Origin of the sequence: Bacillus sp. 7884-1 (genome assembly GCF_002272245.1) — a bacterium.
GTDB lineage: Bacteria > Bacillota > Bacilli > Bacillales > Cytobacillaceae > Neobacillus.
This window is the reverse complement of record NZ_NPDD01000069.1, coordinates 57,672-112,765: the sequence shown is the minus strand read 5'-3', so window position 1 is coordinate 112,765 and position 55,094 is coordinate 57,672. Positions and strand designations below refer to the sequence as shown.

Annotated in this window: 50 protein-coding genes (1 of these 50 only partly in view); 44 read left to right on the top strand and 6 right to left on the bottom strand. The window is 38.7% G+C overall.

Features of this window, described 5'->3' with window-relative positions; all coding sequences use genetic code 11:
• Positions 1-144 precede the first annotated feature (144 nt).
• From CHI06_RS09665 to CHI06_RS09640, 6 genes are all read left to right on the top strand, one after another.
• Positions 145-543, top strand: a complete 399-nt coding sequence (locus CHI06_RS09665; protein ID WP_095248337.1) for a YugN-like family protein — start codon at positions 145-147, stop codon at positions 541-543.
• Between the two features lie 142 nt (positions 544-685).
• The gene (locus CHI06_RS09660; RefSeq protein ID WP_095248336.1) at positions 686-850 is read left to right on the top strand and encodes an aspartyl-phosphate phosphatase Spo0E family protein; all 165 of its coding nucleotides are present in this window, start codon (positions 686-688) and stop codon (positions 848-850) included.
• A gap of 166 nt (positions 851-1,016) precedes the next feature.
• Entirely contained in the window at positions 1,017-2,690 is a 1,674-nt protein-coding gene (locus tag CHI06_RS09655; RefSeq protein ID WP_095248335.1) for a DUF6044 family protein, read from the top strand.
• A gap of 21 nt (positions 2,691-2,711) precedes the next feature.
• Positions 2,712-3,722, top strand: a complete 1,011-nt coding sequence (locus CHI06_RS09650) for a glycosyltransferase family 2 protein (protein ID WP_095248334.1) — start codon at positions 2,712-2,714, stop codon at positions 3,720-3,722.
• On the top strand, positions 3,691-4,122 hold the full coding sequence (locus CHI06_RS09645; RefSeq protein ID WP_095248333.1) for a GtrA family protein: 432 nt from the start codon (positions 3,691-3,693) through the stop codon (positions 4,120-4,122). Before CHI06_RS09650 ends, CHI06_RS09645 begins: the two co-directional genes overlap by 32 nt.
• A gap of 117 nt (positions 4,123-4,239) precedes the next feature.
• Positions 4,240-4,866, top strand: a complete 627-nt coding sequence (locus CHI06_RS09640) for a LysE family transporter (protein WP_095248332.1) — start codon at positions 4,240-4,242, stop codon at positions 4,864-4,866.
• A gap of 33 nt (positions 4,867-4,899) precedes the next feature.
• Here the strand turns inward: CHI06_RS09640 and CHI06_RS09635 are convergent, their stop codons facing one another.
• Together CHI06_RS09635 and CHI06_RS29705 are read right to left on the bottom strand one after the other, a co-directional pair.
• Entirely contained in the window at positions 4,900-6,261 is a 1,362-nt protein-coding gene (locus CHI06_RS09635; RefSeq protein ID WP_095248331.1) for an amino acid permease, read from the bottom strand.
• Positions 6,245-6,418 carry a hypothetical protein gene (locus CHI06_RS29705; RefSeq protein ID WP_179292582.1) on the bottom strand — a complete coding sequence of 58 codons (174 nt, stop codon included), beginning with the start codon at positions 6,416-6,418 and terminating at the stop codon, positions 6,245-6,247. Before CHI06_RS29705 ends, CHI06_RS09635 begins: the two co-directional genes overlap by 17 nt.
• A 221-nt stretch (positions 6,419-6,639) precedes the next feature.
• On the opposite strand from CHI06_RS29705, the gene CHI06_RS09630 reads away from it, so the two are divergent.
• Positions 6,640-7,395 (top strand): TraR/DksA C4-type zinc finger protein, encoded by a 756-nt coding sequence (locus tag CHI06_RS09630; RefSeq protein WP_095248330.1) that lies wholly within the window; start codon positions 6,640-6,642, stop codon positions 7,393-7,395.
• A gap of 44 nt (positions 7,396-7,439) precedes the next feature.
• On the opposite strand, the gene CHI06_RS09625 is transcribed toward CHI06_RS09630, so the two are convergent.
• Positions 7,440-7,658: a YozQ family protein gene (locus CHI06_RS09625; protein ID WP_095248329.1), complete on the bottom strand. Its 219-nt coding sequence runs from the start codon at positions 7,656-7,658 to the stop codon at positions 7,440-7,442.
• A 91-nt stretch (positions 7,659-7,749) separates the two neighbouring features.
• Here CHI06_RS09625 and CHI06_RS29700 point away from each other — a divergent pair, with 91 nt between their 5' ends.
• The 8 genes from CHI06_RS29700 (at position 7,750) to CHI06_RS09595 (ending at position 14,039) form a co-directional block, all read left to right on the top strand.
• On the top strand, positions 7,750-7,893 hold the full coding sequence (locus tag CHI06_RS29700; RefSeq protein ID WP_165979097.1) for a hypothetical protein: 144 nt from the start codon (positions 7,750-7,752) through the stop codon (positions 7,891-7,893).
• A gap of 27 nt (positions 7,894-7,920) precedes the next feature.
• Entirely contained in the window at positions 7,921-8,805 is an 885-nt protein-coding gene (locus CHI06_RS09620) for a cation diffusion facilitator family transporter (protein WP_095248328.1), read from the top strand.
• 208 nt (positions 8,806-9,013) lie between these two features.
• A complete protein-coding gene (locus tag CHI06_RS09615) occupies positions 9,014-9,952 on the top strand; it encodes a magnesium transporter CorA family protein (RefSeq protein WP_095248327.1) in 939 nt (312 codons plus the stop codon).
• Positions 9,953-10,081: 129 nt separating this feature from the next.
• Positions 10,082-10,534, top strand: a complete 453-nt coding sequence (locus CHI06_RS09610) for a hypothetical protein (protein ID WP_095248326.1) — start codon at positions 10,082-10,084, stop codon at positions 10,532-10,534.
• 174 nt (positions 10,535-10,708) lie between these two features.
• Positions 10,709-11,971 carry a S8 family peptidase gene (locus CHI06_RS09605; RefSeq protein WP_095248325.1) on the top strand — a complete coding sequence of 421 codons (1,263 nt, stop codon included), beginning with the start codon at positions 10,709-10,711 and terminating at the stop codon, positions 11,969-11,971.
• A 150-nt stretch (positions 11,972-12,121) separates the two neighbouring features.
• Positions 12,122-13,342 (top strand): helix-turn-helix domain-containing protein, encoded by a 1,221-nt coding sequence (locus CHI06_RS09600; protein WP_095248324.1) that lies wholly within the window; start codon positions 12,122-12,124, stop codon positions 13,340-13,342.
• Between the two features lie 12 nt (positions 13,343-13,354).
• On the top strand, positions 13,355-13,507 hold the full coding sequence (locus tag CHI06_RS29695; protein WP_165979098.1) for a hypothetical protein: 153 nt from the start codon (positions 13,355-13,357) through the stop codon (positions 13,505-13,507).
• Between the two features lie 121 nt (positions 13,508-13,628).
• Positions 13,629-14,039: a cytosolic protein gene (locus CHI06_RS09595; RefSeq protein ID WP_095248323.1), complete on the top strand. Its 411-nt coding sequence runs from the start codon at positions 13,629-13,631 to the stop codon at positions 14,037-14,039.
• Positions 14,040-14,086: 47 nt separating this feature from the next.
• On the opposite strand, the gene CHI06_RS09590 is transcribed toward CHI06_RS09595, so the two are convergent.
• The 3 genes from CHI06_RS09590 to CHI06_RS09580 form a co-directional block, all read right to left on the bottom strand.
• Positions 14,087-14,650 carry an FAD-dependent oxidoreductase gene (locus tag CHI06_RS09590; RefSeq protein ID WP_095248322.1) on the bottom strand — a complete coding sequence of 188 codons (564 nt, stop codon included), beginning with the start codon at positions 14,648-14,650 and terminating at the stop codon, positions 14,087-14,089.
• Between the two features lie 122 nt (positions 14,651-14,772).
• Entirely contained in the window at positions 14,773-15,975 is a 1,203-nt protein-coding gene (locus CHI06_RS09585) for an MFS transporter (RefSeq protein WP_095248321.1), read from the bottom strand.
• A 14-nt stretch (positions 15,976-15,989) separates the two neighbouring features.
• Positions 15,990-16,403 carry a MarR family winged helix-turn-helix transcriptional regulator gene (locus CHI06_RS09580; protein ID WP_095248320.1) on the bottom strand — a complete coding sequence of 138 codons (414 nt, stop codon included), beginning with the start codon at positions 16,401-16,403 and terminating at the stop codon, positions 15,990-15,992.
• Positions 16,404-16,849: 446 nt separating this feature from the next.
• On the opposite strand from CHI06_RS09580, the gene CHI06_RS09575 reads away from it, so the two are divergent.
• The 29 genes from CHI06_RS09575 to CHI06_RS09435 form a co-directional block, all read left to right on the top strand.
• Entirely contained in the window at positions 16,850-19,300 is a 2,451-nt protein-coding gene (locus CHI06_RS09575) for an alpha-mannosidase (RefSeq protein ID WP_095248319.1), read from the top strand.
• Complete coding sequence (xylB, locus tag CHI06_RS09570; protein ID WP_179292581.1) at positions 19,297-20,829, top strand: xylulokinase; 1,533 nt, start codon at positions 19,297-19,299, stop codon at positions 20,827-20,829. The genes CHI06_RS09575 and xylB overlap by 4 nt, the downstream gene beginning before the upstream one ends.
• Before the next feature lie 22 nt (positions 20,830-20,851).
• Complete coding sequence (locus tag CHI06_RS09565; protein ID WP_095248317.1) at positions 20,852-22,159, top strand: amylo-alpha-1,6-glucosidase; 1,308 nt, start codon at positions 20,852-20,854, stop codon at positions 22,157-22,159.
• 29 nt (positions 22,160-22,188) lie between these two features.
• Positions 22,189-22,821 carry a YesL family protein gene (locus tag CHI06_RS09560; RefSeq protein ID WP_179292580.1) on the top strand — a complete coding sequence of 211 codons (633 nt, stop codon included), beginning with the start codon at positions 22,189-22,191 and terminating at the stop codon, positions 22,819-22,821.
• 427 nt (positions 22,822-23,248) lie between these two features.
• Positions 23,249-24,274, top strand: coding sequence for a LacI family DNA-binding transcriptional regulator (locus tag CHI06_RS09555; RefSeq protein WP_095248315.1), 1,026 nt, complete (start codon positions 23,249-23,251; stop codon positions 24,272-24,274).
• 86 nt (positions 24,275-24,360) lie between these two features.
• Complete coding sequence (locus CHI06_RS09550; RefSeq protein ID WP_095248314.1) at positions 24,361-25,245, top strand: carbohydrate ABC transporter permease; 885 nt, start codon at positions 24,361-24,363, stop codon at positions 25,243-25,245.
• Positions 25,246-25,304: 59 nt separating this feature from the next.
• Positions 25,305-26,198, top strand: coding sequence for a carbohydrate ABC transporter permease (locus tag CHI06_RS09545; protein WP_095248313.1), 894 nt, complete (start codon positions 25,305-25,307; stop codon positions 26,196-26,198).
• A gap of 201 nt (positions 26,199-26,399) precedes the next feature.
• A complete protein-coding gene (locus CHI06_RS09540; protein WP_095248312.1) occupies positions 26,400-27,683 on the top strand; it encodes an ABC transporter substrate-binding protein in 1,284 nt (427 codons plus the stop codon).
• A gap of 144 nt (positions 27,684-27,827) precedes the next feature.
• Positions 27,828-29,084 (top strand): amidohydrolase family protein, encoded by a 1,257-nt coding sequence (locus CHI06_RS09535; RefSeq protein WP_095248311.1) that lies wholly within the window; start codon positions 27,828-27,830, stop codon positions 29,082-29,084.
• 5 nt (positions 29,085-29,089) lie between these two features.
• Positions 29,090-31,111 carry a hypothetical protein gene (locus CHI06_RS09530; RefSeq protein ID WP_095248310.1) on the top strand — a complete coding sequence of 674 codons (2,022 nt, stop codon included), beginning with the start codon at positions 29,090-29,092 and terminating at the stop codon, positions 31,109-31,111.
• 106 nt (positions 31,112-31,217) lie between these two features.
• Positions 31,218-31,883, top strand: a complete 666-nt coding sequence (locus CHI06_RS09525; protein WP_095248309.1) for an aspartate/glutamate racemase family protein — start codon at positions 31,218-31,220, stop codon at positions 31,881-31,883.
• An 11-nt stretch (positions 31,884-31,894) separates the two neighbouring features.
• On the top strand, positions 31,895-32,815 hold the full coding sequence (locus tag CHI06_RS09520) for a class II fructose-bisphosphate aldolase (protein WP_095248308.1): 921 nt from the start codon (positions 31,895-31,897) through the stop codon (positions 32,813-32,815).
• Positions 32,816-32,847: 32 nt separating this feature from the next.
• The gene (locus CHI06_RS09515) at positions 32,848-35,277 is read left to right on the top strand and encodes an alpha-mannosidase (protein WP_095248307.1); all 2,430 of its coding nucleotides are present in this window, start codon (positions 32,848-32,850) and stop codon (positions 35,275-35,277) included.
• Positions 35,278-35,279: 2 nt separating this feature from the next.
• On the top strand, positions 35,280-35,951 hold the full coding sequence (locus CHI06_RS09510; RefSeq protein ID WP_095248306.1) for a class II aldolase/adducin family protein: 672 nt from the start codon (positions 35,280-35,282) through the stop codon (positions 35,949-35,951).
• Entirely contained in the window at positions 35,948-37,222 is a 1,275-nt protein-coding gene (locus tag CHI06_RS09505; protein ID WP_179292579.1) for a four-carbon acid sugar kinase family protein, read from the top strand. The genes CHI06_RS09510 and CHI06_RS09505 overlap by 4 nt, the downstream gene beginning before the upstream one ends.
• 27 nt (positions 37,223-37,249) lie before the next feature.
• Positions 37,250-37,879 carry a D-sedoheptulose-7-phosphate isomerase gene (locus tag CHI06_RS09500; RefSeq protein WP_095248304.1) on the top strand — a complete coding sequence of 210 codons (630 nt, stop codon included), beginning with the start codon at positions 37,250-37,252 and terminating at the stop codon, positions 37,877-37,879.
• Complete coding sequence (locus CHI06_RS09495; protein ID WP_095248303.1) at positions 37,876-38,853, top strand: ROK family protein; 978 nt, start codon at positions 37,876-37,878, stop codon at positions 38,851-38,853. The genes CHI06_RS09500 and CHI06_RS09495 overlap by 4 nt, the downstream gene beginning before the upstream one ends.
• 33 nt (positions 38,854-38,886) lie before the next feature.
• Entirely contained in the window at positions 38,887-41,040 is a 2,154-nt protein-coding gene (locus CHI06_RS09490; RefSeq protein WP_095248302.1) for a Sip1-related alpha-galactosidase, read from the top strand.
• A gap of 19 nt (positions 41,041-41,059) precedes the next feature.
• Positions 41,060-44,185 (top strand): FAD-dependent oxidoreductase, encoded by a 3,126-nt coding sequence (locus CHI06_RS09485; protein WP_179292578.1) that lies wholly within the window; start codon positions 41,060-41,062, stop codon positions 44,183-44,185.
• A gap of 30 nt (positions 44,186-44,215) precedes the next feature.
• A complete protein-coding gene (locus CHI06_RS09480) occupies positions 44,216-45,559 on the top strand; it encodes a GH1 family beta-glucosidase (protein WP_095248300.1) in 1,344 nt (447 codons plus the stop codon).
• Between the two features lie 8 nt (positions 45,560-45,567).
• Positions 45,568-47,451, top strand: a complete 1,884-nt coding sequence (locus tag CHI06_RS09475) for a beta-N-acetylhexosaminidase (RefSeq protein ID WP_095248299.1) — start codon at positions 45,568-45,570, stop codon at positions 47,449-47,451.
• A 20-nt stretch (positions 47,452-47,471) separates the two neighbouring features.
• Positions 47,472-48,275, top strand: coding sequence for a sugar phosphate isomerase/epimerase family protein (locus CHI06_RS09470; protein WP_179292577.1), 804 nt, complete (start codon positions 47,472-47,474; stop codon positions 48,273-48,275).
• 50 nt (positions 48,276-48,325) lie between these two features.
• Positions 48,326-49,294, top strand: a complete 969-nt coding sequence (locus CHI06_RS09465) for a Gfo/Idh/MocA family protein (protein WP_095248297.1) — start codon at positions 48,326-48,328, stop codon at positions 49,292-49,294.
• A 96-nt stretch (positions 49,295-49,390) separates the two neighbouring features.
• Positions 49,391-49,990 carry a YesL family protein gene (locus CHI06_RS09460; protein WP_179292576.1) on the top strand — a complete coding sequence of 200 codons (600 nt, stop codon included), beginning with the start codon at positions 49,391-49,393 and terminating at the stop codon, positions 49,988-49,990.
• A gap of 267 nt (positions 49,991-50,257) precedes the next feature.
• Positions 50,258-51,595, top strand: a complete 1,338-nt coding sequence (locus CHI06_RS09455) for an ABC transporter substrate-binding protein (protein WP_095248295.1) — start codon at positions 50,258-50,260, stop codon at positions 51,593-51,595.
• Positions 51,596-51,669: 74 nt separating this feature from the next.
• Positions 51,670-52,632, top strand: coding sequence for a carbohydrate ABC transporter permease (locus CHI06_RS09450; RefSeq protein WP_306453806.1), 963 nt, complete (start codon positions 51,670-51,672; stop codon positions 52,630-52,632).
• On the top strand, positions 52,629-53,504 hold the full coding sequence (locus tag CHI06_RS09445; RefSeq protein WP_095248294.1) for a carbohydrate ABC transporter permease: 876 nt from the start codon (positions 52,629-52,631) through the stop codon (positions 53,502-53,504). Before CHI06_RS09450 ends, CHI06_RS09445 begins: the two co-directional genes overlap by 4 nt.
• Before the next feature lie 42 nt (positions 53,505-53,546).
• Positions 53,547-55,043: an FGGY-family carbohydrate kinase gene (locus CHI06_RS09440; RefSeq protein ID WP_095248293.1), complete on the top strand. Its 1,497-nt coding sequence runs from the start codon at positions 53,547-53,549 to the stop codon at positions 55,041-55,043.
• A 45-nt stretch (positions 55,044-55,088) separates the two neighbouring features.
• Positions 55,089-55,094: the 5' end (the start) of a class II fructose-bisphosphate aldolase gene (locus CHI06_RS09435; protein WP_095248291.1), read on the top strand. The gene runs 915 nt beyond the window's last position; only the first 6 of its 921 coding nucleotides appear in the window; the start codon lies at positions 55,089-55,091; its stop codon lies off the right edge, out of view.

The window sequence follows — 55,094 nt, the reverse complement described above, 5'->3', positions numbered from 1 at the left end:
GCGGAAAGCGAAGCGCCTGGAGCGCAAATCAACAGACCCAATACAGCACAGCAAATAAAAAAGTAGAGTACTGACAAAATCAGTACTCTATTTTTTATCTTTTTTGGAGAAACTAATAAATAATGATGATAAGGGGGCTCGATCATGATTGAAATACCATCAAGTGTAGAAGGTAAGCAGTTTGATTTGTATAAGCTGGAACAAAAATTAAAACCAATCGGTTATGCAATCGGCGATAACTGGGATTATGACCATGGTGCCTTTGACTACAAAATAAATGATGAAGTGGGATATCAATTTCTGAGGCTGCCATTTTCAGCCATAGATGGCCAGTTAGACGCACGAAACTGTACAGTGGAGCTTAGCCGTCCATTCCTATTGTCTCATAAATATCAAATAGGACTTGATGACCACATTGGTGACGCAGGCACTTTAAATCAATTTTCTGAACCAGTTGATAAGGACGCCAGTTTTCCTGAACAGTATATTGAAACAGGGAAGGCCCTTGTAAAGGAACTTGAATCTATATTAAGTACAGAATAAACCCGTTAGGAATATTGTACTAGTATAATGTTCACGAAAGATACAATAATTTTTAATAATTCTACTTGTATTATATTGTTAAAATTTATAAATTAAGGTTAATAATATAAATATGTTATAAACATGAAAAGAGGTTGGAGCTATGGAAACCAGCATGTACTATTTGTTATCTGATATTGAAAAAACGAGGATAGAAATGATTGATCTAGCGCAACAATATGGATACTGTAACCCAAATGTTGTTCAATGCAGCCAAAAGCTCGACCTACTTTTAAATGTATACGGTAATATACAAATAAAACATTAAATCAGGTAAAAAATAACCTTTCATTCATTCGGAAGGTTATTTTTTTATCTAGAGCCTTCTTTTAGGGAGGAAAACAATTGATAAAAAGGAATAATTTCCATCCCATTTGCAAACTTTATTAAACATAAGGTTATATAGAGGACACAGGTTTACGAGGTGTGAATGAGTGTACAGAGATACGAAAAAAGAGCTGAGATTCATCCTTTTTGCTTTACTGATTTTAACTATATATCTTTCCCCACTCTTTATTCTCCAAGAGAATGCTCATATCCGTGTTCATGATAACTTGGATTCGAATTTAGCATGGTATAAAGTTCTAGCCAGAAGCGGTCAAATGTTTGGAGATGTAAATGCTGTGATTCCCCAAATTATTAATGGGGTGCCAAGAAATGCATTTGGGACGGAATACAGTATTATTGTTTGGCTCTATGCGTTGTTTCCAACCATGATTGCCTATGGTCTCAGTCAGGCATTAACCAGAATAGTTGCATTTATAGGGATGTATTTACTATTAAAAAAACATTTCCTTTCAGATGATAGATGGACCTTCCTGCAGATTGGCACTGCACTTGCCTTTAGTTTAACCCCCTTTTGGCCATCAGGAATGCTTAGTACAATGGGAATGCCGCTTGCATTGTGGGCTTTCCTTAATATTCGAAACGGAGAGGGAACGAAGAAAGATTACATAGTCCTAACACTAATTCCATTTTACGCAAGTATTGTTTTAGGTTTTTTCTTTTTTTTAAGTGCTATGGGAATCTGTTGGCTCCTGGATGTTGTCAGAGGCAAAGGATGGAATCTTCGTTTCTTTTTTTCTATTGCCTATATGACTTGTATTTTCATGCTCGTTGAATATCGATTGATTTATTCTTTCTTATTTTCCACTGAACCAAACAGCCGTGACGAATATTTCCATGCTTCCTTACCCTTATGGAGAGTAGTACGATTAACACTAAAAAATTATGTTTTAGGACATACGCATGTAATGACGGTGCATGGTTTATTTATTTTACCCGTTACGTTAATTGCCCTTTATTTTGTCTTTACAAAAAAACTTTGGAAACAGGAAAAGCTTTTTGTCTTTTTATTTGTCTTAAATATCTTGTTATCTCTCTGGTATGCTTTTTGGTTTTATAAAGGCTGGTTACCGTTAACGAAAAGGTTTCACTTTATGGATACCTTTAATTTTGCCCGCTATCACTTTTTAAGGCCGATGGTCATATATGCTGGATTTGCCCTGGCATTGAAGATACTCTCTCTTCAAGGACATAGCTGGTCGAAAACGGCAAAATGGTTAGCGATCCTGCAAATTCTTTTATTATGTTTATTTAATGATGAGATTATCTATCAGAAAAAGCCTACAGTTAAAGAATTTTATGCGGAGGAATTATTTACAGAGATAAAAGAGCACATCGGACAAGATCAAGAAAATTATCGGGTGGCTAGTATCGGAATTCATCCTGCCATTTCCCAGTATAATGGCTTTTACACGCTAGATACCTATAATAACTTTTATCCATTAACCTATAAGCACAAGTTTAGAAAAATAATAGAGTCGGAATTAGCAAAAGATAAAACGATTCGCAAATACTTTGATCAATGGGGCGGGCGCTGTTATATCTTTACGGACCAGCTTGGAAAAAAATATATGATCAAAAAGGACTCCAAAAGGAAATTAAACAACTTGCAATTAAATACGTCTGTGTTTAAAGAGATGGGTGGTACATATATCCTTTCTGCATTACCCATAACAAACTCAGAGGAAAATCAACTGACACTGGATAAGGTATTTGAATCGAAAAGTTCCGCATGGAAAATCTATTTATACAAGACTTTATAAACATCGGGGGTTATTACAGATATGGAACCTGTCCTGACGATAGTCGTACCTTGTTATAATGAAGAAGATGTTTTACCTGAAACCATTCATCAACTGAACCAGTTCGTAAAACAATTGGTCAGCGAACAGCTTGTTTCTAACAAAACCAAGATATTGTTCGTAGATGATGGAAGTAAGGATCGAACATGGGAAATCATTTATAAAGCAGGATTAAGAAATGAGCATGTCCGCGGAATAAAATTATCAAGAAATGTTGGTCATCAAAACGCATTGTTAGCAGGCTTGTTTGCAGCAAAGGATACTTCAGATTGTGTTGTCTCTATTGACGCAGACCTACAGGATGATGTTCAGGTTATTCGTGAATTTATCCATAAATTTAATGAAGGAAATGAAATTGTGTATGGCGTTCGAAAGCGAAGGGATACTGACACCATCTTTAAGAGGAGTACGGCTCAAGGTTTTTATAAGGTAATGAAAAAATTGGGTGTTGATCTTGTTTATAACCATGCGGATTTTCGTTTAATGAGTAAACGAGCTTTAATGGAGTTAGAAGGATTTAAAGAGGTAAATCTTTTTTTACGCGGTATTGTGCCACTCCTTGGATTTCGTTCGGATGTTGTCTACTATGACCGTAAAGAAAGACAAGCAGGTGAAACAAAGTACCCGTTAAAAAAAATGCTGGCTTTTGCCTTTGATGGAATCACCTCCTTTTCTGTTTCTCCTATTCGCTTTGTATTAATAATCGGTTTTGTTTCCTTTTTCCTAAGCCTGGTATTTGGCTTATACTTTTTAATGCTGAAAACACTTGGGGAAACACAAACAGGATGGACATCACTTATCACTTCTATCTGGTTGATTGGCGGCTTGCAGCTAATTGCTATTGGGTTAATTGGAGAGTATGTAGGGAAAATTTATAAGGAATCAAAGCAGCGTCCCAAGTTTATTATTGATATTGATACCTTTTCTATACCAATCCCACGGCGTCATTTAATTCGAAAAAATGAGGAGGAGGAGTTTTATAAAACCAACTAATTCATTCATTCGTTTTCTTCTGGTTGGGGTTATCAATACGTGTGTCGGTTTATTTATCATCTTCTTTTTACTAAATGCTCTACATCTTTCGTATTGGGTTTCGACCTTTGTAGGAAATTTTGCTGGGGCTTGTATAAGTTATCTTTTAAATCGATCTTATACCTTCAATAGTACGGTCTCCATTCAAAGAGGGCTGCCAAGATTTTTGACCATCATACTCATTTGCTATTTTGGTGCTTATTTCTGTAGTGAAAAGCTAATGTTTTGGTTCAATCCCTTTCATTTTGTAAGTACAGCGGTTGAACAAAATGGAGCTGTGCTTATAGGAAGTGTGCTTTATACAATAAGTAATTACCTAGGGCAAAAATATTTTGTATTCAATACTGTAAAGACTGCTTAAAGGAGTTTTCTTATCTAAAGAAATCTCCTTTTTTTATGAAAATAAAGTGGTACAACCCCTATTTCCTGAATAGAAATTGAAAGACAGGCTTCTATTTCAATTCAGGGAGAGATTAGAATGAATGTATTTTTGAGTTATATTTTGCTGGGATTGTCGCTGGCGGCTCCTATTGGTCCCATTAATGCTGCTCAAATTGATAAGGGGATAAAGCATGGATTTATGCATTCATGGCTTATTGGGGTAGGGGCGGTCGTAGCTGATGGGGTTTACATGATGATTGTTTATTTTGGAGTGGTGCATTTCCTAGAAACTCCTTTTATGAAAACTTTTTTATGGTTATTTGGCTGCTTTGTCTTAATTTATACTGGAATTGAAACCATGCTTTCTGCTAATAAGCTGAAAATAGGAGAGAAAAGAAAGGATGAACACTTAGTAAAATCCTTTTTATCTGGTTTCTTTATGTCGATATCCAATCCGTTAACGATTTTATTTTGGCTGGGAATTTACGGCTCAGTGCTCGCCAAGACTGCTGCAACCTATGAAACAAGTCAATTAATTATTTACAGCAGTGCCATTTTTATTGGTTTACTTATTTGGGATTTCACAATGGCTGGGATTGCGAGTAATTTTCGGAAATATTTAACCTCGCAGCTGCTTGTGGGGATTTCGCTCCTGTCTGGAGTATCACTGATTGGGTTCGGGATTTACTTTGGATACCAAGCCTTTAAAGTTTTATTCGGATAACTCAAAAAGCCAGCGAATAATAAGCGCTGGCAATCAAGCGGTTGGCCAAGGACTAAGTACTTTGCCCTTCTTCTTTTTCTTTTTCCACTTGAGATTCATAATTAAAGTTATGCAGCCTATAATACCAACGAAAGCTAGGCTAATAAAGAAACCAGGCCGGCTTGTGCTATGAAATAACGTTCCACTAACAGCAATAAGAATGAAAAGGATCCCAATTGAATATTTTATTTTATCTTTTGCTGTTACCTCTAATAATTTCCATGATGATGCTAAAATGAAAATCCAGTTGTAGAGGAGCATGAGTCCTGCAGCAGTGGTAATGTATTCATAAACATGACCTGGCATTAAGAGTGCACAGACAATCGAAGCAGATATTCCCAAAACGGTAATGAGTAAAGTGGGAATAGGTACTTTTAGTTTACCTTGTCTGCAAAATAGTCCCGGTGCATCTCCTTCTTCAGAGAGTGTAACAAGAATACTGGTAACAGCAAATAGGGAGGCAACCATCGTTGAAAATCCTGCAATAATTAATGCTCCGTTAAAAAGATGTGGAATAAACGTTAAATTGTAGTTGTCTAATGCATTTACGAATGGACTTTTCTCACCACTAAACTGATTCCATGGAACCATTATGACAGCAAGACCAATGGAGAGTATGTAGATAACCATAAGAGTTATCAGCATTACCTTGCCAGCTTTAGGAGCTTCCTTTGGATCCTTTAATTGGGTAGCCATTAAGCCAAGGATTTCAATTCCTCCAAATGCATAGAAGGCAAAAATAACCCCGGACCATAACCCTAATACACCATGAGGAATAAAATCCTTTCTGCTGTCAGGATATTGAATTGGCCGGTCTCCATCAATCACTCCAAATATCGCTAATAAAGCAATGACAACAAACATTAATATGGCCGCTATTTTTATGACGGCAAGAATATTCTCTAATTTGTTAAGTATACTTACGCCAATTAAGACGACAACTAGTCCAAGGAGAGCATAAATACCTGCAAATGCCCATAGTGGAATTTTTGGGAACCAAAATCGTGAAAAAATTGATAGAGCTGTCATTTGACTGCCCATTATTAAAACCTCTGACATCCAATAGACCCATCCGCTGCTAAATCCAGCCCAGCGGCCGAAGGCTTTTTTCGCATAGGAACGAAACCCGCCCTTTAGAGGTTCTTGTGCAGTCATTTTTGCAAGTGCATCAAAGACCAAATAGGTTCCAGCAGCTGCAAGGATGAAAGCGATAAGAATAGCAGGTCCAGTCATTTTTATGGCGATACTTGACCCTAAGAAGAATCCTGTACCGATTGTACACCCCACCCCAAATAACGAAAGCTGCCACCACTTCATATTTTTTTGTTCATTTTCCCCGCTACTCGATTTGCCCATTCACACTTCTCCCGGTTGCTCCTACTGATTTATCTGTAATGTCCTGGTTATTATATTCAGGGTCATTCTTGCCTCGTTGTTTATTTGCACCGCCTAAATAAACACTTTGATGTTCCTGCTGTTCTCTTCTAAATTTGTTAAAATTTTCGTTTACCATCTGTATTCCCTCATTCCTTTTTAATGACATTCTATATGTTAAGATACACGCTCACCAAAAACTTATTCAGCTAGTTCATAAGAGCAATTAGGATTTTGTTGGAATCCCTAAATTAATTACATAATCATGGCCTAAAACATTGAAAATAAAGAGGTACTAGAAAAAGTTGAAATATAAAATGGGCGAAATAGATAAGCAATAAGCCTTGAAAGGGGTTTACTATGTTAACGACAGAGCAGCTTGCTGGTTTTCGTTTGCAATTACTAAAGGAAAAAGAGGAAATAGAAGAGCGCCTCGAGCAAAATGACCATTATGGTTTAGAACGAGGTCATTTTCATGAATCGTTGGGGGAGTTATCAAGTTATGATAATCATCCTGCTGATGAAGGTTCAGAGTTGTATGAACGTGAAAAGGATATTGCGTTAAATGAGCATACTGATTTACAGCTAAGAAATATAAATAAGGCACTTGAAGCAATGGAAAATGGTCAGTATGGAAAATGTGAAGTATGTGGGAACGAAATATCTTTTGAACGATTAGAGGCTTTACCGAATACGACCTATTGTAAAGAACATAGTCCAGATCAAGTAGTATCACATGATCGACCTATTGAAGAGGGAGTATTAATGCCGCCGTTTGGGAAATTTGATATGGATACGAAAGATGAGAATGTCGCCTTTGACGCAGAGGACTCTTGGCAGATTGTTGAACAATGGGGAACATCCGACACACCATCAGATTTAGCCTTTCCACAAGAGCACTACAATGATGTTGGGATTGAACCAGATGAAAATGAGGGGTATGTGGAGGACTATGAAAATTTTGTAGGTAACGATATATATGGGAACAATGTTACCGTGTACCCAAACCCACAACATGAACGCTATGAAGAGTCACTTGATGAAGAAGGAATCATGACAAGCTTTGGAGATCTGCCAGCATATGAAAAAGATCCATATGTGGATGACGATAAATAAACAGAAAAACAGCTTTCGCGTTTTGAAAGCTGTTTTCTCTAATTTTATTCGTTTCTGTATGGCTTTTGTGCAATCGGGAGATCCTTCGCGTTTAAATCGTCATCAGTGGATGTATCAATTTCCCCCTCCATATAGCTGTCACTTGCCTGTTCGTGGGTGGTCGAAAGTCCAGTAGCGATGACATCGTTTTTTTGATAGTCGCTTGTTTCGTAAATACGTCCAGCTAGGTCTGTACTGTTGTTTGTAGAGTTCTTTTTATCCATGCTGCACACTCCTTTAATAAATTTGGTACAACCGTATTTTCTACGTTTTATTCAAGGATTACTCATACTAAAAATCAAGGAGCTGATAAGTATGAACAAAGATAAGTATCCATCAAGGGAAGAATTGGATGAGGCATTTCATTTTCTTCATGACGCGATTAACAGAATTACCGTCGAAGAAGAAGAGGAAGAAATGAAGATGGAGATTAATGGGAATAATCAGGTAGAGAAGTAGAAATTTTTTTTGAGGTGGACTAGATAGATGAGGGAATCCTTAGCGAAGAAAATTGCCTGGATTAGTGTGATTAGTAATATCCTCTTAACATTAGGTAAACTTTTCATAGGCTGGTTTGGAAATAGTGACGCTGTTTTTGCGGATGGAATTCATTCTGCTGCAGATGTTTTTGCCTCTGTTATAGTCTTACTGGTCATTAAAATTGCCAATAAACCAGCTGATAATGAACATCCCTATGGTCATGGAAAAGCAGAGGTCATTGTTTCCGGCATCGTAGGAATTTTACTGTTCCTCGTTTCCATTTATGTGGTCTATGAAGGAATCGCTGGGTTCTTCCATGAAGTAGCAACACCAAGTTACTTAGCGATGTGGGTAGCAATCATTTCCTATGTTACTAAGATTATTTTGTACCGTTCATCATTAAAGGTGGCAAAAGAGCATAATAGTAAGGCAATTGAAGCCATTGCCTTTGACCACAAAGCAGATATTGTGGCTTCGATTGCTGCAGCGATTGGGGTTCTCCTCTCCATAATGGGCGAACGCTTTGATATTTTTATCTTACACTATGGAGATAAAGCAGCAAGTATATTTGTAGCTTACTTAATTTTTAAAATCTCCAAGGAAATGTTAATGGAAGCTTTCGATATCTTGCTTGAACGTAATATTGATGCCGCAACATTACAAGAATATATGAATGTAGTGAATGAATTTCCAGAGGTAAAGAGGATTGATCGGATTAGAGCAAGAGAACTTGGTCATTATGTTTTAGTTGATCTGAGAATATCAATTGACCACTTTAAAACCATTAAGGACGGTCATGACCTTGCAAAACAAATCAAAGGGAGAATGATGGAGAGATACGACAATATTGAAGAGGTATTAATTCACTTAAACCCCTATTTTCCTGAATAAATTCTTGTTTGTGCTTTTTTGATTTTGGGTTTATGATAATGGAGTAATTATACGCCCAAGGAGTTGATATTTTTGAGTTATGCAATAGACCCGGACCCTAGTAGCAGCGGGGAAGTCAGCGTTATCTTTGAATTGGATTCTTCAGGAATATCAGCTCTTAAGAAGGTAGTTTGGCTTCCTCGTACAAAGTAAGTGAGGAGGTTTTATTATGTTGGAGATTTATAAAAGCAGTGAAACAAAGGTACTTGAACAGGTTGAAAAAATATCAAAGGGCTGCTGGGTTAATATGTACGCCCCAACCGAGGAAGAAATTAATAGGGTTACCGCTGAGGCTAACATCTATGTTGACTTTATTAAAGACGCCCTTGATGACGAAGAACGTCCAAGAATCGAACGTGAAGATGGCCAGGTTTATATCATCGTGGATTATCCCTATATTACGCATGATGATGCTGGCTTTCCCATCTATGAGACCATCCCAATTGGAATTGTCTTAACGGAAGAGTGTATTATCACTGTATCCTTAAAGGATACTCCAATCTTAGAAGTTTTTAAGAATAATAAAATAAAAGAGTTTTATACCTTTAAAAAGAACCGATTTGCTCTGCAAATTCTGGCCATTATTACATCCTATTATTTGCGGTACTTGAAACAAATCAATAAAAGAACAAATGAGATTGAACGCGAACTACACCAATCGATGAAAAATAAAGAATTGTATGCGTTTCTTGCTTTAGAAAAGAGTCTTGTCTATTTCACAACTTCCCTAAAATCCAATAAAGTCGTTTTAGATAAAATTCTTCGTTTCAGTTATATAAAAATGTATGAGGAAGATAAGGATTTATTAGAAGATGTGATGATCGAAAAAATCCAGGCGATTGAGATGGCTGAGACGTACAGCTCGATTCTAAGTGGGATGATGGACGCATTTGCTTCAATTATTTCCAACAATGTGAATATTGTCATGAAATTTTTAACATCGTTTACAATAATTCTCTCGTTCCCAACAATCGTTTTCAGTTTTTATGGAATGAACGTAGATTTACCATTACAAAATAGTCCATATGCCTTTTGGATATCCATTACGGTTGCCTGTGTTTTATCAGCATTAACTGCATTAATTTTTTGGAAAAAGAAATATTTCTAATGTATAAAAAATCCGTCACTCATGAGCTGACGGATTTTTTATGCCCTTTTTTAAATAAATTGGACAGACATATAAGCAACTTTCTATTACTTCTATACAATATATCAAAAGTGTGAAAGGGGGATAATTATGGGAATTGTTTGTTTATGTGGCGTACGTGTTGGGCTTGATGGAGTTGCAGCAGTTCGTATGAACCAAGAAGTAACATTTACAGGTGAAACGGGTACTCGAAGCGGAACACTAACATACACTGCGGATGTATGTAACCTAGACCTAGCAACATCTTTTGTAACAATTACTTTTGATCAGACAAGTGATGAAACTCCAGACAGAAGTTTCACTGAAACCTCAACAAGCATTACTTCTGTTGTATGTAATCAAGAAGGTGTAAACTGTGAAATTACTGTAATGGGAACAATGATGGTTAATAATGTTACTCGAAACTTCGTTGCTGTGTTCCGTGATAACGCAATGGGTACGGACAATGTTCAAAGTTTTGTTATTACAGGATTCTTCAGTCAACAGGGGGCAGCACCGGTAGAAGGAGGTTCCATTGTGAACCAAGGCTGCCAGGAAGTATAAGTTTGTGATCAAAAAAAGGAAAGGCTCTGAAGTAAATATTCAGGGTCTTTTTTTGAGTTTTTAAAAAAATTTCCCAACTTTTCTAGGTAGATTCTCATATTTATATTCTGAATATTCTAAATATAATAATAGAACAGGTACAAGCCTGGAGTTGAAAAGTAGGGGAGAATATGGATGAAGAAGAGAAAAGTGGTAGGTGCGTCAGTACTTAGCTTTGTAATGGGGGTATCCATGTTTGCAACAGGTGCCTTCGGTCAGCAGCCAAACAGCCAGGAGGAGCCTCTTCGGGTTATTATTCAAGGTCCATCCGCTGATAAGGCACAGGCAAAGAAAACTGTAGGGGTTCGTTGGGATTTTGGGGCAGAGGGTTTTACAACTACGGTTAACAGCAAGCAATACCAGGCACTATTAAAAAATAAAAACTTAACGATTGAAAGAGTTGAGGAAGTCCAACTGGCACCGAATAAAGAGGCTGCCGCTAAACCAGGTGGTTCTACCAATTCTGGTCCAAGTGACCAAACACCATGGGGAATTCAAGCCATATATAACGATTCTGCTATTCAGTCAACTTCTGGAGGCGCTGGAATTAAGGTGGCAGTCCTTGATACGGGGGCTAATACAAGTCACGCAGATCTAACAAATAGAGTCGAACAATGTAAGGATTTTACACAGAACAAATCACCGCTTATTGAGGGCAGCTGTTCAGATGGAAATGGTCATGGTACGCATGTTGCAGGGACCGTACTTGCAGACGGCGGAACTGGCCAAGGGATATATGGAGTGGCACCAGAGGCTGATTTATGGGCATACAAAGTGTTAAATAATCGGGGATCTGGTTATTCAGATGATATAGCTTCTGCCATTCGTAAAGCGGCAGATGAGGCAACTAGGACCGGTTCAAAAGTAATTATCTCCATGTCATTAGGTTCTAGTGCAAAGGACACCTTGATTTCAAATGCTGTTGATTATGCCTACGGTAAAGGGGTATTAGTTATTGCAGCGGCTGGAAATGATGGTCCATCAAGCAATACCATTGGGTATCCAGGTGCTCTAGTCAACGCAGTAGCAGTAGCAGCATTGGAAGATGTTCAGCAAAACGGTACATATCGTGTAGCTGATTTCTCTTCTCGAGGCAATCCTGCTACAGATGGTGATTATGTCATTCAAGAACGTGATGTTGAAGTTTCTGCTCCTGGAAGGGCAATCGAGTCTACATGGCATGATGGTTCTTACAACACAATCAGCGGAACATCAATGGCTACGCCACATGTTTCAGGGTTAGCAGCCAAGATTTGGGCTGAAACTCCTTCGTTGTCACACACACAGCTTCGTAAAGAGCTCCAGGACAGAGCAAAACTATATGATATTAAAGGCGGTACAGGAGCAGCCACTGGCGATGATTATGCATCAGGCTTCGGATTCCCAAGAGTAAGGTAATAGGAAAAAACCATCTGTTTATTGCAAATAGATGGTTTTTTCTATACTATCTAACAATTTTTTAAATAGTCTGAACAAATAAGTGGATGAGGGGGCTTGATTGTTATAAAATGATAGGAAAAAGGAAGAGCTTCTAAAGGTGGTAATACTATGGAATTCGGACCATTAATTAAATTCTACAGGACTCAAAAAGGGATCACACAAAAAGAACTTGCTGCTGGAATTTGCTCTATCCCTCATTTAAGTAAGATCGAGAATAATTCAAAAGATGCTAATGGAGAGACTATTTCCTTACTGCTAGAAAGACTTGAAGTCAGTTTTGATGAAATGGAAGAAAAAGAGGAGTTAATATATAGCCTTCTAAAAGATTTTGGTGAGAAAATTAACTTTTATTTACGTGAGGATATAGAAATAATATTTAATAGGTTAAAAGAAATAGAGCATGTTATCCCATTTTCTGCTCATATGTATTCATATGAATTATATAAATATCGGTATCTATTATTCAAGGGATTACTATCAGAAGCAGACGCCCAACGGGATATTTTATACAAGCAAAAGAAAAATTTTTCCCAACATGAGATGTATTTATTTCGCTATTACAGTGCTGTATCCTTAATATTAAAGGGTCATCATAAAAAAGCTGATGAGATTTTTGATGAATTATTTGTGGAAACTAACAATGAAACAACCAATGGAGAACTCCTATACCACTGGGCTTTAGTAAAGAGTGCGCTTGATCAGTCAGGACATGCTATACACTTTGGAAGGTTAGCACTGCAAATCTTTATGAATCAGCATAATTTTTATCGGATTCTTCATACGCTAATGCTGCTTGGAATTAGCTATACTAATTCAAAGATTTATGAGGAAGCGCACGTTTGTTTCAACCATTTAATTCGTAATGCTGAATTGTTAAAGGAAGAAAGAATGCTTCCACAAATCTATCATAATATGGGATACTTGCAGGATAAAATGAACAATGTGAAAGAAGCATTAACCTATTACGAAAAAAGTTTATCTTTACAGCCAATGAAAAACCAAAACTATCTAGTAACTTTATACGGAATTGGTGAAATCAATTACAAATTATCAGACATGGAGAAAGCAAAGGAATATTTTCTTCAGGTTAAAGAACTTTCCAAAGAGACTGGCATAAAAAAACAAGGTCTTTTAGCTGATTTTTATTTAATTCATATGGATTCCCCTGAGAAGGCAATGAAATACTTAGAAGTAAAGGTAATCCCTTATCTAGAGGGATCAAAAGAACATAAAGAAGATATGATTCGATATTACAGGCTGCTTTCAGAGCACTATAATCAACAGGGAAAATATCTGGAAGCTGTAAATTATCTATCAAGAATTATTTGAGGAGGAAGAAAAATGAAAAAGGCGATTATATTATTATTCTCACTCTCATTACTTGTTCTTGCAACACCCGCAAATGATGGTAACAGTCAAAATATATCCATTGATGTGGCAAAGGTTGAAATAAACAAAGCGGCAGCTGACCCCATTTACCCACCAGTAGGATAATGATAAATTCTTCTCGACGGTCGTCTACTGTCGAGATTTTTTTATTTTCTTCTATATCGTAATTAAAACTAAAAATAAGGGGCAAAGTAGTTTATATGTGTTAAACAAGGAGGAAAAGAATATGAAATCATTTATTGTAGGTTTTCATCAAGAAGACAATGTGGATTCAATGCAGATTCAAAAACTAAGCCAGGAGGACTTTGAAAAAGCAACAGAAGGAGGTACAAGACACCTATTTGATTTAGATACGAATATTGGCTTTTTTGTCTTTTTCGACGCAGAAGATGCCGATGGTGATGTGTCATACATGATGCTTCAATATGAAGATCCAACAGGAGAGGATGGCAGTGAAGATCCAGTTGGCTGCTATTCCTTCCAATTGAAGGATTTTTATGAATTTACAGCCCTTTATCTAAATGATCTTGAATTTAATGAAGAGGTAAGTGAAGAGGAAGAAGACTATGGGCCAATACATCACCTAGCACATCTTTTATTCCATATTGTTGAAGAGGGAAAAGATCTAGAGGTATGAAACGATGACAAAACCCCCAAATAAATAAGGGGGTTTTGATTTTTACATTATGCCTTTAACACATCATGGTCGACATAACGCTCGCCATTCAATTCACTGATAACATTAATCGCAACCTTTGCGCCGTCACCAGCAGTAACAATGGTATGTACGCTCACACCAGCTACTGTACCAGCTGCCCAAATGCCATCGACATTTGTTTTACCATCTGCATCTACATCAAGGATAGTTTTTACTCTTGGCTCAGTACCAGGCTTGGTAGTTAAACCTGCTTTTTCAGCTAAGTCTACAAGGAAACCTGTAGCAACAATTACATGCTTTGCTTCATATTCACCGTTTTCAGTTTCCACCTTGATGCCTTCTCCAACTTTGCTAATATTAGTAACAGTAGCCTGGACGGTTTCCCCGCCAAATTTAGTTACCTGCTGCTTACCAATTTCTACGAGGTCAGGTCCAGAGATTTCCATCACGCCATAATGGTTTTCAACCCAAGCACGCTTTGTAACTGTCTTATCATTATCAAGCACCAATGTTTTTTTTCCTGCTTTAGCAGTTAATAACGCAGCGCTTGCACCTGCTGGTCCAGCACCAATCACAACAACATCTAACATGTAAAAACCTCCATTCGAATAATTAACATACAAAAAAAGTGTAACCTAATGTATTGGAAAAGTAAAAATCACTGCTCAGTGCGTAAAAAAGAACCATCAAAACAAACGATGGCTCTAGTCCATTATTGCTCTTTTACGTTTAAGTATTGCTGGCGTCTCATTTCTGGTTTTCGAACTTGCATGAAGTAGTAGAGAACGGCCCCAATAAGAATGTAGAAAGAACATAGGAAGTATAAGGAGCTAAAATCCATTTTTGCTGCAATTAATCCAACCAAGAATGAACCTAATGCAATCCCAATATCATAGATTGATAGGAATGTAGCTGTAGCTAAACCTCGTTTTCTAGGTGCAGCGTTTTGAATGGCAATCGTTTGGAAGGTTGGGAAAAGGGTACCCCATCCTAAACCAATCATTCCGGCTGAAACGAGGAACGTAATCGGTCCGCTGCTTTGACTTAAGACAAACATACCAATTGCAAACAAGACGATGGAAGGGAACACAATGACATTAGGGCCATATTGATCCAGCCATCTTCCAGTAAAAGGTCTAGACATTAATAAAATAATCGCATACACCACAAAGAATAGACTTGAGACTTCGGGAACATGTATTTCATTTGCATAGACAGATACGAAGGAAAGCAGGGCAGAATATACAATAGCTAAGAAGCTGCCTACGATGGCAATCGATACTGCAGAAGGTTCAAAAAAGCTTTTCAATGAGAAAGCCGGAACAATAACCTTTCGATTTGGTTCTTCAGTATTTGTTAATTTGACGGTAAGACCAGTGATTAGCGCTCCAATGGCAACAATGACAGTCAGGATAAACATTGTTTTAGATCCCCACTGTTGGATGGCTGTTAAACCTACAAACGGTCCTAAGACCATCGCCATGTTTGTTGACATTACAAAGTATCCCATCCCTTCCCCTCGTCGTGAGCTGGGGATAAGGTCTGCGACAATCGCACCTACTGCGGTAGTGGCCATTCCAAAGCCGACTCCGTGCAATAAACGAATGATAAGGAAGCCTGTTACTGTTTTTGGGAGAAAATATAAAAGCGAAGCAGCTGCGAAAATAATAAGAGCCGTTAATAACACTTTTCTATTACTGCCACGTTCAAGCCATTGGCCGGCTAGCGGTCTTGATATGATGGCCGAAAGCAAGAATACTGTTGTCATTAACCCTGCCTGTGATGCGTTGCTATCAAATTCCTGTAAGGCAAATATAGGCAAGGTTACGAGCAGGATATAAAAAGTTAAAAATAGAAAAAAGTTACTTAAGGAAATATTAATAAAATCCTTCGTCCATAATTTAGGTTTGTTCATTTTTTGCACTCCTTTTACAAAAGCTGTTTTAACCAAACGCTTTGTAATGTTAATAATTCTTGTTGAGAGGTTTCTGGAAGATTCTTTAATAATGACTGATTGCACTCCGTAACAGCATGTTCCCAGTTTGGAAATTCCTTTACTGCTTCATCCGTTAATTGGATAAACTTTTCACGTTTGTCCTTGCCAGGAATTTGTCTTACATACCCTTGTTTAACTAGACGTTGAATCGTCCGGGTCATAGGAGGTGCTTCAACAAATAAATACTCAGAGAGATCTTTTTGGGTTAGTGAGCCTTGTTTATGTAAAACAAAAAGGACAGACCACTGAGCACTATACAATCCAAAAGGTTTTAAAGCTTCATTTAGTTTATTGGTTAGTTGTCGGGAAAGTTGATGTAGAGTATGAAATAATGCGTGGGTGGTCAAATATGTTCACTCCAAAATTAGTATATTCATATTACTTACCTAAGTAACTAGTTTAATAATTACCTAGGTAACTATATCGTTTTTGTAAGGATATGTCAAGGAATGCTCCATATTGAGGCAGTTGGCGAGTAATCAGAAAAATCCCTTTTAGGACTTCTTAATCCATTGGACACGAAAATGCATACCAATTACAAGAAGTGTAATTGATATGTGATTTCCTTAATAGGAAGATATATCTTTTATCATAAACTTAGTTTACTTGATATACAAAGTTGAAGTAGAATGTTATAATGAGTCCAAAAAATAAAGTAAGTCTTTTTTTGTTTTCTTGTGAAGGCGGTTTCAAATTCATTCGCCAACAATCTTTTTTGTATTCGAAAAAAGAGGAGTTAACATTTGATTTTTACCATTGAGAAGATGGAATTTGGAATTGGAGGAAATCACTTATGAAAAACATGTTTATGATCGGAAATGCACATCTTGACCCCGTATGGCTTTGGCGCTGGCAGGAAGGTTTTCAAGAAGTGAAGGCGACATTTCGTTCTGCACTCGATCGTTTAACAGAATATGAGAATTTTATTTTTACATCAAGTTCTGCTGCATATTATGAATGGATTGAAAAAAACGATTCAACAATGTTTCAAGAAATTAAGCAAAGAATTCAAGAAGGCAGATGGATTATTTGTGGCGGCTGGTGGATTCAGCCGGATTGTAATATTCCAAGTGGGGAATCATTTGTCCGCCAAGGGCTAATCGGCCAGAACTATTTTAAAGAAAAGTTTGGGGTTACCGCGAATGTTGGCTACAATGTTGACAGCTTTGGTCATAATGGAATGCTGCCGCAAATTTTAAAGAAATCTGGAATGGATTCTTATGTATTTATGAGACCTGGTACAGAGGAAAAAGGGCTGCCTGGGCGGTTGTTTTTATGGGAATCCAAAGATGGTTCTCGGGTAAAAGCGTTTCGCATTCCCTTTGAATATTGCACCTTTGACCATCTAGAAAATCACATCATGCATTGTAAAAATGAACTTAAGCATTCATTCAATCATTTAATGTGCTTCTATGGTGTTGGAAATCATGGCGGCGGGCCGACAAAGGAAAATATCGAGATTATTGAAAAACTAAACCAATCGATGGAAGATACTAATCTTATGTTTAGTTCACCGAATGAATTTTTTGACCATGTAGAGAGTTTTAAGGATACTCTTCCGGTTGTCCATGACGATCTGCACCATCATGCGATTGGTTGTTATTCTGTTCATTCCGAAGTAAAAAAGCTAAATCGATATTCTGAAAATCTCACTTTAATGGCTGAGAAGTTTTCCTCGGTTGCCAACTGGACGACAGGTCAACCGTATCCAGAAGACATGAATCAGGCTTGGAAGGGAATCTTATTTAACCAGTTCCATGATATTTTAGCGGGGACAAGCATTTCAGAAGCATATGATGATGCTAGAGATTTATTTGGCGAGTCGATCAGTATTGCATCAAGAAATATGAATTACGCCCTCCAAACGTTAAGTTGGAATATTGATATAGAAGAAGAAAAAGACATGAAGCCAATGGTCATCTTTAATCCTCATTCATGGCCGATAAAGGTAAATGTTGAAATTGAGTATGGGCTTTTTGTGAATTATTTATTGCCAGAAGAATTCATTATTGAAGATGTTCATGGAAATGAAGTGCCTTACCAAATCATTGATTCAGTCGCGAAAGTACCGAATCGAAAAAGAGTTGCTTTTTTGGCTGAGCTGCCACCATTAGGATATAGCACGTATAAACTTCGTGCAGTTAAGCCGACAAAAGAGTTTGAATCTGTAATAGTAACCGATCACGAAATGGAAAACGACCGCTTCAAGCTTGTAATTGATAAAGAAACTGGTGGAATCAGCAGTTTATTCGACAAAGAGAAGGAAATCGAAGTGTTCAAAAGTGATGCAGCTATCCCTTATGTCATGAATGATTCTTCCGATTCATGGGGACATGGGAAACTTCGCTTTGATGAAATCGCCGGAGTCTTCAAGCCAATCCGGATTAAAAAGCTGGAAGAAGGTCCGGTAAAAGGGGTTATTCGGGTCACGTCTAAGTTTCAATCATCCACTATTGTCCAGGACTTTATCATGTACAAACAGTTAAATAAGATTGAAGTGAAAGTGAAAGTAAATTGGCAAGAAAGTTACCAAACGTTAAAACTCAAGTTTCCAGTAAGCTTTAATCAACGCCATGCAACTTCTGAGATTCCATTTGGGCATGCTTCGCGCGAGGCAAACGGAGATGAAAAGCCAATGCAAAATTGGATTGATGTAACAGGCACGATTAGCAAACAAAGGAAAGATATATATGGTTTAAGTCTTCTTAATGACGGCAAATATGGTGTCGATGTAAGTGGAAATAGTATCAATTTAACGGTTCTAAGAAGCCCAATTTATGCCCATCATGCTCCATTCGTACCAGATCCGGACGAGGATTATCCGATTATTGATCAAGGGATTCAAACTTTTACCTATCAATTGCTGCCACATGAAAATAGCTGGCAAGAAGCCGAAACGGTTAAGCATGCATTAGAACTGAATCAAAAGCCGCAGCTCATTGTGGAAACCTATCATAAAGGTTCTTTAGCTCAAGAAGAATCATTTATTGAGATTGACCAGCCGAATATTATTCTTTCTGCTTTAAAAAAGGCTGAAAATCATGATGATTTGATTATTCGTCTTTATGAAGCCCATAACCAAGAAACGGTTGTGAACGTGGATTTGAAGAATTGGGGCAGGAAGATCGAACTGCAATTTGGGCCATCTGAAATTAAAACGTTATCCATCCCGAAAAATCCCGAGGAGCCAATCAAGGAAACGAACTTAATCGAAGATCTTGAGAAATCCTTGGTGACTGTGTGAAGAACTTCTTAGGAATTGACTTAGGGACATCGTCGATCAAATTGGTTGTTGTCAATCAGTTGGGAGAGATTTTAGTTAGTAAAACTAAGTCTTATCAAGTTTACATGCCTCGGGAAGGGTGGATTGAACAAAAACCTGATGAATGGCTGGCCGCAATGCGTGAAGCGTTATTTTATTTAAAAAAGAAAAAAACTGGTAATTTCAAAGATTTAAAAGCGATCTCCGTTACCGGGCAAATGCATGGAATTGTTCCTGTAGATAAAAATGGGACCGCCCTTCATCCGGCAATCATTTGGTCTGACCGGAGAAACGAAGCGGAGTTAGCTGCAATGCAGTCTGTCCTAACAAATGAGGAATGGGTTGCGATTACTGGGAATCGGTCGAATATAAGCTTTACGCTGGGGAAAATTATTTGGTTTAAGAAACACTTTCCTGAGCTTTATGAAAAAACCGATAAGTTTTTACTGCCAAAGGACTTTATCCGCATGCAGCTGACCGGTACGTTCGAAACAGATTATTCCGATGCATCAGCAACACTGCTCATGGATTTACAATTGTTAAAATGGAGTAAAAAAATTACGGAGCTATTTCAGATTGATGAGTCAAAGTTACCTGACATCAAGCACTCCACCGATTTGATTGGCTCAATTTCTAAAAATGCAGCAGAAGAGTTTCACCTCAAGGAAGGGACCCCAGTGATTTGCGGGTGTGGAGATGCTCAGGCTCAAGCCTTAGGGAATGGAGTCATCAGTTCAAAAAATTGGTTATGTACCATTGGGACAAGCGGGCAATTGTTTATGAGCTCTGATAAATTAGCGATTGAAAAGAGTGGAACACTTCATACATTTGCCCATGCTGCGCCAGGTAAGTTTGTATTAATGGGTGCCACATTGTCTGCAGGAATGTCGTTTAAATGGTTAGTAGAATCAATATTTATCAACAAGCTGGAAATTAAGGAATTGCTTGATTTAGCTTCTACAGCGAGACCAGGAGCCAAACAATTACTATTCATGCCTTATCTATTTGGGGAACGGTCACCATATATGGATGAAAAAGCAAAAGGGACATTTATCGGTTTTACCCATGAGCATACAATGGCAGAAATGGCACGAGCAGTGGTGGAAGGTGTTCTTTTTTCCTTATACCAATCGTATAAAATCGTTGAACAAACATCTGGAAAAAAATGTGAGTACCTATATGTTACAGGAGGCGCAGCGCAGCATGAATTATGGCCTAAGGCTGCGGCTAACATTTTTAATGTTCCAGTTGTTCGAAACAGAAGCCGTGGTGGTGGTGCTTTCGGTGCAGCAATGTTAGCAGCAGTAGGGAGCGGCGATTTTAGCAGCCTAGAGGAGGTTTCCGAACGCTGGGGTCTAGAGCAGTATGAACAAGTTTATCAACCAGACTTAACCTTGCATCGACAGTATCAAAAACTTTTTCAAATTTTTGCAAATTCCTATGATTCTTTAAAAGAGGTATTTCACGGTTTACATGAGTGTGGCGGTGAAGGAACTGAAACATGTAACTAAAATCCAGTTGGGAGAGACTGATATGGTAGAAAATATAGTAGAATTAGGCAGAGAAAAAGCTGAAAAAATATTACTGAAAAATGGTGGAGAGCTTGGACTGCTCGGCTCAAGTACCGCCTATCAACAGGTTTGGGCAAGGGATAGTATGATTTGTGGACTAGGCCTTCTTGTATGTCAGGATGATATGGGCCCAAACATTCATCGCAGTTCATTGGAAACCTTGGGACGATTTCAAAGTGAACTAGGAAAAATCCCCCATAATGTTGGTTTTCCAAATGTAGCTGATCCTGCGTTAATCGCCCATGGCGGGAAGCTCGATGACGAGAGTGTGAAAGGACAAGCTGTTGAGGATTCGATTCATGCAGGCTGTGTGGATGGTAACCTTTGGTATATTATTGGCCATTACTCATACTATATGGAAACGAATGACAAGGAATTTTTACAAAAATGGTGGGGGAATTTAGAAAAAGCATTGCTTTGGTTACGCTACCAAGATTCAAATGAGTGTGGCTTACTAGAAGTCCACGAAGCGATGGACTGGGCGGATTTATTTGCAAACCGATACAATGTTCTTTTCGATAATGTTTTATATGCTGCAGCATGGAAGTGTATGGGCCATATGGCAGGTGCATTAAACCTTCCTTCCCATTATTATTATGGAAATGCAAAAGATGTTAAAAAGAAGATTAATATTCTATTGTGGATTACGCCAGAAAATCAGGAAAAAATGGACTGGGTTAAAAAAGAGCGAAAAGAATGGATTTATCCCATTAAGCGGGTGGAAACTGAACTGGTAGAAAGACCTTTTTATCTGCCATATATGGGATTTCGTGATTATGCAGACCGATTTGATACGCTTGGAAATTTATTAGCAATCGTTTTTGGGATTGCGGATGAAGAAAAAGCAAATAAAATCCTCGATTATATTCAGGGGTGTGGGATCAATGAACCGTTTCCTGTACAAGCCCTATATCCTCCTATTCGCGAAGGAGAAAAGGATTGGCGCGATTATTATCGAGTTCGCAATCTTAATTTGCCGCATCATTATCATAATGGCGGATCATGGCCGTTTATTGGCGGTTTCTATGTGGCAGCACTTATTCAAGCCAAAAGGTTTGATGAGGCAGAGTATCAATTAGGGAAACTGGCAAGTATGAATAAAACTGGTAAGAAAGCAGAATGGGAATTTAACGAATGGTTTCATGGTCAATCAGGGCGTCCGATGGGATTTGCAGGACAATCGTGGTCAGCCGCGATGTATTTGTTTGCGGAGAATGCAGTGAAAAACAAAAAGGTAAATATTTTTAACCATGAGGATGAATGGAAGTAATTTCGGTTTAACGGTAAAGGATGAGTCGAATGAATACCAATGGTGTATATGGTCTTATTAATCGAATCACCACCCTAATTATGCAGTTTGCTTATCTCCAATTGTTATGGATTGCTTTCACGATAATGGGACTTGGAGTATTGGGGATATTCCCAGCAACAGCTGCGATGTTTTCAGTTGTTCGTAAATGGATTATGGGAGAAGATGATTTGCCTGTTTTTGCAACGTTTTGGAAAACTTATAAAACGGAATTTGTGAAAGTAAATGGCCTTGGTCTCATTTTAGTTGCGACAGGTTGGTTATTGTATGTTGATTACCACTTTATTACCTTTGGTGATTCGCTTGGAAGCTCTATTTTTAAAATAATAACATTATTAATTACTTATTTCTTTATCACGACATGTATTTATTTTTTCCCTATCTATGTCCACTATCACTATCGTTTTTTTGAATATATTAAATATAGCTTTTTATATAGTCTTGCTTCACCACTAAAATCAGCGGGAATATTTATTATTTCTTATGCCATCTATTTTATATTAATGAAAGTACCTGCGCTGTTCCTATTTTTTAGCGGCAGTATCGTTAGTTATATTTGGATGTGGTATGTATACCGGACGATCGCTAGTATGCAGAAGATGGATCAGAATCCTGGTAAATAGCTATAGTCAAAAATTGGTCGCATCTATTTTAATAGAAAGTCGAATAATTTGTTTGACAAAGTATAGATAGGCATATAGAATTTAAATATACAAATAATTCTTATACTGAAATGGGAACGTTCCCGAATTTCTCAGTAGGATACAAGTTGTGTCCTACTGAGTTACCATAATAACGATATCATGTGGTTGTGAAAAAATTTTTTCTGGTAATTGTAAACGGTTACTATTACTTGTGTAGTAGTAAATCTACTCTTTCATTTTGTATTTGCTTCCAAAAATAAGGATTGATCGAGAATTATACTACTAGGATTGAGATACGTGGTTGATCCATTTTAGTAATTATGGAATGAATCGGTTTCATCTATTTTGGGAACGTTCCTATTTATGAAAAAAGGAAAATATTAAACTAAAGGAGAGGAGGGCAATAATGAATCCTACAATCAAAGATGTGGCTAAACTTGCCAATACATCAAAAAGCACTGTCTCTCGTTATTTGAATGGTTCACCAGTAAAAAAGGAAACAGAAGAGGCGTTAAAAAAGGCGATAAAGGAATTGAACTATCACCGTAATGAAAATGCTAGGAGATTAGTTAGAAGTAAAACACAAACCATTGGTATTGTGGTTGACAGTATTACGAACATTTTTTATCCATCCATATTCAGAGGAATTGAAGAGGTAGCGAAGGAAAAAGGTTTTAATTGTGTGTTCTACAGTATGACCTCAAATAAATATAAGGAGTCATATTTTCAAAATTTATTTTTTGAAGGACATGTTGATGGAATCATTATGATTAGCTTCAGTAAAAGAGACAAACAAGAATTAGTTGAAATAGCAGAAGCTGGTTTCCCAGCTGTCGTTTTTGGAGATTCCGCTGGTATCCCGAATATCATTTCAGTAGATGTTGATAATTATTACGGTATTGCTGAACTTGTTCGCTACCTTCATCGTATTGGGCACGAAAAAATCGCCTATATATCAGGGCCAGAGGATGCTGCGGCAACTAAATGCCGCTTAGCAGGTTATCTTGAAACAATCGGACAACTAGGATTAAAGGTCAATCCAAGCTGGATTGTTACTACTGACTGGTCGAATGAGGGTGGTTATCATGCAATGAATCAGTTACTTGCTGACGGAGATTTCACTGCGGTTGTTGCTTCCAATGATGAAACAGCAATTGGGGCATTAAGAGCGTTTCAAGAGCGAGGATATCATGTTCCAACTAATTTTTCAATAACGGGTTTTGACGACATCACTTTGGCGAGCTGGGTCTATCCATCATTAACGACGGTAAAACAGCCATTTATGCAAATGGGCATGAAAGCAGCGACGGAATTATTTCGGCGGATGGAACATGGAGAGGAGTATCCTTCAGAACGTCATCTTTTGAAACCAGAACTGATTATTCGTGATTCATGCAGAAAGATTTCCGAACCCATTGCCACTTTAAAATAATTCATGCTGATGAGATTGAAAAACTAGATTGATAGGTTCGTAAATAAGGACATGGTGGACAAAAAAGTTTAAAAGGCTGTGAAAATATGAGAGGTTCTTCTATTAATAAATCAAAATTTGGATTCTATTTTGTGCTTCCATACTTCATTACATTTATTATTTTTGGTTTGGTACCCATTCTCTTCTCTCTTTATTTAAGCTTTACGAAGTGGGATGGTTTCTCAGACCCGGTGTTTGTAGGTTTGGATAATTATACAAGATTACTCCAAGATACATTCTTTTTTAAGGCAATCGGAAACACATTAATCATCTGGATTTTATCAATTGTTCCGCAATTGATCCTTGCTTTGGCGTTAGCCATGATCCTGAACGAAAAATTTGTTAAAGGAAAGCATTTCTTTCGCGCTGTGTTCTATTTCCCCAATATCGTAACACCTGTCACACTAGGGGTTTTGTTCAGTTTAATGTTTGATTGGCAAACAGGAAGTGTTAATAAATTTTTGATGGGGATTGGGCTTATTGATGACCCAGTAAACTGGTTTAATAGCCCTTGGCTTTCAAGGTTTATTGTTGCAGGAGTGATTATGTGGCAATACTTTGGATTCAATATGCTAGTATTTATCGCTGGTCTTCAATCGATTCAAGAAGAATTGTATGAAGCTGCTAGAGTAGATGGAGCATCAAAATGGGATATTGCGACAAAAATAACATTGCCTTTATTAAGACCGGTACTATTATTTACGTTTATTACATCCGTTATCGGTGGTCTTCAATTGTTTGATGCGCCGTTGATGCTCGGTAATGGTCCGGATAACTCGACACTGACGATGGTGATGTACTTATTCCAAACCGCTTTCCAGCGCTTTGATTATAGTTATGGAGCAGCGATTGCATATGCAATCTTTGTCATCATCTTGTTCTTCTCATTAATTACAATGAAGTTTTCAAAAATGAACAAAGTTGAACAGTAAAAAATCTTTTTACTTTAGAAAAGTAGGAGACTTTCAGCTTGGAATGAAAGGGGATCCTTATGAAAGCTAATAATAGTGTTGTAGAAAAAAGTATTTCCTTTAATAAAAGGAAAACAAAAAAAGAGTTTAAGGCAAAAATATTCTTAGGTAAATTTGCAGTATACTTCTTGCTGATTGCAGTTGCTTTCACCTGTTTACTGCCTTTTTACAGTATGATGGTCACTTCATCTCACGCAAATTCCGATATTGCAAGGAAGCTGCTGCTCGTTCCTGGCGGTGAGTTTATCGAGAACTATAAACGCTTAATTGATACCGTGCCAATTTGGAGAGGTTTTGCAAATACCGTGTTTATTACGGTTACTTCAACTGTATTAAGTCTATATTTCTCGGCATTAGCAGGTTATGGGTTTTCAAAATATAACTTCAAATATAAAAATATTCTTTTCCTTGCTGTGTTAGGGACGATGATGATTCCAGGTCAGTTAGGTATTATTGGATTTTTCAAGTTGATGGATAGCTTCCAAATGTTAAACACATACTGGCCGCTCATTCTTCCATCCATTTCGAATGCATTTGGTATCTTCTTTATGAAGCAAATGTGTGATTCTAGTATCCCAACAGAAATTCTAGAATCAGGAAGAATCGATGGCTGCGGTGAGTTAAAAATTTTCCATCGTTTAGTATTGCCATTGCTAATGCCATCGCTCGCAACATTGGGGATCTTTTCGTTTATTGGAAAGTGGAATGACTTCTTAACACCAATGATTGTTCTGTTCGATAATGAATTGCAGCCACTGCCGGTCATGATTGCAATGGTAAAATCACAGTTCTCAACAGACTTTGGAGCCATGTATGTGGGAATTGTTATATCAGTTATTCCAATTTTAATCTTCTTCTCAATTGTTTCTAAGAAAATTATCAGCGGAGTTACAGCAGGAGCATTAAAAGGATAATCCTTCTCAAACTTAATGGGGGTGATGTGGAAAATAAATAAAAAAAACTTCAGTGAAAGGATGATAACATCAATCACTGAAGAATACAGAACTTATCAAACTCGATTAAGTGTGAAAGAATTGACGGTCTTAGGCACTAAAAGAGAACGATAAGAAAAACAATAGACGTTAATTATACCAAAAAAGGGGCTGTACATCTATATGAAAAAGTGGCTTTCAATCCTATTAGCTTCTGTTCTTGTTCTAGCATTATTTGCAGGATGTTCCAACAGTGAAAATACAAATGCTTCTGATGATAAAAAAGGTGATAGCAATAAAGTCGAAGGTAAATTAACGATCTGGACATTCTTTGGGCAAGTTGAAGATATGGCCAAAGAATTTGAGAAAAAATATCCAGATGCAGAAGTTGAAGTGAAAATCTTCCCTGGCGATCAATATCAAACAAAGCTACTGAATGTGCTTCAGTCAGGAAAAGGTGTACCCGATATTTTTGACTTAGAAAAAGCCTATATTGACAAGTTTATTAATTCTAAGTATGCAGCGAACCTAACGGATATGGGTGCTGAAGATCTTGTTAAGGATTACGTTCCATATGTACAAGCATTAGGAAGAGATAGTAAGGGTGATGTACGAGCGATTTCTGACCATTCTTCACCGGGGGGATTCTGGTATATCAAAGAAAATGCTAAAAAATATTTAGGAACTGACAACCCAGATGAAATCAGTGTCATGGTAGATTCATGGGACAAAATTATTGAGTTAGGTAAGAAAGTGAATAAAGACAGCAATGGACAAGTTCATTTAATTTCTCATTATGGTGATGTTTACAACGTTGAAGGCAATTACGCCAAGCCTTGGGTGAAGGATGGAAAATTAACGATCGATGATAGCTGGAAAGAGAATTATGAAATTCAAAAAGAAATCTTTAATAATGACGTTGATGCAAAGCTTGAATTCTTCTCAGCAGGCTGGGGAAATGCCATCAATGATGGAAGTGTTGTATTAAATGCAATGCCAGCATGGGCAGGTTTCATGGTTGATAACAAAAACGATGCAGCAAAAGATAAATTCGGTGTAGCGAAAACTCCAAAAGGTTTCTACATGGGTGGAACATACCGTTCTATCTATGAAAAGTCAGAAAATAAAGAGTTGGCTTATAAGTTTATTGAATTCATTGCAGGTGAAGAATGGCAGCAGCACAACCTAGAAGCAACAGGAAACATGCCAGGATTATTAACTGTTTATGAAAAGAACTTAGAAACATTCAAAACTCCGATGTTTGGTGAGCAAAATATTTTAAAGCCATATTACGAAATGGTGAAGGAAATTCCTGGAACTAAATCAGACAAGTATGGTGAAGAAGTGTTAAGTAAGTGGAGAAAAGTAGCAGGACAGGGAATCAAAGATAATGCTGATATTGATGAAGTGATTAAAAACTTCAAAAAAGAAGTACAGAACTCTTTCCCTGAACTTAAGGTTGATTAATTAGTAATTAGTAAGAATTAAGGATGGCTTAAAAATGAAAGGGAAGCCCTCCCGCTCAAAATCGTGGATTTAAAACCGACTCTGAGTGGGAAGAAAGGGGTGAATTTTTTAAGTCATCCTTTCATCTTTGAGAGGAGCAGTACAATGAGTAGTATCCATGAAGAAATTAACAAAATTCGCATTATCGATGGCCATGAACACATTGATCCTGTGGAAATTCGAAAAAAAAATAAAGTGGATTTTTTTGGTCTTCTTCATTATTTAGAGTCAGACTTAATAACGGCTGGAATGAAACGCGGGATCTTAAGCAAGAATTCACCATTAAGTGATGAAGAGAAAGCCGAGCAATTTTTAAACTTTTATCAAAAAACAAAAAATACAACTTATGCACGTTCTTTAAATACAGCTGTACAGGACTTGTATGGAATGGAAGAATGGTCTGTTAATAGTATCTTAGCCTTAAATGAAAAGGTAATAGCAGCTTCAAATGATGATCAATGGTATCCGAAAGTGTTAAAGGAAAAGTCGGGAATTGATTTGGCTATTACACTAGCTTATACGACGAAGGTTGATTTTTCTCTTTTTCGTCCAGTTATGTTTTTAGATTACGCTTATAAATTGAGAACAATTAAGGATATACAGGTAATTGAAAGACACTCAGGAGTGAATGTTTATACATTCCAGGATTATCTTTATGCTGTAGACGCCTTATTAAATAAATTTGTCTCTGAAGGGATGGTTGCGACTAAGCTCGGACATGCCTACTGGAGAACGCTTAAATCGTCGAAACCAACATTTTATGAAGCGGAAAAATGTTTTAATCGCTTACTTTCTTCGTTTTTAGACGAGCCAATGTCGCAACAGGAAGCGATTGTTTTACAAGATTACTTGATTCATCATATTATCCAAGGATCAATAAAAAATGATTTACCGATTCAGATTCATACAGGACATCATGAAACCAGTGTTTCAGGGAATGGCAATATTATTACAAACTCAAAGGTTTCTGATTTAATTCCGCTATTACTTGCTTATCCTGATGCAAAATTTGTTTTGTTACATTGCGGTATTCCATACCACCAAGAATATTTGAACATTGTGAAAAACTATCCGAATGTATATGCAGATTTTACATGGGTGTATATCCTTTCGCCTACAATTGCGAAACAAATATTGCACCAAATGATTGAAATGGTTCCTCAAACAAAGATTTTTGGTTTTGGAGGAGATTACAATTTTATTGAAGGAACCTATGCTCATCAGAAGCTTGCCCGTAAGATTGTAGGAGACGTTTTAGTCGAAAAAGTACAAGACCATATGTTAACGGAAAGTGAAGCGGTTGAGTTTGCACAGCGAATTTTTAGAGACAACCTGATTGAATTTTACAAATTAAAGGTGTGATTTCCTTGAGTACTTTTATTAACCTTCATCATAATGAAATTGAAGTGTATTCGTTAGAACGAAAGAGCAATAATGCTTTTCTAAAACTGTCATCACTGCTTGAAATCTATAACGGTGAACAGACGGTAGAGGAAATCCAAATAACAGAAGCCGATCAGGTTGATGACAGCTTCCACGTGTCGGGCAAAGGAGAGCTATTCTCGGTTCAATCTGAGTGGAAACCGGTCCAAGATGGCAGTCATTTTATTGAAGTTGACTTGAACGTTAGCTACAACCAGGAAGTTTCAGGGGATTTTGGATTACAGTTTAAAGCTGAATTAGTAGGAAACGGAAAGCCGACTTGGATGATCCCAGGTGCCTTTTACAAAGAAAATCGCTTTGAGCATAATGCGCGGCAATACCCAAGATATGATTACCGTGATGGCAATCATGAAGAAATGGTATCTGATCACTGGTCCTTTCGATCGGACCGTGCGGCACTCCCAGCAGTTTTTGCTTGGAATGATGAGATGTGTGGGGCTTTTTGTGTGGAGGAAATGTCTGCACTTGGGTTGACAGGCTTAGGTTTTAAAGGAAATGAATCTGAAACTTCCATTTGGGTGAATTTTCCTTACAAAGAGGAACCGGTCACATTTGTTGGGCAACCAATTCCTGAGCCAAAGGATATTTCTCTATATACCTTTAAACCAGGTGAAACGGTCACTTTGCGAGTGAAAATCTATACAGGTTCAGCTGATTTACATTCCTATGATCCTTTCGTCCGTGAAATCTATAAGCAACATCAGCAAGAGTATGCATTAAATCCATGGATGGGGCTTGAGGAAGCAGCCGAATTGACCGCACACGGTCTTTATCGTTGGCATTACATGCCTGAACATAGGATTCTAGCAGAAACCGCTGCCTTCGATCGCGAGTTTAATAACAATGTAAAAGGTATGGGAGACCGGCCCCATATGCATGTTGGCTGGGTAAGTGGCGTACCGTATGCATATGCATTACTTACATACGGAAGAAATAAAGGGATTCATCAGTATGTCGATGCCGCTATCGATGTCATGAATAATATTGCTTCGGCGTTAGCTCCAAGTGGGACGTTTTGGGCATCATGGGTGCTGGGAAAAGGCTGGGGAACGGGCTGGAATCCTAAAAATACTTGGCTGCAAGCAAGAACCATTTCAGAAGCAACCTTATTCTTAGTTCGTGCCCTGAGCTTTGAAAAGCAGGCAGGTTTTAGCCATCCCGAGTGGGAAAAAGCGGTTCAATCCAATCTTAACTTTGCTGTCAATCATCAACGGGATGATGGGAATTTTGGTTCCTACTATCATTGTGAAACTGGAGACACTGAGGAATGGGATGGAGCAGGCGGTATTTTATGGATTGCCTCCTTGCTAGAAGGAAGCACTTTCTTTCAAGAAGAGACATATCGTTCCGCAGCAGAAAAGGCCGGACATTATTATGAAAGATTTGTTTTGGATGAATACATCTATGGCGCACCGGAGGATGTACATCTGACACCAACATCCGAAGATGCTTATAATGCTGTTGTAGCCTATGTATTACTCTATGAAAATGATAAAAATGAAAAATGGTTAAAGCTTGCCAAATCGGCTGCAGACTGGTTAATGACGTTCCGGTGGACGTATAATCTAGCATTTCCAGAGCATTCCTTCCTGAAACAATATGATTTCCGTTCTCGCGGTGCAGATCAAGCATCACCATCGAATCAACATTTACACAATTATGGACTGTTTTGTGTACCAGAAATGCTACGGCTATGGAAGTATACCGATGATGCTTATTATTTGGACCGAACCCGCGACCATATTGCTTGTTTCTTGCAGTTTATTGCAAGAAACGATGGTGATTTTAATGCTTATAAAGGCATGGTCACAGAGCGTTTCTATAATACGAATTGCTTCCAGCCAAAGGGAATGATGTTAACGCTATCTCATTCCTGGTGTGTTGGGTTAGTGCTATATGCTGCTCAGGAGGCATTAGCGTTTAACAGCGATTTGCAGTTAAATTAAGTTGAAAAATCAATTAGCCATCGTGGGATTCCCTGATGGTTAGTTGTGTTTATAACGTTAGAACCTGCAGAAATAGCAGACCTAATTTTGACAGGAGGGAAACGAATTGAAAAAGAAACTGGCGATTATCCATACGACTCCCGTTACGGTGGAGTCGTTAAAAGAACTAGCAAATAAAATGCTGGGAGATTGTGAAATTATCAATATAGTTGATGATTCCATTTTGCCGCAATTAAGTAAAAATGGAGGAAATGTCCAAGAAATTGCCGAACGCTGGGAAAGTTATGCGAAGGTTGCACAAGGGCAAGGTGCTGATTGTATTTTGAATGCTTGTTCTTCGATTGGTGAACTTGTTTCCTTAACACAACCAAAAATAACGATTCCGATTGTCCGCATTGACAATGCGATGGCAGAATATGCAGTAAACGCTGCAACAAAAATCGGGGTTGCCGCCACATTGGAAACGACGCTAAAACCGACCTTAGAATTGTTAAAACAAAAAGCAGCACAGATGCAGAAAGCAGTTGAGTTTGAACCTATTCTAGTTGCATCCGCCTATCAGAAATTAATGGCGAATGATAAAGCAGGACATGATCACGACCTGGCAGCAGCGCTACGTGAATTAGCCCAAAAAGTAGATATTGTCGTACTAGCTCAGGCATCAATGGCAAGGGTTGTTTCGACTTTTCCGGTAGATGCGCAGCGCCAATTTGTAACGAGTCCTGAGTTAGGTATGGAAGCAGTTAAAAACACCCTACAAACTATAAAATAAAAGGAATGATCATGATGAATCAAGTAAAACCAACAAATGTACTCCCATTAACTGAAGCGCTAAAAATGGCAGAAAAATTTAATTATGCTACAGGTTCGTTTTCACCACGTTATACAGCAATGATTAAACCAGTTTTACAAGCAGGACAAAAAACAGCTTCACCACTAATAGTTCAAATCTCACAAAAAGAATTAGAACGTTATGGGATTACACCATTTGAATTTGCCGATGAGTTTTATCAACAATTAGAAACTTTAGCGATTACAGTACCTGTTGTTTTACATTTAGATCACACGAAAGAATTGCAAGTCATTAAGGATGCAATCGAAGCAGGTTTCACATCTGTAATGATCGATGCCTCAGAAAAACCCTTTGAAGAAAATGTAAAGATTACGAAAGAGGTTGTCGAATATGCCCATGCAAAAGGAGTTTCGGTAGAAGCAGAACTTGGCATGATTGGTACAACTGATTTTATTGAAACCGATAAAGATGAAGAATTATATACAGATCCAATCGAAGCGGCAGAATTTGTTAAGCAAACAGGTGTTGATGCGTTAGCGGTTTCATGTGGAACGGCACATGGTGTGTATATGGTCCGGGAACCAAAGGTGGATTATGCCCGTTTAAGTGCGATTCGTGAGTTAACTCCTGTCCATTTAGTTCTTCATGGTGGATCTGGTGTCCCAAGTGAAATGGTTCAAAAAGCGTTTCAGCTTCCAAACGGTGGTGTAAGTAAAGTAAACATTGCCACTGACCTAGAGCTTTCTTTGTTAAAAGCAATCGGACGAGAAGAAAGAATGACGAATGTGGAATGTAACCAATTAACATCAGAGCAGTTGCAAGTTGCTCAAGCTGCAGTCGAAGAAACTGTAACAGAAAAAATCACTCAATTTTTATTAAGTGACAACAAAGCAAGTCATTTCAACCAATAACATAACGAATGAACAGATAGGGGTTTTAGGAAATGAAAGATAAAACATTTCATATGATTGGTAATGCTCACTTAGATCCAGTTTGGCTTTGGCAATGGCAAGAGGGATTCCAAGAAACAAAAGCCACTTTTCGTTCAGCCTTGGACCGAATGAAAGAATATGAGGATTTCATTTTCACATGTAGTTCAGCCGCGATGTTTGAATGGGTAGAAGAAAATGATCCGGAAATGTTTGCTGAAATCAAAGAGCGGGTTAAAGAAGGGCGCTGGCGAATTGTTGGCGGCTGGTGGATTCAGCCTGATTGCAATATCCCGAATGGTGAATCGTTTGTACGACAGGGGCTATACGGCCAGCGTTATTTTCAAGAGAAATTTGGTGTAACAGCTCGTGTTGGCTACAATGTTGATAGTTTTGGTCATCACGGCATGCTTCCACAAATTCTAAAGAAAAGCGGAATGGACTCTTACGTATTTATGCGGCCTGCACCAAATGAAAAAGGTCTTCCTAGTAGACTCTTTTGGTGGGAATCAGATGATGGCACACGTGTAATGGCATTCCGAATTATGCAGGAATATAATTCATGGGGCAAAGAGCTTGATCGAATTGTTCACCGAAGTAAGGGTGAGTTTAAAGGCAATGTCAATGACCTGATGATTTTCTATGGAGTTGGAAACCATGGCGGCGGACCAACGAAGGAAAACATTGAAAGCATCTATCGTTTAAACGAGGATGCTAGTCTTCCGAATCTTACGATCTCAACACCTGAAGAATATTTTGAAAAAATGAAAAATACAAATGATTTACCTGTAGTTCATGATGATCTGCAGCACCATGCTAGTGGCTGCTATGCTGCCCATTCTGGTGTGAAACAATACAATCGTAAAGCAGAAAATATCGTGATGACAGCTGAAAAATATGCGGCCCTTGCTTCTTGGTTAACAGGACAACCGTATCCAGTTGAATTCAAACGGGCTTGGAAAAATATCCTATTTAATCAATTTCATGATATTTTAGCGGGTACGAGTATTGAGCCTGCCTATGAAGATGCAAGGAATTTATATGGTGAAGCGATCGCGATAGCTGACCGGGCCTTAAATAATGCAGTTCAATCGATTTCATGGAAAATCGATATCGAACAGGATGAAAGAATGAAACCAATTGTTGTCTTTAACCCACATGCATGGGAGAGCAAAGTGAATGTAGAAATTGAAATTGGCGGCTTTAAATCAACCTCTGTTTTAGTGGATGATCAAGGCAATGCTGTTCCATTTCAAACAGTACAGTCACAAGCAACAGCAGGGGGGCGTAGGCGCTTAAACTTTTTAGCTGATTTACCGGCCATGGGATATCGTGTGTACAAGCTTTATACTGAACTAAGCAGCGTTACACCAGTGGGTGAACCAATTAACGCAAGCCAACACTCTATGGAAAACAACCGTTTTAGAATCGAGTTTGATCCGGAAACCGGTTGGATTAAGAGTTTATATGATAAACAAGTAGAGCATGAAGTTTTTTCAGGACCTGCTGCAAAACCGATTGTCCTGAATGACAAAACAGATACGTGGAGCCATGATACCCTCCATTTCAATGATATATCAGGCGAATTTAAAGCGACGAAGATTTACCTAGCCGAGCATGGTCCAGTTAAATCTGTGATTCGGGTGAAAAGCGAATACGGCCGCTCCATCTTAATTCAAGACTTTACGATGTATCAAGAGAAAGACCAAATTGATGTGAATGTTACTGTTGATTGGCGCGAAAAGTTCAAGATGCTGAAGCTAGTTTTCCCAATCAATTCAATCTTTAGGAAACAAACATATGAGATTCCTTATGGAACAATCGAGCGGGAACATAATGGCGAAGAGGAACCAGGTCAAAGCTGGGTGGATGTAACGGGTGTCCGTCCAAACCACGAAGGCGTATATGGTTTGAGTCTGATGAATGACGCGAAATATAGTTACAGTATCCACAATAAGGAGCTTTCTTTAACGGTATTGCGCAGTCCAATTTATGCCCATCATGATCCACTTGTTCCAGAAGAGGACGGGGAATATACGTTTATCGACCAAGGAATTCAGCGTTTTGAATACTCGTTACTTCCACATGAAGGTAGCTGGGAAGATGCGGAAACAGTGAAAAGAGCAGCGGAATTAAATTGTAAACCAATTTCTATTATTGAAACCTTCCACAAAGGTTCATTACCACAAACAGATTCATATGTGAACGTAAGTGGTGCAAATCATGTGCTTATTAGCGCCATCAAGAAAGCAGAAGACAATGAAGATTTGGTTATTCGCGCTTATGAAACGAATAAAGTCGCAGCAGAAGTTGAAATCACTTTGCCGAAATTTAATCGTTCCTTTATGGCATCCTTTAAACCGTCAGAAATAAAAACATTCCGAATCCCTAAAGATAGCGAAAAGCCAGTAAGGGAAACGAATTTGATTGAATGGGATGAGTAGAAATGGTCATTGATAAGAAGCTGCTAGAATTAAAAAAGCAATTGCAGGAAACTGGAAAATTCATGATGGAATATGAACTTGCCTGGGGGAATTCAGGGAATATTAGTGCAAAAACAGAGGGCAATTCGTTCCTTATTACGGCAAGCGGGACGTATTTAGGCGATTTAGACGAAGAAGATTTTGCTGAATGCTCTTTAGCAGTTAACGAGAGTCCTAGTTTCGGTCCGAAGCCTTCGAAAGAAGTCCCAATGCATCAAGCAATCTATGAAACTAGGCCTGAAATTGGTGCAGTGCTCCACGCCTCACCTTTATATAGTACGCTGATCGCTTCTTCCCATCTCGACTTACCTGCCGCTTGGTTTGTTGAAGGGATGTATTATTTAGAACGGATTGAACGTGTTCCGTATGCACATCCTGGTTCAATGGAATTAGGAGAACTCGTTCGAGAAAAGGCGAAAAACGCTAACATTCTTTTATTAGAAAACCATGGAGTCCTTGTTTATGATACAAGCATAAAGGAAGCGAAAATGGCACTGCAAACATTAGAAATGGCATGCCGCATGCTTATCATCTCCCGCAACTCCGGTATCGTTCTTCAAGAGCTTTCGGATAATGAGATACACAGCTTTCTTCATGATTCAGGATATAAGCCGCGAAGGAAGTGGGAAAATTGATCGGAATTGTTGCGGATGATATTACAGGAGCAAATGATATTGGAATTATGTATGCGAAATCAGATTGGCAGACAGATGTCTATCCGTACCCATTTTCTCAAGAAAAAACGGGAACGTTCCTACCGGAAGTATTAATTATTGATACGAATTCGCGTCTCGATTCCTATGAAGAAGCCTATGATAAGGTTTTTTCGAGCACAAAAAGTCTTAAGTCACTTGGATGTGAACAATTTTTTAATAAAACATGTTCGGTTTTTCGTGGGAATATTGGTGCTGAATTCGATGCGATGCTGGATGCGCTTGAAAGTGAATTTGCTGTCGTTGTACTTGGTTTCCCGAAAAACGGAAGAACCACGATAAATGGACAGCATTATGTCCATGGGAAAAAATTAGCAGATTCTGAGTTTCGTCATGACCCTGTACATCCGATGCACGACTCTAATTTGGTTGAAATCTTACAAGCACAAACAAAGAGAAAAGTAGCCCTTGTGGAAGTCGATATCATTGATCAAGGCAGCGAAAAACTTAAACAAGAAATTGAACGCATGCGTACAGAGTGCAATTATTTGTTGATTGATGTTAGAGACCAGTTATCTTTACAAGTTATTGCAAGATCCATCAAAGAGGAAAAGATTATCTGCGGGGCATCAGGCATTGCGGAAGAATTAGCGCTCGAAATGAATCCAGGTCAAAAGGAACAACAATCTATTCAGATTCCAAAATTAGATACAGGGATACTATGTGCCGCTGGCAGTTTAATGCCCCAGACCTTTAAGCAAGTGGAAGAGATGAAGAAACGTGGACTTCCTGTATTGGAATTGGAATCACGTCTGTTGTTTTCTAGGCAAAAGGAAGCCCATAAAGAGGAGCTTATCACGAAGCTCGTCACTTACCTAACAAAGGGTGAAGATGTGCTGGTGCACTCTTCAAATAACCCTAATGTTGTGAAAGAAACAAAACAAATTGCCGCAAGTTTAGGTTTTTCGAATACGGCCGTTTCAAGGGTCGTATCTGAATCATTAGCGTTTGTAATCGATGAAACGGTAAAACGGACTAATGCTAATCGCCTGTTAATAGCAGGTGGTGAAACCTCTGCTTCTGTCTGCAGCAGGCTTGGAATTGAAGGTCTTCGAGTCTGGAAGGAAATTGAACCCGGTCTTCCCTCATGTATGAGTTTAAATAAGCCATCAATGATGCTTGTCTTAAAATCAGGCAGTTTCGGGAGTCCTGATTTCTTTGCTAAGGCGATTGACCACCTTAAGGAAAATTAATGAATGATTTTAATAGGGGATGTCACGATGAATGCTAGATTAGAAAAACTAATTGAAAAATATCCAGAGTTACTAGAATGTCAGAACAGTATTATGGAAGCTTTTAATGCGATTAAAAAGTCCTATGTGGCAAATGGAAAACTGCTGCTTGCTGGAAATGGGGGCAGTGCAGCTGACTGTGAGCATGTCGTCGGTGAATTAATGAAAGGATTTATGTCGAAACGCCCTTTACCTCAAACAATCAAAGCAAAGTTAAAGGAAGCTGCAAATGGCAGTGACTATCTTGGTGAGAATTTGCAGGGGGCACTCCCTGCTATCTCGCTTGTCAGCCATTCGGCACTGATGACAGCCTTCGCCAATGATGTTGCTCCAGACATGGTGTTTGCTCAACAGGTATACGGTTACGGAAAACTTGGCGATGTCTTCATTGGCTTTAGTACTTCAGGTAATTCCAACAATATTAACCATGCTGTAAAAGTTGCAAAAGCGCTTGGACTAACAACGATCGGATTCACTGGTAAAAGTGGCGGGGCTTTAAAAGAGCTTTGTGATATTACCATTTGTGTTCCTTTTGATAGCACACCGGATATCCAGGAAAGACATCTGCCTATTTACCACACCCTTTGCATCATGCTTGAGGAGGAGTTTTTTGGATGAAACCCGTTCTAGCAGGTTTAGATATCGGTGGAACAAAGTGTGCCGTAGTAGTAGGTATTGAAGATCTGCAAGGAATTCAGATTATAGCAAAACAAAGTTTTCCTACTCCTGATACACCCGAAAAAGCGCTCACAAAAATGATGGACGAAATAGAGAAAATTTTGTTAGAGCAAGAAGATCTTGTCTTAACAGCGATTGGAATAAGCTGTGGCGGCCCGCTTGATAGTAAGAAAGGGCTCATCTTAGCGCCTCCCAATTTACCAAACTGGGACCGGATTGATGTATTAACACCGCTTAGGGATCGTTTTCTAGTCCCTGTTTCTGTCCAAAACGATGCCAATGCCTGTGCGCTGGCTGAGTGGAAGTGGGGTGCAGGAAAAGGCACGAACAACATGGTCTTTCTAACATTCGGAACGGGAATGGGTGCAGGTTTCATATTGGATGGGCGCTTGTATACGGGTACAAATGATATGGCTGGCGAAGTCGGCCATGTTCGTTTGGAACAGGACGGCCCAATCGGTTACGGGAAGGCCGGATCATTTGAAGGCTTTTGCAGCGGCGGTGGTATTGCCCGTTTAGCTCAAATGATGGTTAATGAGTGGTTCAATCAAGGAAAAACGACCGAGATTTGTTCTTCAAGGGAAGAAATTGTTGAAATCACAGCCAAAACGGTTGCGGATGCTGCAAATGCTGGGGACGAGTTGGCCTATCAGATTTATCAAATGGTTGGGCAGAAATTAGGGAGAGGCTTAGCTCTATTAATTGATATGCTTAATCCCGAAAAAATTGTTATCGGCAGTATTTACTTGCGACAAGAAGCTTTATTAAAACCAATCGTGATGGAAGAACTTCGAAAAGAAGCCCTTCCTTTCTCGCTCGAGGTTTGTGACGTTGTTCCTTCTGGGTTAAAAGAAAGTGTTGGTGACCTAGCCTCTCTCTCTGTTGCAAAATATGCACTTGAACTTGAAGGATAGGTCCAGACCAAAAAAGACTAAAGGAGCCATACTATGTTTCAATTCGATAAAAAACAAGACGAACTAGATTGTCTTTTTCATAATCAGAGGATTTTATCTGGAATTCAAGTCTCAGTAAATCTTGATTCTCACTCTACTTTATCTTTAGATTTCAAAAACGCTGAAGAAGGTACAGAAGAAGACCAATTCGGCATCTATAAGGAATATCGTTATCATTATAGTGATGATTTGGAAACGGTAACTGTAGCATTAACATTTCGCTGTTATGATTCGTTTATGACAACAGTTGTTAATGCATCTATTAAAAATGATGAATTGTTTAAAAAACAAGCTTATTTTGCACCACTGCAAGCCATTAACATCACGATTGCTAACATTATGGAAGAGTATCAAGCAATGGCGAACTATCAACATAAAGATTGGTGGACACGTCCATTTTTTACGAACAACATCAAGGAAATCCCTGAACGAACACAATCCTTACTTTTAAAAAATGATAATAGTTACTTTCATCTGCTTCCTGTTTGTGATAAAGCAGCAAGGACAGATTTAGTCGGAACCGAAAAGGGCTTGCAGATTTCTGTTTCTCCATTTCATGGCGGCTATGACCAGATTAGTACCTTTGCCTTTATTTTTGGAGCGTCAAATAATCCTTTCCAATTAGTGAATGACAATGTAAAGACTGCTTCAAGTTTCTGTGGTCAAAGTGTCTTGCCTAGAGAGGAAAAGAGCTATCCAGAAATTTTGGATTATTTAGGATGGTGCAGCTGGGATGCCTTTTATCATGCGGTAAATGAGGAAGGAATACTGACAAAAGCAGAAGAATTGCAGCAAAAAAATCTCCCTGTTAAATGGATGATGATTGATGATGGCTGGTCAGAGGTTAATGAAAAAAAACTGAAATCCTTCGATGCTGATCAGGAGAAATTTCCTAATGGATTATCAAGTACTGTATCCTCACTTAAGCAGAAATTTGGAGTGAACTGGGTAGGTGTTTGGCACACGCTTGCAGGATATTGGGAAGGAATTGCACCGGATAGTTCTTTAGCCAAATCCTTAGATAAGCATTTATACCAAGCGAAAAACGGCAGCTTAATCCCATCACCAAACGCGGAGGAAGGCTTTGGTTTTTGGCATGCATGGCATTCAAAACTTAAAAAAGATGGAATCGATTTTGTTAAGGTAGATAGTCAAAGTGCCATTACAAACTTTATGGCTCATAACCAGTCAGTCGGTGATGCCGCAAGCGGAGCTCATACAGCACTTGAAGCGTCTTGTTCTTTACATTTTAATAATACGGTTATTAACTGTATGGGAATGGCTGAGGAAAATATCTGGCATCGTCCTTACTCCGCTGTTTCACGGAATAGCGATGATTTTGTCCCGCAAGAAATGAATGGTTTTAAAGAACATGCGTTGCAAAATGCCTATAATTCTTTTTACCACGGTGCCTTCTATTGGGGCGATTGGGATATGTATTGGACGAAGAACCATGATGATCAGCAAAATATGATTTTACGCGTCATTAGTGGTGGACCAATTTATTTCAGTGATGCTGTTGATGCCACGAATCCAGAAATGATTTGGCCGTTAATTTACAAGGATGGCCGAATTATACGCTGTGACCAGCCTGGAGCGCCAACAGAGGATTGTTTATTTATTAATCCATTCAAAACGAAGGTGCCGCTTAAAATTTGGAACTCAAGTAAAGGTGTAGGTGTTGTCGCTGCATTTAATATTTATGAAGAAAATGAAATCGTTAAAGGTTCTATCGGACCACTTGATGTGCCTAATTTAGCAGGAGAAGAGTTCATCCTTTTTGATGTCATATCAAAGAGACATTGGAAGATGAAAAAAGAAGAACGGATCAAGATCGAATTAGCCGAGAATGGTAGTTCTATATACCTCCTGATTCCAGTAACAGATTCGATTACTCCGATTGGGCTTATCGATAAGTTTATTTGTAATCATGGAATTATAAATAGTTGGAACACAGAGTCTTGTTTGAAGCTAACGTTAAAAGAAGGCGGAGTCTTTGCATTCATGTCTGAAGGACTACCATTAAAAGCAACCGTTAATGGTGAAGTGGTATCGATCGAAACGGATTCTGTTAACCAGCATATTTATACGATTGATTGTCAAACTGCTGTTGGCGAAGTGCTTCTAGAAGTAGAAATAGCGGACTAGGGTGAAGGTGGTAATGAAAGTGAAAAAACATCAATTGCCTGCCAGTGATATTCCTATTTTAGCAGAAGTCGATGTCGTCATACTCGGTGGATCCTTTGCAGGTATTGCGAGTGCATTGCAATTTGCGAAGCAAGGTAAACGTGTAATGGTGGTGGAATCAAGAACATATTTAGGCAGCGAACTGACAGCTACACTTAGTCCTTGGGTCGAGCAATATCAGTCATCAAAAACACAGTTAATCGACTCTTGTATAGATACATGTGGGAAACCAGTTCAGAATGGAAATATAATTGTTTTTCAGATGGATCAATTGAAAATACATCTTGAGGACCTATTATTTGCTGCTCGTGTCGAATTATTGTATAGTTCACTGCCAATCACTATCACTCGCTTTGAAGCTGATTGGAATGGATTGGTGATCGCCAATAAATCAGGACGGCAACTGATTCGGTGTAAAGGAATTGTCGATTCAACGGAAACGGCTATAACTACCTTTTTAACCGGAGAAGTTTTGAAATCTGCCGATGAAAAAGAGCAGAGATTCTATAAGCGAGTTTTAGAGTTTACGAATGTCCAAGAGATGGACCAAACTGAAATATACGTTCCAACAGACTTAAACATAAAGGAAAATAGGGTTACCCTTTATCATGGCTATCATGAGAATGGTCATGTCTATGTGGAATACCAAATATGTTTAGAGGCTGAAAACAGTTTAGAAGGAAATCGGATTCGTGAAACAATCACCCAAAAACTAGGAATCTCGCTTGGTGAGTATTTAATTCAAGAGGTTCCAGCGTTCAGTAAAGCGTTGTTATCTGCAAGTTCATATGAATTAAAGGGTCCATATTGTATGGACAGACAGACCGCTCCAAATTTTTGCCTTGAAAAATTAACAGTTAACCATCCCAACGTGTGGAGTTTTTATAAAGACCTATATGAAAATAATAATACGAATTGGCTTGATCCAGTAAAGGCAGCAGCCTTTGGCGAACAGTTTGCGGAATTAGTAACTGATTTCTCAATGATAAATCAGCAGGTAATTCAAGTTAAAGGTTATACTTCTGAAGGTATCGCTGAGTATGAAGTGAGAATTCCGGTAGATTTTTTAGAAAAGAGTCTTGATTTCGGGAACGTTCCCACTCAAGAAGTCTTCCTTTCTAAAAGAGCCCAGGTGCTTGTTGCCGGGGGCGGCTCTAGTGGTGGTGCTGCAGCGATTGTATCTGCGGAGGAAGGAATGAACACCATCCTTGTTGACCTCAATCCTGGGCTTGGGGGAACAGGTACATTCGGTGGAGTTGACAGCTATTGGTTTGGGAAGCGCCATGGTTATGCGGAGAAGATAACGAAACTCGTCCATGATGTCCAGAAAAGAATTAACTATAAGGGTCATAAATGGAATATTGAGGCGAAAAAGTATGCGCTGTTAGAATTAGCAGACCGTTTAGGAATTGAAATGCTGTTCAATACGATTACCTTTGGATCAATTACAAAAGGGACTCGTGTATGCGGAAGTATGATTGCGACAAGATGGGGAGCATGTTCCCTAATAGCAGACTGTGTGATTGATGCAACCGGTGATGGTGATCTTGCAGCTTTTGCAGGGGCCGAATTTGTCTATGGGGCTGCTCGTGATCACGTTACGATGTGGTATTCTTTGGCTCAATATAACAAACCGGGAAAATTACAAAATAATTTTACGAGTATGGTGAATGTGTCAGATGTACAGGACTACACAAGAGCAATTCTCTCAGGAAGAAGAAGATGGAGTGTAGACGTTGATGGCTGTCATGATCATGGAATCTATGTAGCTCCTCGTGAAAGCCGCCATATTATCGGGGATGTTGTGATGAATATGAGTGATCAATTACTGCATAGGAGCTGGCCAGATTGTATTAATATTCATTTCAGCAACCATGATATGAAGGGGATTAGCGAAGCAAACTGGCTGCATGCCGGTTTCATTCCACCTAACCTTGAAATCGAAATCCCATACAGAATGCTGTTACCAAAAGGGCTGGATGGGATTTTAGTGGTCGGTAAAGCAATTTCTGCCACCCATGATGCACTGCCAGCGATTCGAATGCAATCTGATTTAGAAAATCTCGGTGGGATTGCAGCATTAGCTGCTTCGATGGCTGTAAAGGAAAATAAATTTCCTAGACAAATAGAGTATTTGATTTTACAGAAGAAAATCGTGAATGAGGGCTTGATTCCTGAACATATTTTGACAAGAACTACTGAGCCCCTTCAATATTCTGATGAACAATTAATTGCACTGATTGATTCCATTGAGGTGGATGAGCCTCTCTATGAATACTCGAATATGCGGATGAATGAAATCTATCAACAACGAATACCATTTGTTGAAATTTCTACAGTGGGGAAACGCATTATTCCTTTCCTTGAAAAAGCATACTCGGGAGCGGTCGGTACTCGTAAGGTGCGAATCGCTCAGGCATTAGCCATGTATGGGTCAACAACTGGAGTGCCAACCTTAATCTCAGAAATAATGAACATGCTTCAAGGGGAACAGCTTCCTAAACGGACAGCGGATATATTGTATGTTATGATGCCGCCTGACCATGGGGCAATGCCAGATGTGTGTTATTTACTATATTCATTAGGATTAACAAGAGATAAACGGGCTATTAAGGTTTGGCAGAGAGTGGCCGAGTTACTAAATCCATCTGAAGAAGACTTTACAGATAAAATGTGGGGGATTTTTTACTATATTCATGCGCTTTGTGTTGGTGCTGAAAAACTAGGTGCTGAGGATGCAGTTCCATTCCTTAAGCAGCTGCTATCCATTCCAGCTATAAGCAATCAGTATTGTTATGAGGGTCATCAAGCAGACTTCTTCTTAGAAAGACGCGCACTCCTTGAATTAGCCATCGGAAGGGCATTAGCACGGAGCGGTAGTTATGAAGGATATGAAATATTAATTAACTATCTAGATGATGTACGTTCCTTACTTAGTAAGCAGGCAAATACAGAATTAAAACGATTAAGCGGACTCGGCCTTAAAAAAGACCAAAAAAGGTGGAGTGACTGGCTCGAAAAGAATATGAATCGTCTCCGCTCTCAACCATATATCCTAATTACGGATCAGACTATCGAAAATGAAGCCATCTCAAGAAGAATATAAATGGTTACTAAAGAAAGGGGTTAAAAAATCATGGCAATTATTACTTTTCCTAAAGATTTTCGCTTTGGTGTGTCAACAGCATCCTATCAAATTGAAGGTGCCTATAATGAAGATAGCAGAGGTATGTCTATATGGGATACCTATAGCCGAATTCCTGGTATGGTCCTAAATGGAGACAATGGTGATATCGCTTGTGACAGCTATCATCGTATGGATGAAGATATTGCCTTATTAAAAGAATTAGGTGTTAATACCTATCGTTTCTCCATTGCATGGCCAAGAATTTTTCCAGACGGAAGAGGAGAAATCAATCAAAAAGGGCTAGACCACTATCATCAGTTTGTTGATAGGCTATTAGAAAACGGAATTGAACCACTTTGTACCATCTATCATTGGGATTTACCGCAGGCTCTTCAAGATGAAGGCGGTTGGAAGAATCGACAAACGATTGAGGCATTTGTTGAGTATTCCGATTTACTATTCCGTGAGTTTTCAGGAAAAATTAAATCATGGTTAACGATTAATGAACCATGGTGTGTTTCCTTTTTAGGATATTTCGTCGGTGAGCAGGCTCCAGGGGAAAAAGACCTTCAAACATCTCTTGATGTTGCCCATCACCTTTTACTGGCACATGGACGAGCTGTAAAGCGATTTAAAGAACTTGGTGTTCCTGGAGAAATTGGTTTTGCACCAAATGTTACATGGTATGAACCATATAGCAATCGAACAGAAGATATCGAGGCTTGTAAGCGGATCTCAGCATGGTTTATGGAGTGGTTTTTAGACCCTGTATTTAAAGGAAGCTATCCGCAAATTTTAGTAGATTGGTTTGCAAAAAAAGGGGCAAAAGTAAACATTCAAGAAGGCGATATGGAAATCATTTCGCAGCCTATCGATATTTTAGGAATCAATTTTTATACTGGAACGGTATCGCGATATAAAGAAGGAAATGGAACGTTTGATTGTGAACATCTTGATGGTTTATTTGATAAAACTGACATCGGGTTTTCCATCTATGCGGATGCCTTTTACAAGGTTTTGATGGATATTAAAAATAAATATGGCGATGTACCAATCTACATCACTGAAAATGGTGCAACTTATAATCAGAATCCAGTCGACGGTCGTGTTTGTGATGATAAACGAATCAAATACTTAAAGCAGCACTTAACACAGATTAGTCGTGCGCTATCATCCGGTGTGAATTTAAAAGGCTACTGTATTTGGTCATTGATGGATAATTATGAATGGTCCTATGGCTATAGTATGCGGTTCGGTCTTGTTCATGTTGATTATCATACATTGAAGCGAACGAAAAAAGATAGCTATTTCTGGTACAAGAAACTGAATCAAAACCATTGGTTTGAATTGTAGGTGTTACGATGAATATTAATTTTAGTGGTGAGTTGCAGGGGCTTGAACAAGGATTAGAGATTATTTGTAGAGAGCTAGATATTCAGCAATCGAAAGATGGAATTCCTATCCGTGTGGAACAAATAATGGGTCCATTAATGGTTGGCTGCCAGAAAGACCATGGAGTAATCCGCTATCAAGAAAAAATACACTTTTTTCGTGCATTAGGATTGTGGCTGCAGGAGTTTAAGGAAAGTAATCAATTTGAAATAACTGAAGAGCCACAATTTAAAACAAATGGTGTTATGGTGGATTGCTCGCGTAATGCCGTAATGACCGTAGACGGGATTCAAACCCTTTTACGAAAAATGGCTTTAATGGGTTTGAATATTGTCATGATGTACACAGAGGATACCTTTACTGTTGAGAAATATCCATATTTCGGTTATATGCGGGGCCGATATACTGAGCAGGAATTACAAGCATGTGATGACTATGCCCATCATTTCGGCATTGAAATGATTCCATGTATTCAAACACTCGCCCATTTAACAGAGGCGCTGAAATGGAATTATGCAGCAAGAATAAGAGATACCGCTGATATTTTATTAGCTGATAATGAAGAAACCTATGAATTTATTGAAGAGTTGATAAAAGCTGCCTCACGACCATTCCGAAGTAAGCGTATCCATATTGGAATGGACGAAGCGCACCAGCTTGGCCTAGGGAAATATTTGGAGGAGCATGGATATCAAAAACGCTTTGATATTATGAATAAGCATCTTCACAGGGTGGTATCACTTGTTGAAAAGTTAGCCTTAAAACCGATGATTTGGAGTGATATGTATTTTCGACTCGGTTCCAAATCAGGAAATTACTATGATTTAAATGCTAACATCCCGGAGAACGTTATTAAATCTATGCCAAAAAATGTTCAATTTGTTTATTGGGATTATTATCATACGGATGAAGAATTTTACCGAACATTCTTGAGAAAACATAAAGAATTTGGCTCAGAGCCGATCTTCGCCGGTGGCGTATGGACATGGAATGGCATTGCTCCGAACTATGGAAAAACAATCGTTACCACGAATGCGGCTTTAGAAGCTTGTAAAAAAGAAGGAATCCGTGAAGTATTCGCTACCATGTGGGGCGATAATGGAGCAGAAACACATCCATTTACCGGATTGGCTGGCCTGCAGTTGTTTGCCGAACATGGATATGCTAGTGAAGTGAGTCAAGAGAAATTAGCCGAACGGTTCAATTTTTGCACCGGCGGCAATTGGGATGACTTTCTTACCTTAAATGAATTCGATGAGACACCTGGTGTTTCAAAGGATAACCTGCATGAATCACATCCATCTAAATTTTTGTTGTGGCAGGATGTTTTACTCGGTTTATATGATGAGAATATTCGTTCCTTGCCGTTAAGTGAACATTACGAAAATTTGGCTTCACGCTTGGAAAAAGCGAAAGACCGGAATACAAGCTGGGCAGGGATTTTTACTTTTTATACTCAGCTGGCTCATGTATTGAGTATTAAAGCAGACATAGGTGTCAAATTAAAGGGTGCCTTTGATCAAAATGATAAACAGAAATTAACATACCTGAAAGATGAACTGCCAACATTACGAAATCTGGTCGATGATTTACGTAAGCTTCACCGTTCTTTATGGTTTTCAACCATGAAACCTTTTGGCTGGGAAATCATTGATATCCGCTACGGAGGAATACTCTCACGATTAGAATCTGCAGAGTATCGAATTGACCAGTGGCTAAATGGTGAGATTGACCGGATTGAAGAGTTAGAAGTCGAGAGGCTCAACCACGATGCTCCATGGAAAATGCCAGAAGGTGCTTTAGGAAGAAATTCGTACCACCGGATTGTAACAGCGGGGACATTTTCCGGATAAATTTTATAGAGGTGTTCACAATGATTATTGGCTTTCAAACTGCAAATTATTTTGCCCGTGCAACGAACTACCAATCAAGTATGGATGCATGGGGAGAAGCTGAGCGCAAAGTAATTGAAACCTTTAGCTTAGCAGAATTCGACCGAATTTGCCATGATATTCGAGGTGCGGGGTTTCAAAATATCGAACTATGGATGGGACATGCTTTTCCTAAATTTATGACTCCTTATTTTGCAGAAGAATTAAAGAAAATTTGGCAGAGCTATAGTTTAAGCGTCTATTCTTATTCTTGTTCGCTTGGAGACCCAATCCGCTATCCAAGATGGACGAGGCTGTGTTTTGAAACAGCCAAAATGCTAGGAATTGACTTAATTACAAGCGGCATTTCCAAAGAGTCAGCTCCGGTCATTTATAGTCTATGTAATGAATTTGGGATCAAGGTTGGTGTAGAGAACCATCCAGAAAAGCATCCTGATGAAATCAAGGCGATTATCGGTGATTATGGAGACTTGCTTGGTGCGGTTGTTGATACGGGGTGGTATGGAACACAGGACTTTTCTGCATCTGAAGCGATTTTGCAATTAAAGGATTCCTTACTTAATGTACATCTAAAAGATGTAAGGGAAGCAGGTATGCATAATCCTGTCGCACTTGGAACGGGAATTGCCGGTATTGCTGAGTGTGTATATGCCCTAAAAGAAATTGGCTATGACCGGACGGTATCAATCGAGCAAGAAGCGGGGGATTATGATCCAACTGATGACTGCGCCAGTGCTCTTCAATGGGTTAAGAGTTTACTAGATGAAAGCAAGTCTGATTCCTAGTCGGTTATGCATTAATAGTGGTTTAACCAAAAAACGATGAGGAGAATGAAATGATGGTACAGATTGCAGTAGTTGGCACTGGCTGGCAAGGCCAGGGGCATTTAAGTACGATGCAGAAAATAGCTGGAATTGAAGTGGTTGGTGTTTGTGAATTAAATGAAGAAACCCTCTTAAAAGCCACAAATAAATTTGGTGTGAAGGGTTTTACTGATTATGTGAAAATGCTTGAGGAAAGTAAGCCTGATGGAGTCATAATTTGTACACCTCCAGAAGTGCGAGAGTTTCTTGTCCGTGAAGCAGCGGAACGGGGGATCCATTGTCTTATAGAAAAACCGCCTGCAAAAAATCTTGAGATGGCTAAAAAAGTCGATGAGATATTAGATCGAACTGGGGTCATTAACAGTGTTGGCTTTATGTACCGGTACAGTCCTGCTGTTGCCTACTTAAAAGAACTTATTAAAGGCAAAAGGGTTGCATGGGTCCGCAGTGCCATGCTTGATGGTTTAGCACTTCGTCCAAACTGGCCGCGCTGGTTTTTTAATAAAGAAATTTCAGGTGGGCCTGTATTTGATCAGGCGATTCATATCTTTGATCTCTCCCGCTATCTGCTTGGGGAAGTAGAGCGAGTAACAGGTTACCAAGGCAATCTGGTTGTTCAAAAAGGCGGGGACTTTACGGTTGAGGATAGCTTTACCCTTTTGATGAAATACCAAAATGGAATATTACAAAATCATACCCATACTTGGTCCTATCCGGATGTATTTACTCAAATAGAACTGATTTCCGACCAGCTGCATTTAACACTTGATCTTGTTAAAGGAAGTGTAAGCGGTAAGGTGGAGGGGGTAGAAGTATCCTTCGAGGCGGAGGAACATGGGCTATATCAGCTTGAACTGGAAGCATTCGCGAAGGCTATTGAAGAAAAAAATCCTGAATTTGTGCTAGCAACCTATACAGATAGTATTCAATCTCTATCAGTTGCCCTAAAAGCACGGGAGGTCCTTGAAGCTGATAAATAGGTAAATAGTTAAATAGGAACGGCGTCAGAGAGTGCCGAGACTGCTTAAAAGGTGTTCGCCGGCAATCTCTTTGTTTACATGAGAGGAGAGAGTGATATGGGCAGAGCGCTTACTTTTTTAATGGAGTGGCTGTGGAGACTATTATATTTAAACGCAATCTGGATATTGTTTTCATTACCGGTCATTACCGTGATCCCAGCAACAGCTTCAATGTTTAGCGTAATGGACAAATGGGTTAGGGGAGATCAGTATGAGCCAAATTTTAAAGTCTATTTCCGTGAGTTTAAGAGATTATTTCTAAAAAGCTATTCGCTCGGACTTTCCATTGTGCTGATTGGAGGTTTATTATTTTTAGACCTGCTGATTCTAAGAAATGCGGTTTCTGATATCTTTGTGACCATTCGCTATGGACTATTGTTGTTTAGCTTATTATTTTTAATTGCCGTGTCCTATAGTTTTCCTGTTTTTCTGCGCTATCAGTTCCCGTGGTATAAAACCCTATTTTTTTCTTTTATGCTAGGAGTCCGTAACCCTGTTATCACATTTTTGATGTCGTGTGGCTTTTTGTTGGTTTTGTTGCTTGTTATGTTTGCTACGGGCGTTGGAATATTACTGTTTGTGAGTTTAATAGCTTTAATAAGCACAATTTCTGCACATTTTATCATTAATGCGCTACCAGAATTAGCTAATGATTAAGGATTTTGACTACTGTTTGTGTAATTTTAAGAAAATGGTCAAAAAGATTAATAGAATTTTCAAAAATTAATTGACATGAAAGCGCATTCATATAATAATAGTAATAAGCCCACAATATCCCGCAATAAACGTCAGTCAATGCACCGAGAAACGATATAATTCCATAAGTCTCTGAGAAAAAATGGAGGGAGAGAAATTTACAATTACAGATCAGCAATTTGTGGGGGTTGTGACCAAACAAAAATAATATATTTAGGGGGAAAATGAATGAAGACAGTAAGAAAAACATTAGTGTCGCTGTTAATCCTAGTAATAAGCTTCTCTTTAATCCTAGCTGGCTGTTCAAGCAAAGAATCCGGATCGACAAAGTCTAGCGGCAATTCTAAAGACGGTGAAAAAGTTGTTATCGATTTCTGGACTTTTTGGGGTTCTGAAATACGCAGGCCAATCATTGAAAAAATTATCGATGATTTCAATAAATCTCAGGACAGAATTGAAGTAAAACATACATATCTGCCATTTGGGGATATTTGGACGAAAAACTTAGCGTCAATCGCCTCCGGAAATCCAGCAGACTTAATCATTAACGACATAAACGCAGTTGGAACCAGGGCGGAAAACAATCAAATTACGAATCTTGAAAAATATTTGAAGAAGGATCCAGAAGTAAAGGACCGCTTCTTCCCAGAATTATTTAATGCTACTCAGTACAAAGGGGAAACGTACGCATTGCCATTCAACACAGATACACGTCTTTTATTCTGGAATAAAGATATGTTTAAAGAAGCTGGCCTTGATCCTAATACACCACCAAAAACATGGGCAGAGTTAGAAGAAATGGGTAAAAAGCTAGATGTGAAAAAAGGAGATAAATTCGAACGAATCGGTTATCTCCCAAACTATGGAATTGAATCAGATGTCTGGATGATGAATGCAGACGGAAAAGGCTACTGGGATTTTGACGCAAATAAACCAGTTATCAATGATGAAACAAACGTAAAAGCGTTAACATGGGTGAAAAAGTATTATGACTATTACGGTGATAAAACGATTAATAATTTTAAGGCAGAATTTGGTGAGCAAACGGCAGATCCATTTGTTGCTGGTAAAATGGCGATGACTACTGATAATGCAAATTTCTTCACGAAACTAAGAGATTATGGTGAAGGAATAAACTTCGGCGTTGCACCTCTGCCAGCAATGGAAGAAGGAAGCGGAAATTCAAGCTGGGGCGGCGGATTTGTCGCTGAAATTCCTAAAGGAGCAAAACATCCTGATGAAGCTTGGGAATTCCTGAAGTATTTAACTGACGTTCAAGCACAAGAATTCTGGGCAGTGAAAAACTTTGATATTGTTGCAAACAAAGAAGCAGCAGAAAAAGCTTCTAGTAGTGCAGATTTTACAGAGGCTGGCAAGTTGGTGTACTCGGCAGCAAATGAGAACATGAAACAAACTTTGCTAACGCCAACGCCAATTGAAGCACCTGACTATATCAATTTAATTAAACCTGAGCTTGAATTGGTTCTATTAGGGAAAAAGTCACCGAAAGAAGGATTGGATGCCGCACAAAAGGCAGTAGAAGAGTTGGTTAAAAGTAACAAATAATAATAGTAAATTGTTCAGGGAGTGACATCAATTCGCTCCCTGATTGTTTAACCTTGAAAGAAGGGATGGACGAGATGGAAAGAATGATTTCAGACAAACCAGTAGTTACAAAAAAATTAAAAAAATCAAAAGTTAACGCCTCGTTACAGCGAAAAGAAGGATTGCAAGGATACCTTTTTATAGCACCATGGATCATTGGGTTTCTGTTTTTTATGGCTGGACCACTGTTATTTTCCCTCTATGGAAGCTTTACCAATTTCAACATCACTTCAAAAATGGATTTTATCGGTCTTGATAACTTCAAAAAAATGTTTACAAATGACCCAATCATTTGGCTCTCACTGAAAAATACGCTTTATTTTGTCATCGTCTCTGTGCCGTTAACAACAGCAGGGGCTGTCCTGCTTGCTGTTCTTTTAAATCAGGGAATAAAGGGGATGCGAGTATTTCGAACCATTTTTTATTTACCGGCTGTTTTATCCGGTGTAGGCGTTTATTTGCTCTGGATGCAGCTTTTAAGTCCTTCTTCAGGATTGGTAAACACACTGCTTGGTTTTGTAGGGGTTGAAGGTCCTGCATGGCTGACAGATCCTTCCTGGACAAAGAACGCCTTAATTTTCATGAAAATGTGGAGTGTCGGCGGCGGAATGCTTTTGTACTTAGCAAGCCTTCAAGGTGTATCACCGTCCTTATATGAAGCAGCTGAGATTGATGGGGCAAGCTCGTTTAGGAAATTTTTTCATATTACATTGCCAATGATTACCCCAGTTATCTTTTTTGATCTTGTGACGAGTACAATTGGGGCCTTCCAGATATTCCAGGAAGCCTACGTAATGAGTGACAGTGGAGATGGAGGACCAGCCAATTCACTGGTATTCTTCAATTTACATATGTGGAACAAAGCGTTTGAGGTTTTCGATATGGGTTACGCAATGGCCATGTCATGGGTATTATTCATCATTATCCTTGTATTAACAGTTTTCAACCTAAAGATTGCCCCACGCTGGGTTCATTATGAAGGGGAGGATCGGAAATGAGTACAGCAGCCCAAACAAAGGAAAATTATTTTAAAAGTGCGAATTTCAAGAAAAAAACTGGTCAAACCATTGTCCTAATCATTCTCATTTTAGGAAGTCTGTTAATTTTATCTCCAATCTGGTGGATGATCGCCACCTCTTTGAAGGATATGAAAGAAATCATGACCTATCCGCCAACCTTTATACCGAAAGAATGGCATTGGGAAAACTATTTAACAACACTTCAAAAAGGTCCTTTTTTGCAATATACCTTAAACACTCTGTTTATTACTTTTTTCGTTGTCATCGGAAATGTTGTGGCAAACTCGTTTATCGCTTACGGATTTGCAAAGATCCAGTTTAAAGGCCGGAATGTTTTGTTCGCGTGCGTCCTTGCAACGATGATGATTCCCGGATTTGTTACACTAGTTCCGCAATATGTGATTTATGCAAAGCTGGGATGGTTAAACACCTATTTACCGTTAATTCTCCCTGCTTTTTTTGGAAGTGCCTTTAATATTTTCTTGCTTAGACAGTTCTTTTTGACGATACCAAATGAACTAATTGAAGCAGCCAAAATTGATGGAGCAAATCATCTTTATATATGGTGGAAAATTTTCATTCCACTGGCAAAACCTGCGATTGCTACTGTTGCCATTTTTTCTTTTAACGGAGCATGGAATGATTTTCTTGGTCCATTATTATACATAAATGATGAGTCTCTCTATACGCTGCAATTGGGAATGCAAATTTTTAAAGGTCAAAATGATACGCAATGGAACTTTTTGATGGCAGGATCGATTATGGTATTACTTCCAGTTATCACGATCTTCTTCTTCTTCCAGCGTTACTTCATTGAAGGAATGAACTTAACAGCAGGATCCAAGGGATAATCCGAACCTCATGGAATTTTAAAGGAAGGAATTGTTTAATTAATGGCATTACTTGGGATTGATATTGGGACTACTCATTGTAAGGCAGGGGTATTTAAAGATAATGGATCCGTTATTCAGATAGCTGTTCGTCCAACCATTGCCCATTATACCAAGCAAGGAGAACCGTATTATTTACCTGATGATATATGGGGAAATATTACAAGTTGTTTAAAGGAGATTATGCCCTGCTGTGATGAAAAAGTATCTGCTATCGGCATTACAAGTATGGCAGAAACTGGGCTCCTCGTGGACAGGCAAACAGGAAAACCAAGGACCCATTTCATTCCATGGTTCAGCCGGTGTGCTGAAGCCGAAGCTGAGGAAATTTCCAATGAGGATAACCCTTTGCATCGCTTTCAGAAAACCGGTCTCCACAATAGTTACAAATATGGGCTTGCAAAAATCATACGCTTAAAAAAGCAGCAAGCAGACATTTTGGACGGGGCGGTCTGGCTGTCAGCTTCAGATTTTATTGCTTTTATGCTTACCGGTAATTTTGCAACAGACTATTCTTTGGCGGCAAGAACCTATGCGTTTCAGATTGATCAACATGCATGGGACCAGGACTGGATTAGGCATTTTAATCTTCCGAACCAATTATTTCCGGAAGCATTGCAAAGCGGAACAAAAATGGGAGTTACTCTGTCGACAGAGTTGGAGGAGCTTGGAATATCCAGAGGGATACCTGTTACAGTTGCAGGCCATGACCACCTCGTAGCTGCCCTTGCCGTTGGTGCTATCACCCCTGGAAATGTATTTGATTCTATTGGTACCGCTGAAACACTAATAGGGGCGATAGAGAAAAAGCAGCTTACGGAACTGGAATTTGCATCAGGTATTACGTTTGGATGTCATGTCGTGAAGGACAGATTCTTTTGGATGGGAGGAATTTCAGCCTCTGGAGGTTCAGTTGAATGGTTTAGAGAGCAGTTTTCTGATCAAAAAATGTCCTATGATGAAATTATGAGTCTATCAGCCAAAGTAATTGAGGGGCCGTCCGGTATTTTATACTATCCATACTTATCTGGGAGTGGTTCCCCACAGCCCGACCCATTCGCAAGAGCAGCTTTCATCGGTCTCAAGACATCTCATAAACGTGAAGATCTTTTGAAAGCGATGATGGAGGGAACTGCATATGAACTGGAATCGATTCGCAGAGCAGCTGAAAGAATGGCGGGACATCGGATTAATCAAATGATTTCTGTTGGCGGAGGGACAAAAAACCATTACTGGATGCAAATAAAATCAGACATTACAAACTGCCATTTGACCATTCCGGAGCTAAATGAAGCGACCCTGCTTGGAGCGGCTATTACAGCAGGGATTTGCTCAGGGATTTATAAGAACGAAGAAGAAGCTGCGAAAGCAATCCAATATACTAATCTTAAAGAAATAACACCTAATCAGCAATACCATTATGAATATAAACGCTTGTACGAAGAAGGGTATATGGGTCTTCAACTACATTTGCGGAACTTTTATCAAAGTTTTCGCTAGGCTGTAACGGTTTAATGAAAACGAAATCAAAGGGGGACAAGGTTTATGGCA

What these genes read in the sequence shown, in the direction of transcription:
- CHI06_RS09465 (WP_095248297.1), top strand. Translation starts at nt 48,326, where the DNA reads ATGATGGTACAGATTGCAGTAGTTGGCACTGGCTGGCAAGGCCAGGGG.
- CHI06_RS09450 (WP_306453806.1), top strand. Translation starts at nt 51,670, where the DNA reads ATGGAAAGAATGATTTCAGACAAACCAGTAGTTACAAAAAAATTAAAA.
- CHI06_RS09620 (WP_095248328.1), top strand. Translation starts at nt 7,921, where the DNA reads ATGAGGGAATCCTTAGCGAAGAAAATTGCCTGGATTAGTGTGATTAGT.
- CHI06_RS29705 (WP_179292582.1), bottom strand. Translation starts at nt 6,418, where the DNA reads ATGGTAAACGAAAATTTTAACAAATTTAGAAGAGAACAGCAGGAACAT.
- CHI06_RS09510 (WP_095248306.1), top strand. Translation starts at nt 35,280, where the DNA reads ATGGTCATTGATAAGAAGCTGCTAGAATTAAAAAAGCAATTGCAGGAA.
- CHI06_RS29695 (WP_165979098.1), top strand. Translation starts at nt 13,355, where the DNA reads ATGAAAAAGGCGATTATATTATTATTCTCACTCTCATTACTTGTTCTT.
- CHI06_RS09475 (WP_095248299.1), top strand. Translation starts at nt 45,568, where the DNA reads ATGAATATTAATTTTAGTGGTGAGTTGCAGGGGCTTGAACAAGGATTA.
- CHI06_RS09640 (WP_095248332.1), top strand. Translation starts at nt 4,240, where the DNA reads ATGAATGTATTTTTGAGTTATATTTTGCTGGGATTGTCGCTGGCGGCT.
- CHI06_RS09565 (WP_095248317.1), top strand. Translation starts at nt 20,852, where the DNA reads ATGGTAGAAAATATAGTAGAATTAGGCAGAGAAAAAGCTGAAAAAATA.
- CHI06_RS09650 (WP_095248334.1), top strand. Translation starts at nt 2,712, where the DNA reads ATGGAACCTGTCCTGACGATAGTCGTACCTTGTTATAATGAAGAAGAT.
- CHI06_RS09535 (WP_095248311.1), top strand. Translation starts at nt 27,828, where the DNA reads ATGAGTAGTATCCATGAAGAAATTAACAAAATTCGCATTATCGATGGC.
- CHI06_RS09560 (WP_179292580.1), top strand. Translation starts at nt 22,189, where the DNA reads ATGAATACCAATGGTGTATATGGTCTTATTAATCGAATCACCACCCTA.
- CHI06_RS09480 (WP_095248300.1), top strand. Translation starts at nt 44,216, where the DNA reads ATGGCAATTATTACTTTTCCTAAAGATTTTCGCTTTGGTGTGTCAACA.
- CHI06_RS09470 (WP_179292577.1), top strand. Translation starts at nt 47,472, where the DNA reads ATGATTATTGGCTTTCAAACTGCAAATTATTTTGCCCGTGCAACGAAC.
- CHI06_RS09635 (WP_095248331.1), bottom strand. Translation starts at nt 6,261, where the DNA reads ATGGGCAAATCGAGTAGCGGGGAAAATGAACAAAAAAATATGAAGTGG.
- CHI06_RS09665 (WP_095248337.1), top strand. Translation starts at nt 145, where the DNA reads ATGATTGAAATACCATCAAGTGTAGAAGGTAAGCAGTTTGATTTGTAT.
- CHI06_RS09540 (WP_095248312.1), top strand. Translation starts at nt 26,400, where the DNA reads ATGAAAAAGTGGCTTTCAATCCTATTAGCTTCTGTTCTTGTTCTAGCA.
- CHI06_RS09550 (WP_095248314.1), top strand. Translation starts at nt 24,361, where the DNA reads ATGAGAGGTTCTTCTATTAATAAATCAAAATTTGGATTCTATTTTGTG.
- CHI06_RS09455 (WP_095248295.1), top strand. Translation starts at nt 50,258, where the DNA reads ATGAAGACAGTAAGAAAAACATTAGTGTCGCTGTTAATCCTAGTAATA.
- CHI06_RS09625 (WP_095248329.1), bottom strand. Translation starts at nt 7,658, where the DNA reads ATGGATAAAAAGAACTCTACAAACAACAGTACAGACCTAGCTGGACGT.
- CHI06_RS09660 (WP_095248336.1), top strand. Translation starts at nt 686, where the DNA reads ATGGAAACCAGCATGTACTATTTGTTATCTGATATTGAAAAAACGAGG.
- CHI06_RS09495 (WP_095248303.1), top strand. Translation starts at nt 37,876, where the DNA reads ATGAAACCCGTTCTAGCAGGTTTAGATATCGGTGGAACAAAGTGTGCC.
- CHI06_RS09500 (WP_095248304.1), top strand. Translation starts at nt 37,250, where the DNA reads ATGAATGCTAGATTAGAAAAACTAATTGAAAAATATCCAGAGTTACTA.
- CHI06_RS09515 (WP_095248307.1), top strand. Translation starts at nt 32,848, where the DNA reads ATGAAAGATAAAACATTTCATATGATTGGTAATGCTCACTTAGATCCA.
- CHI06_RS09440 (WP_095248293.1), top strand. Translation starts at nt 53,547, where the DNA reads ATGGCATTACTTGGGATTGATATTGGGACTACTCATTGTAAGGCAGGG.
- CHI06_RS09520 (WP_095248308.1), top strand. Translation starts at nt 31,895, where the DNA reads ATGATGAATCAAGTAAAACCAACAAATGTACTCCCATTAACTGAAGCG.
- CHI06_RS09490 (WP_095248302.1), top strand. Translation starts at nt 38,887, where the DNA reads ATGTTTCAATTCGATAAAAAACAAGACGAACTAGATTGTCTTTTTCAT.
- CHI06_RS09555 (WP_095248315.1), top strand. Translation starts at nt 23,249, where the DNA reads ATGAATCCTACAATCAAAGATGTGGCTAAACTTGCCAATACATCAAAA.
- CHI06_RS09460 (WP_179292576.1), top strand. Translation starts at nt 49,391, where the DNA reads ATGGGCAGAGCGCTTACTTTTTTAATGGAGTGGCTGTGGAGACTATTA.
- CHI06_RS09545 (WP_095248313.1), top strand. Translation starts at nt 25,305, where the DNA reads ATGAAAGCTAATAATAGTGTTGTAGAAAAAAGTATTTCCTTTAATAAA.
- CHI06_RS09615 (WP_095248327.1), top strand. Translation starts at nt 9,014, where the DNA reads ATGTTGGAGATTTATAAAAGCAGTGAAACAAAGGTACTTGAACAGGTT.
- CHI06_RS09600 (WP_095248324.1), top strand. Translation starts at nt 12,122, where the DNA reads ATGGAATTCGGACCATTAATTAAATTCTACAGGACTCAAAAAGGGATC.
- CHI06_RS09575 (WP_095248319.1), top strand. Translation starts at nt 16,850, where the DNA reads ATGAAAAACATGTTTATGATCGGAAATGCACATCTTGACCCCGTATGG.
- CHI06_RS29700 (WP_165979097.1), top strand. Translation starts at nt 7,750, where the DNA reads ATGAACAAAGATAAGTATCCATCAAGGGAAGAATTGGATGAGGCATTT.
- CHI06_RS09585 (WP_095248321.1), bottom strand. Translation starts at nt 15,975, where the DNA reads ATGAACAAACCTAAATTATGGACGAAGGATTTTATTAATATTTCCTTA.
- CHI06_RS09590 (WP_095248322.1), bottom strand. Translation starts at nt 14,650, where the DNA reads ATGTTAGATGTTGTTGTGATTGGTGCTGGACCAGCAGGTGCAAGCGCT.
- CHI06_RS09645 (WP_095248333.1), top strand. Translation starts at nt 3,691, where the DNA reads ATGAGGAGGAGGAGTTTTATAAAACCAACTAATTCATTCATTCGTTTT.
- CHI06_RS09445 (WP_095248294.1), top strand. Translation starts at nt 52,629, where the DNA reads ATGAGTACAGCAGCCCAAACAAAGGAAAATTATTTTAAAAGTGCGAAT.
- CHI06_RS09605 (WP_095248325.1), top strand. Translation starts at nt 10,709, where the DNA reads ATGAAGAAGAGAAAAGTGGTAGGTGCGTCAGTACTTAGCTTTGTAATG.
- CHI06_RS09595 (WP_095248323.1), top strand. Translation starts at nt 13,629, where the DNA reads ATGAAATCATTTATTGTAGGTTTTCATCAAGAAGACAATGTGGATTCA.
- CHI06_RS09630 (WP_095248330.1), top strand. Translation starts at nt 6,640, where the DNA reads ATGTTAACGACAGAGCAGCTTGCTGGTTTTCGTTTGCAATTACTAAAG.
- CHI06_RS09610 (WP_095248326.1), top strand. Translation starts at nt 10,082, where the DNA reads ATGGGAATTGTTTGTTTATGTGGCGTACGTGTTGGGCTTGATGGAGTT.